Source organism: Paenibacillus terrae, from assembly GCF_005217525.1.
Lineage (GTDB): Bacteria > Bacillota > Bacilli > Paenibacillales > Paenibacillaceae > Paenibacillus > Paenibacillus terrae_C.
Map to the genome: position 1 here is coordinate 388,696 of NZ_PNXQ01000014.1, position 57,671 is coordinate 446,366.

The following is a 57,671-nucleotide window of genomic DNA, read 5'->3' on the forward strand; positions in this document are numbered from 1 at the left end:
AGACCAAAAGTCCCAGATTACACAGCTGTTACAATCGCTTCAAAATACGACGGCTGGTACGGGAGCTTTTTCCGATGAGCAGTGGACCGGCGTACTGAAAGCTGTGGAGCTTGCTGATGGCGCAAATTCACAAGCAGCTCAGTCTTCCGCGAATCGGGCGAATGGCACTCAGACATTAACGACTGTTTCTACAGGCAAACAGGTAGTTGCTACTGAGCAGAAGACGAGTCAAGGTGGGACAAGTCAGCAAGGTACAGAAGGACAACGTTCATCAGCTAATATTCATGTTCAAGCCGCTGTTAAAGCCACTCCAACGGATGAAACCGGTGCAGTAGTAGACGTAACCGAGCAGACTGATCCGGCAGCGACCGACAGTCAAACTTCTGTGATTACGACCGCAGGCCAGCTTTCGGTGCAGACGCAAGGCACAACTCCTTCGGCTCCGGCGCAGCCTGTTGTACATGTACGACAATTTGCTAAGGAAATGACGGAATTTGTAGTGCAAAAGCTTGATATCGTGAAGCATTCTGGGTTAACGGAAGCGACTATCATGCTTCGTCCAGATCATTTGGGACAACTGGAAGTTAAACTGACGATGCAGAATGGGCACTTGGTCGCCCAGTTTATGACTGAGCACAGTGGAGCTAAGGATTTGCTCGAACAGCAAATGTCACAGCTGCGCGCAAGTCTTCAAAGCCAGGGTATTCAGGTAGATAAAGTGGAAGTGACGCAAAATGAATCACTCTCTTCCCACATGTATCAGGATGGCCGTGGATCAGGTGCAAATCAGCAGCAACAATCCGAGCAACGTTCCAAGTCGCGGAGTAGGGAAGAAGCCGAGGATGCTCTAAAGGTAGCTGAAATGGCGGAGGAACTCCGCAATTGGACAGCAGAACAACGCACAGATGATGTAAATCGGACAGGCTCCTTTACAGCACAAGCGTAGCATGGAGGTGAGAACACAATGACGACTACGGACAATAATGTATCCACCAGTAACGTCTGGCCGAATTACAACGTGAATAACGTCAAAACGGCAAGCGCCAAGGATACCAAAACGATGGGTAAGGATCAATTTTTGAAAATTTTGATTACCCAGCTCCAAAACCAGGACCCAATGCAGCCTCTGGAGGATAAGGAATTTATCGCGCAAATGGCGCAATTTTCTTCCGTGGAGCAGTTGATGAACATTTCTACCCAGTTGAATACGTTGGGACAGTCTTTAGGAATATCCTCCGGTTTGATTGGAAAAGAAGTCAGTTGGATTGAGGCTGGTAAAAAGGATTCGCTTACGGGTGAAACGGGCGCAGGTGCGGTGAAAAGTGGAATCGTGGATTCCATCGTTATTCGTGACGGTGTACAGTATGCCAAAATCGGAAAGTCAGAGGTAGCCCTGAAAGATGTGACATCGGTAAGCCAGGCTCAAACAACGGCTTCCTCGGCAGGGACATCGGATACTACAACTTCTTCCTCTACTGGAAGTGGTGAGACACATGAATGACCGGATAACGGTCGGACGTCTTTTTCCCGCCAATGTCCCTCCGGCAGCAATCTCGCAGAACCGGGTAAATCCAGTACCTAAGGATGGTAGGCCATTCGGACAGGTGTTGCAGGATCAAGTACTAAAGCTGAGCAACCATGCAGCAAAGCGCTTGGAACAGCGGGGGATAGAACTGAGAAGTGACCAGATGGCGAAGATTAACTCCGCTGTGGATAAAGCAGCTGCCAAAGGCGCCAAAGAATCATTGATTTTAATGCAGGATATGGCGTTGATCGTAAGTGTGCCCAACCGGACAGTAGTTACCGCGATGGATAAGCAATCCATGCAGGATAACGTATTTACGCAAATTGATAGTGCCGTTATTATTTCATAGAAAATTTAGCAAGAAGTGGCTGGCCCGAGCAGGAAAGTCATGAAGAAGCCGCGGATCGACTGATGCGGTTAATCGAGCAAGCATTCAGAGGAGGATTTATACTCAATGTTGAGATCAATGTATTCGGGTGTATCGGGTATGAAGGGCTTTCAAACAAAGCTGGACGTTATCGGTAACAACATTGCAAACGTAAATACAACAGGCTTCAAGTCCAGCCGTGTCATGTTCAAGGATATTTTGAGCCAAACGAGTTCGGGCGCAAGTGCGCCGGACGGAACGACTACTGCGGGACAAAATGCCAAGCAGGTCGGTTTAGGGGTATCGGTCAGTTCGATTGATACACTTCATCTTCCAGGTAGTGCCATGACTACGAACAATCCGACAGATTTGCGGATTAACGGTGACGGATTTTTCCTGGTCAAAATGAATGATGCACAGGACATTCCTTATCTGACTCGCGCGGGTGATTTTCACGTGGATGCGAACCGAAATTTGGTTACCTCAGATGGCTTTTTCGTAGGAAATGCGGGTGGGGATCCAATCACACTTGCTGACAATGTGACATCGTTCTCTATCTCGCAGGACGGTACGATTGTACAACAATTGGATGATGGCACAGTAGACAATGGCACGCAAATTGGTATAGCCAGAGTGACAAACCCCGAAGGCTTGGAGAAAATCGGAGGTAGCTTGTACCGTACCACGGTTAACTCCAACATTGATGCACTTGAGCCTGGAGTAGCTAATTCGGAGGGCCGGGGCGCTATCATTGCGGGCCAGTTGGAAATGTCCAACGTCGATTTGACAGGTGAATTTACCGAAATGATCGTGGCGCAGCGCGGCTTCCAGGCGAACTCGCGTATCATTACGACCTCGGATGAAGTGCTTCAGGAAGTTGTAAACTTGAAACGATAATCGCATCTAAACGCGGGGAAGTAAAGGCTTCCCCGCTCCTATCAGGAGGTTGGTGTAACGATGGTCCCGTTAACGCGGCTGAACGGCTCGCCTATGTGGCTTAATGCTCTGCTCATTGAGACTGTGGAGGAAACGCCGGATACATACGTCACTTTAGTGACGGGGAAACGGTTGATTGTATTGGAAAAAGCGGCAGATGTCGTCTCCTTGATCAAGGGTTACAGCCGTGAAATCGGCATACATGCCGCCACGATAAAAGTGCAACAAATGGAGGAAGACGAATGAAAAAGATGCTGCCATGGCTCATTACAATTTTACTCGCGATTACTTTGATTGCAGGTGCGGCCTTTGTACTTATACCAGCGCTTAGTGGGAAGAAGTCGGAAGCCACTCCAAATGCGCAAGCCGCTCAAGCAGAACAGCTTCCCCGACTGTCGGCAGATGAATTAGTGGAAGTGAGTTCTGAAATTACCGGTATCAAAACAAATTTGGCAGACGCTGATTATATTGTCCAAATGAACCTTTCCTTTCAATTAAACGATGCTAAAGCAAAGGAATCTTTTGAAAAAATCAAGGACATCAGTATAAAGCCAATCGTTATTCAATTACTTGCAGACACCAAGCCTGATGAGCTGAGAACAGCTAAAGGCCGGGACCAGTTCAGTGACAAGCTGACGGATCTCATCAATAAGTCGCTCCCTGAAGGTCACCTGGGGAACGCCAAAATTACAGACTTTTTGCTGGCATCCATTTGATTCCAGGTGAACTTGTCAGAACATGTAAGGGGGTGAATAACATTGGTGGATGTAATGTCGCAAGGGGAAATTGATGCCCTTTTAGCAGCTCTATCGTCTGGTGAAATGGATGCGGAAGAACTTAAAAAGGAAGATACCCAAAAGAAAGTTCGCGCTTATGACTTCAAAAGAGCGCTTCGGTTTTCTAAGGATCATATTCGGAGTTTGACGCGGATACACGAAAATTTTGCGCGGTATCTGACCACTTATTTTTCAGCACAGCTTCGGACGTTTGTCCAAATTAATGTCGTTCAGGTGGAGCAGCTTCCTTATGATGAATTCATTCGCTCCATTCCAAAAATGACCATTTTGAACATTTTTGAAGCCGAGCCGCTGGAAGGACGCATGGTGCTTGAGGTTCACCCGAACGTAGCTTTTGCAATGCTGGACAGGCTTCTCGGGGGAACCGGATCAGCGCCGTCCAAGGTTAACGCGTTGACAGAAATTGAGACGACAATCATGGAGCGGATTTTTAGTCGTACCTTTGACAGCCTGCAAGAGGCTTGGAAAACGGTATTGGATATTGAACCGCGTTTGGAGGCGATGGAAACCAATCCGCAGTTTATGCAGATTGTTTCACCAAATGAAACGATTGCTCTAATCTCACTTAGTACCAAAATTGGTGATACCACAGGGATGATTAACCTTTGTATCCCACACGTGGTATTGGAGCCGATTATGGCCAGACTGTCCACGCACCAGTGGTTTACATCCGAAAAGAAATCAAGGGCGCCTGAAGAAATTGACGCCTTGAGATTACGGGTCACGAAAGCACAGCTTCCCATTATTGCCGAGCTAGGTGAATCCCGAATAAATGTGGCCGAGTTTTTGGGTCTTTCGGTGGGGGATGTCATTTCATTGAACAAACCCGTCAAGGAAGGGCTCTCCATCCGGGTGGGCGAAAAACTGAAATTCTTGGGAAGTCCCGGTATGGTAAAAGATCGTGTTGCCGTACAGATTGATGAAATTGTCAGCGAAGGAGTTGAAGAAATTGACGAGTAAAGACTATTTGTCCCAGGAGGAAATTGATGCCCTGCTGAAACAGTCTGAAGCGGGCACGGATTCTACTCCCGCCAACAAGACCGTTGACGATTTTCTGACTCCTCTGGAGCAGGATGCTCTCGGAGAGATCGGTAATATTACGTTCGGCAGCGCAGCGACAGCTCTTTCCACACTGCTCGGTCAAAAGGTTGATATTACAACCCCTAAAGTTTCAATTATTACCCGTTCTGAATTCGAAACAACTTTTCCTAAGCCGCACGTAGCGGTACATGTGAATTATGTAGATGGATTTGAGGGTATTAACTCGCTCGTGATCAAAAAGCGTGATGCGCAGGTCATAGCGGATTTGATGCTTGGCGGTGAAGGAAATCCGGTAGATGAAGAATTGAATGAAATTCATATCAGCGCTGTGCAGGAAGCGATGAACCAGATGATGGGCTCGTCGGCAACCTCAATGTCTACTATGTTTAACCGTTTTGTTAATATTTCTCCACCTGGAATTGATATTTTGGATCCAATGCATGGTGATGGAGTATCCAGCCTGCCAGACGAACAGACGTTGATTACAGTATCTTTCCGTTTGTTGATCGGTGACCTGATTGACTCTACATTGATGCAACTGTTGCCTGTGCATTTTGCTAAAAAGATGGTGAGCATTCTGATGAATGGCGGAGAGGAAGACGAGCAACCGCAAGCGTCCGCACAGCAAGTAGCTGCAACGGCCGCTCCAGAAGTGCCGCAACAAACCGAGATTCCGCAACAGCAACCCGCACCAACGTATCAACAGCCACCGGTAGCCGCACAGGTGCCTGTACAGACGCCGCAGGATGCAGGTTATGGACAGCAACCGCCCATGTACCCTCAAGACCCGGGATACGGTCAGCAGGGAGCGCCAGGTTATGGAATGCCTGGAGGTGTCCCACCGCAGGCCCCATATGGAGCGCCTCATCATTATGGTTCGATACCGGGACGAAATGTAAATGTGCAGCCTGTACAATTTTCAAACTTGCAGTCCGGTGCATTTGCGCAAGTGGATGAAAACAATTTAAATTTATTGATGGACATTCCCCTTAGAGTCACCGTAGAATTAGGAAGGACCCAAAAGCAAATTAAAGATATTCTAGAGCTCTCACAAGGTTCAATTATTGAACTGGACAAGCTTGCTGGGGAGCCAGTAGACATTCTGGTTAACAACAAACTGATTGCCAAAGGTGAGGTTGTCGTAATCGATGAGAACTTCGGTGTGCGTGTGACGGATATTGTAAGCCAATGGGACCGTATTCAAAAATTACAATAATAGCATAATTTAGGGAGGATTTATTTCAGATGGCAAACCGTATTTTGATCGTGGACGATGCTGCATTTATGAGAATGATGATTCGGGACATCCTGTCCAAAAATGGATATGAAGTAGTAGGAGAGGCCCAGGATGGATCACAGGCTATTGAAAAATTCAAAGAGCTTCGTCCGGACCTGATTACGATGGATATTACGATGCCCGAAATGGACGGCATTGCCGCTCTGAAGGAAATCAAAAAAATTGACGCGAACGCAAAGGTCATTATGTGTTCCGCGATGGGTCAGCAAGCGATGGTTATTGATGCCATCCAAGCAGGCGCAAAAGATTTTATTGTCAAGCCTTTCCAATCGGATCGGGTTATCGAAGCCATCAACAAAACACTGGGTGTGTAAGGCGCATCCGGTATGGATACACAACAGGGTGCCTCTGACGCACTGAGTACATCCAGCAATATAGGCAACATTGCCTGGGTCCTTATCGTGCTGATCTTTATCATCGTACTGATCGTGTACTTGATACGGTTTTTGAGTAAAAGAAATCAGAGCTGGTTCAGCAACCGCTCCGTTCGCATACTGGGAGGTGTGGGGCTGGGCCCTAACAAATCCCTTCAGCTTGTTGAAGTTGGCAGCAGTGTGTACCTCATTGGTGTGGGAGAAGATATCCGGCTTGTTGACAAAGTATCCGATCCTGAAGAAGTGGAGCAAATTTTGGCCGCACTGGAGCAAGAAGCTTCTCTGCAGCGCGGCCCAATTGCCCCGCTATTCGCTAAAATTGCGGATAAGCTTCGACGGAACACCGCGGTACAGCAGCATCCTGAAGAGGAAACATCTTTTCACGAGATGTTCGAATCCAAGCTTCGGCAGATGCCGAATCGTAAGGATAAACTCGAAAAGTTGCGCAATGAGGAGAATATTACAGATCGGTCGGGAGATTCATGAGAAAAAAGATTATACTTGCATGTTTGCTGCTTGTCTTATTCAGCTTCATTTCGGTGACGGCGGCCTCTGCGGAACCGATTCCGAACATTGATATTCAAGTCGGCAACTCGGATAAAGGACAGCCCGGTGCCACCTCGCTGTCTATTATTTTACTTATTACTGTCATCAGTGTAGCGCCCGCGTTGCTTGTGCTTATGACGAGCTTTACGCGAATTGTGATCGTACTGGGCTTTGTTCGCACCTCGCTGGGGACTCAGCAGATGCCACCTAACCAGGTGCTTGTCGGGCTGGCCCTGTTTCTTACCTTATTTATTATGGCGCCGACGTTCTCGGCTATGAACGAGACTGCGCTCCAGCCGTATCTCAAGGGGGATTTGACACAGTCTCAGGCGCTGGACAATGCTGCGGTACCCATCAAGACCTTTATGTTCTCTCATACACGGGAGAAGGATCTACTGCTCTTTATGAAATACACCAAGATGGAAAAACCGAAAGACTATCAGGATATTCCATTAACGGTGATGGTTCCGGCTTATGCCATCAGTGAGTTAAAGACAGCATTTCAGATGGGCTTCATGATCTTCATACCGTTTTTGGTTATTGACATTGTGGTGGCGAGTACGCTCATGGCTATGGGGATGATGATGCTGCCCCCAGTGATGATTTCGCTTCCTTTTAAAATACTGCTGTTTGTGCTCGTAGATGGTTGGTATCTGGTCGTCAAATCATTGCTTCTGAGCTTTAACACATGAATATTTCCCGTAGGGACAGCAATCAAGGAGGACGGCAATGACTTCGGAGTTTATTATTTCTCTTGCCGGACAAGCGGTGTACACAGTGCTTAAAGTTAGCGCTCCGATGCTGATTTTGGGACTGGTCGTCGGTTTGATTATCAGTATTTTTCAGGCGACAACCCAAATTCAGGAGCAGACTTTGGCATTTGTTCCGAAGATTGTCGCCGTATTACTGGCATTGCTCTTGTTCGGACCTTGGATATTGACGACATTAGTGGATTTTACGTTTAACATTCTGGACAATTTGTACAAATATATAGGTTAGGCTGAAGTTATGGATATGTTGTTACAGAGCTTTCCTGTTTTCTTGCTGATTTTTTGTCGGATTACCTCGTTTTTTGTAGTAGCGCCTATATTTTCAACCCGAGGAGTACCTAGTACCTTTAAGGTCGGGATTTCTGGATTTCTCGCATTGATCGTGTATCTCACTTATGGTACGCATCAGCAAGTACCGACGGATGCAGTGTATGTGCTGTTGGTAGGTCGCGAGGTGCTGATTGGATTGTTGCTGGGTTTTACCGCTTATTTATTCATGACAGCGATCCAAACCGCAGGTTCCTTTATTGACCTTCAGGTAGGTTTCGGGATGGCCAGTGTGTTTGACCCGATGACAGGAGCTTCGTCGCCTTTAACGGGAAATTTCAAGTTTGCGATAGCCGTGTTGCTCTTTTTAAGCTTAAACGGGCATCATCACCTGATAAACGCTATTCTATACAGCTATGATTGGGTGCCGCTGACGAATGATTTTTTTGTAAAGCTGTATGGAGGCAGTGTGACGGAATTTCTGATCCGTTCCTTTGCTGAATCTTTTATGCTGGCTTTTCAAATTGCTGCTCCTATAGTAGTAGCTACTTTTTTAACGGATGTGGGACTCGGATTTTTGGCTAAAACGGCTCCGCAGTTTAACATTTTTGTTATTGGTGTGCCACTCAAAATTATTGTGGGACTGTTCATGTTACTGCTTCTGATGCCGAGTTTTGCTTTTATCTTCGAAAAATTGTTTACTGTGATGTTCGAATCCATGCGCAACTTGTTGGATATTATGGGCAACCGTCCTTAATATCTGGTTTGGAGGAACGTAGTTTGTCATTTAAATATGCTATGAACCTGCAGTTGTTCTCAGGGGAAAAAACGGAAAAAGCCACACCCAAAAAGAAACAAGATGCCAGGCAAAAGGGGCAGGTTGCCAAAAGTATGGAATTGCCCGCAGCAGGTGTCCTGCTGGTAACGTTTTTCGCCCTAATGATTTTTGGTGGGTATTTCAAGGATCATGCGGTTCGCTTGTTTCGGGATGTTTTTGTAAATCGGTTATTGATGGAAGTAACGCCGAACACTACAATGCTCATGATGGGTGAGTATGGTGTGCAAATCATGATTATGCTGGCTCCTATTTTTATTGGGGCCATTGTCATCGGAATCGTGGCAAATTACATGCAGATCGGTTTCTTGTTAACCGGAGAGGGGATTACGCCCAAATTTAGCAAGATTGACCCGATTAAAGGATTTAAAAATATTTTTTCCATGCGGTCACTGGTCGAATTCCTCAAATCTGTTTTAAAAATGACCGTGATCGGTTATCTGGTGTACGGCGTGCTGTGGAAAACAAAAGCAGACTTACCCAAGCTGGCCGAAATGTCCGGTGACCAGATGTTGAGCTTTGCGGCTTCATTAACAATGGAGCTGGGACTCAAAATTGGTGTGGTGCTGTTCGTTTTAGCAGTATTGGATTATATGTACCAACGCTATGAGCATGAGAAAAACCTAAAAATGTCCAAACAGGACATCAAAGATGAATACAAGAAAATGGAAGGCGACCCGCTGATCAAAGGGAAAATTCGTGAACGACAGCGCCGAATGGCTATGCAGCGCATGATGCAGGAAGTTCCCAATGCAGATGTCATCATAACCAACCCTACGCACTTTGCTGTGGCTTTGAAATATGACGGTTCGGAGATGGAAGCGCCGCAGATTATTGCGAAAGGGCAAGATTATTTAGCGCTCCGAATTAAGGAAATTGCCAAGCAAAATGGCGTTATAACGATGGAAAACAAGCCGCTGGCACGGGCGCTGTTTCAAAGAGCCGAAATCGGGGATGCGATTCCAGCTGATCTGTTCCAGGCTGTTGCCGAAGTGCTGGCGTATGTATATAAATTAAAAGGTAAAGTGAAATAAAGGGATCGGAGGCCAAGAGACCCGTGAAAATAAAAGAAATAACCGTCCTTGCAGGCGTCATCGGCATCGTCCTTATGATGATTCTACCGATCCCTTCATGGTTGCTCGACATTTTGCTCGTGATCAACATATCGATTGCTTTGATGATTCTACTTGTGTCCATGAACACGAAGGAAGCTTTACAGTTCTCTATTTTTCCTTCATTGCTGCTCATCACAACGTTATTTCGTCTGGCGCTTAATATTTCTACGACCAAGCTCATTTTAGGTGAGGGACATGCCGGGGAAGTAGTGGCTACGTTTGGTAGTTGGATTGCAGGTGGACAAATTGCGGTTGGTTTTGTTGTCTTCCTGATTCTCGTAGTTGTGCAGTTTATTGTGATCACCAAGGGCTCCGAGCGGGTTGCTGAGGTAGGCGCACGGTTTACACTGGACGCGATGCCGGGCAAACAAATGAGTATTGATGCCGACCTGAATGCAGGTCTGATCAACGAACAGCAAGCCCGTGAACGGCGCAGTAAAATCGAACGAGAAGCGGATTTTTACGGAGCAATGGATGGTGCCAGCAAATTTGTTAAAGGTGACGCCATTGCCAGTATTATCATTTTGATTATCAATCTGGTCGGCGGTTTTATTATTGGTATGGCTGTTCAGGGTAAAGGGTTTCAGGAGGCGCTGTCGACTTACTCCGTACTGACCATTGGTGATGGACTGGTTAGCCAGATCCCCGCATTGCTCATATCCACGGCGTCAGGCTTGATCGTTACACGAGCTACGTCTGATGGAAACTTGGCGGATGATTTGACAGGACAGCTCTTTTCATATCCAAAGCTGATTTACATCGTGGCTACCACGATTGCTTTGTTGGGCTTCTTTACTCCTATTCATATCATTACGACCCTTCCACTGGCTGTTCTGTTGTTTTTTGCGGCCCGAAGAATGCAGGGCAATATGGAACGTAAGCAAATTGCTGATGAACAGATGGAAGAAGAGCAACAGATTGAAGAGGTGCGCAGTCCGGAAAGTGTCATTAATTTGCTTCAGGTCGATCCGATCGAATTCGAGTTTGGATACGGGCTGATTCCGCTGGCTGATACACAGCAGGGTGGGGATTTGCTTGACCGGATTATTATGATACGCCGTCAATGTGCGCTGGAACTGGGATTGGTTGTGCCGGTCATTCGCATACGGGATAATATCCAGCTCAAGCCGAACGAGTACGTAATCAAAATTAAAGGCAATACGGTAGGCGGCGGGGAATTGCTGTTAAACCATTATCTGGCGATGAGCCCGGGATATGACGACGATTCCATTACAGGGATTGAAACGACAGAACCAGCCTTCGGATTGCCTGCGCTCTGGATTGATGAGAATACCAAGGATGTTGCGGAGCTGTCCGGTTATACGGTTGTGGACCCTCCTTCGGTTGTAGCTACTCATTTGACGGAAACGATCAAGAAACATGCCCACGAGTTGCTTGGCAGACAGGAAACGCGGTCTCTGGTCGACAATCTCAAGGAAAATTATCCGGTGCTTGTGGACGATCTTATTCCTTCCGTGCTGGCGATTGGAGATGTACAAAAAGTGCTGGCCAAGCTGTTAAAAGAAAAAATCTCCATCCGCGATATGGTGACCATTTTCGAAACGCTGGCTGATTACGGCACTTATACAAAAGATCCAGACGTGCTGACTGAATATGTTCGCCAGGCGTTATCTCGCCAGATTACACAACAGTTCGCCCAGCAGGGAGAGACGCTACGTGTCATTACCGTCGGACCAGGGCTGGAGAAGAAAATTGCCGAAAGCGTGCAACAGTCGGAGCAGGGCAGCTATCTGGCTCTTGATCCGGTATCAACGCAGACAGTGTATCAAAGGATGATGGAGCAAATCAATCGTCTCATTCAATCCGGGCAGCAGCCTATCGTATTAACATCACCGACGATTCGTATGTATTTGCGGCAAGTGATGGAACGGACGATGCAGGATGTCCCGGTACTGTCGTACAGTGAGCTGGAGCCGAACGTTGAAATTCAAAGTGTCGGGGTGGTGAACTTATGAGAGTGAAACGATATGTAGTGGATACAATGCCGGAGGCCATGATGCAAATCAGAGGTGACTTCGGAACGGATGCCGTCATTTTGAGCACCAAGGAAATGAAGATCGGCGGATTCATGGGTATGTTCGGAAAAAAGAAAATCGAGGTCGTCGCTGCGGTAGAGGAGCAGCAGCTTCAAAAACCACGACGGGTTCAACCCCCACAGCAGTCGGTTGAGGCTTTTCCACCCATGAATGCTCCTGAGCAGCAGGAAGTACCATCGTCACCAGTGGTTCCAAGACAAGCCGCTCCTGAAGCCTATCGACGGGTAACGCAGATGACGAACAGTTCCAAAGAGGGGTTGGCTGATTTGCTGGCTGGCGCCGAACAAGCTGCCTCAAGCATAGAGCGTTCTTCACACGGGCCTGGTTTTAGTGGGGAAACAGAAAATGAAGTTTTTAACAACAAAGCAGCGGTTCCGAAAAAGGAAACATCCAACGAATTGTTTAAGCTACCTTCAGAGGCAAGCGTTCCAGACAAGATAGGGCCAGAGGAAAACCAAGCCCTGCTTCATGAATTACGGGAAATGAAAGCTATGATGACTCGAATTTCCCGCAATTCTGTGATGGAAAATACTTGGCCGGAACCGTTACAAAAGATTTGTGAGCGTATGCTGGAGCAGGAAGTGGAACGCGATTTGCTAGAGCATTGGCTTGAACGGGTATATGAGCGCCGAAGTGAGCATCCGTCTGATTCTGAATCTTTTGATTGGGAACATGCTCTTCGTGCAGAAGTGGCCGGATTCATTCAGGAAAGGCTGGACAAGGGCATCTCGAAAGATACCAAAATTGTGTATGTGGCAGGTCCAACCGGAGTGGGAAAAACGACGACCATTGCCAAGCTGGCAGCAGAACAGCTGTTTAAGCATCACCGCAAAGTCGGATTTATTACCTCTGACACGTACCGTATCTCGGCTGTCGAACAGCTGCGTACATACGCTACGATTTTGAATGTTCCGCTTGAAGTCGTGCAATCTCCCGGAGATGTTCACAGAGCTATTCAGCGTCTGGAACATTGTGACTTGATCCTGATGGATACTGCAGGACGAAATTACCGTAATGAGCTGCTCGTTTCGGAATTGCAAAGTCTGCTTTCACCTATTAAGGAAAGTGAGACGTACCTGGTGCTTAGCCTAACGTCCAAAAGCAAGGATATGCTCAACATAACCGGACATTTCAGTAAGTTTGGCCTTGGTAAGGTTGTATTTACCAAAATGGATGAGACAGGTAGTTGTGGTGGTATGTTTAATCTGTTGCACCAGTTTCCTATGCAACTGGCCTATATTACGAACGGTCAAAATGTACCTGACGATCTACTGCATCCAGATACAGAAATGGTGACAAACCTGCTGTTTGGAAACACAGAATCGTCAGGAGATACCGGGGATTCTGTATGAATGACCAGGCCCAATCTCTTAGACAAATGGCTTCAGCCCTGGATAAGTATCGACTGCCTGCACGTAATCGCCATGCGAAAATAGTGACAGTCACCAGTGGTAAGGGTGGTGTGGGCAAATCTAATTTCACCCTCAATTTTGCTTTGGCCTTGCAATCGCTTGGCAGAAAGGTACTCGTATTTGATGCTGATATCGGTATGGCCAATATCGATGTGTTGATGGGAGCCAATTCAAGATACAATCTTCTTCACCTGTTAAAACGTGAGAAATCAATGGCCGAAATTGTTCAAACGGGCGTGGGAGGCTTGCCTTATATTGCTGGAGGATCTGGCTTGAGCGAGCTGTTTACGTTATCCGATGACGATTTGAATTATTTTGCCGATGAGGTGGAGAAGATTGCCGCAGATATGGATTATATTCTGTTTGACACCGGTGCGGGGTTATCTAAAGAAAACCTTAAATTTATCACATCCGCTGACGAATGTATGGTCGTAACTACGCCGGAGCCGACGTCCTTAACGGATGCTTATGCGCTGATCAAAGTCGTCAGTGGATTGCAAAAGGATACAGTATTCAAAATTATAGTCAATCGTGCCGATAACGATAATGAGGCCCGTCAAGTTGCCGATAAGATAGCGCTGGTTGCACGACGCTTTTTGGAGATCGACATTCCGTTGCTGGGACATATCAGTGATGACACTCATGTCATGCAGGCAGTCAAAAGGCAGGTGCCTTTTTCAATTGCTTATCCGGGATGTGCGGCATCCAGAGATGTATTGAATCTGGCGCACCGTTTTGCAGCGATGCCACAGGCTCCGCATCCAGGTGCTTTAAGCGGAATTAAAGGGTTTATGCAAAAATGGTTGCGACGTTCGGCACAATGATTTTGATGAAAGGAAACAGAGGTGTTTAACATGTGTGCTTACCGGGTGCTGGTTGTGGATGATTCGGCCTTTATGCGCAAAATTATTTCAGATTTAATTGTAAGGGATGATTCGTTCGACATCGCAGGTACAGCCTCTAACGGCAAAGAGGCTGTAGAGAAAGTGAAGGAGCTACAGCCTGACCTGGTCACAATGGATGTCGAAATGCCTGTAATGAATGGTCTTGAAGCACTTCCTATGATTATGGCGGCCCATCCGCTTCCGGTCATTATGCTCTCTGGTATTAATGAGCAGGGTATGAAGGAGACCATTATGGCTCTGGAAGCAGGAGCTTTCGATTTTATACGGAAGCCCTCCATCTCTCATGCGCAGGATATCGGGCAGGTGGGCAAGGCGCTACTGGAGCAGATGCATGCTGCTATGCAAGCAGTCCGCAGCCGATTGGAGCGTAAGGAAGCTAATGAACGAAAAGCGGCTCTAGATAAGGCTCCAGAAGGACAGGCTGTAGCTGACAAAGGAACGGAAGGTAAAGCATCTACAGGCGAGACTCCCAATGCACCGATTGCTTCTGCAACTGCTGCACCGGTTCCGCCGAAGAGGGATACTGGCAAGTCTAATTCGCCAGCCAAGCCGGAAGCAAAACGGCCACAGACGGAAAACACTGTGCCTGACAGCCGTTTTAGTAAGCCAGCCGCCGAGCCACGGAAGACGGCGCAAGCTTCTGCTGCGCAGAAGAAGAAGGAGCTACCTACGGCAGCTGAACGTACGCCAGGACAGTTGAATATTTCCGGTACGGTCGCAGCCAAATCGCTGCACGGGACGGATAAGTCAGGACTAATCAAGCCGGAGCCCCGAAAAACGGTGTCTGCGACGGCTCCAGTTGCTTCTACGGCTGCTACGCCCCCAGTGACTGCACCAATAGTTCAGACAGCCTTCAATGGGTTCTCCCTTAAAAAAGGAGTGTACTCGCCCAATTTCCGCAAACTGGTGGCGGTTGGATGCTCTACAGGTGGTCCACGTGCGCTCAAGACGTTACTGGAACGCATTCCCGGGGATTTTCCCGCCCCGATTGTCATTGTGCAGCATATGCCGCCAAACTTTACCCGTTCACTGGCACAGCGTCTGAATACGTTGAGTCCGCTCCGGGTGGTTGAAGCTGAGCAGGGAATGACGTTGGAGACCGGAACAGCTTATATTGCTCCGGGAGGATATCAATTGAGAATTGTGCCAGGAGCCAGTGGTAAATACACGGTATCACTGAAGACGGAAGAAGCTCGTAACGGTCACCGTCCTTCTGTAGACACGATGTTCGAATCGTTACTCCCGTTAACCTCTCTGGAACGGCATTTGGTGTTGCTGACTGGGATGGGAAGCGACGGGGCTAAAATGATGAAAAAGCTTTATGATGCAGGGGTACAATCCACATTTGCTGAAAATGAGGAAACTTGCGTAGTGTACGGAATGCCTCGCTCGGCTGTAGAGTTAAAATGTGTGCGCCACCTTCTGCCGATGCAGGAGATCGCCCCCAAGCTTGTACAAGTTGTGAAATAATCGGAGTGTAACTCATGGAGGAGGTGTCTCACAATGGACATGAACCAATATTTAAACATGTTTATTGATGAGTCGAATGATCATCTGCAATCTCTTAACGAAAAAATGCTTCAACTGGAAAGTAGTCCTACCGATCTGGGCATCGTTCAGGTGATTTTCCGGTCTGCCCATACCCTCAAAGGAATGGCTGCTACAATGGGCTTTGAAGACCTGGCATCGCTCACCCACCAAATGGAAAATGTTCTTGATCTGGTGCGTAACAACAAGCTTGCGATGCAGGAATTTATATTCGATACCTTTTTTAAAGGGTTGGATGCGTTGGAGTCCATGGTACAGAACATTACAGAGGGTGGCGATGGAAAAGCGGATGTATCCTCTATTGTAGCTTCATTGCAATCCATCGTGCGTGGCGATTTCCAAAAATCCCACACAGATGCTGTTACTGAGGCGGTTACGCCGAAAAAAGCGGCGGACAGCGAAAGCGAGGGTCTTGTTCTGGATCAATTCCAGTATTCTGTACTGGAGCAATCTATTTCTGAAGGGCATCGGGTGTACTATATACAGGTAACGATTAGCTCAGAAAGCCAGTTGAAGGCCGCGCGTGCCTTTATGGTATTTAATACACTGGAGAACTCTGGCGAAATCGTAAAAGCTTATCCGTCTGTACAGGATATTGAGCAAGAGAAATTCGAACAAAATTTCTCGTTATATTATATAACGCAGAAAGAGGTAGGAGAGCTGGAGAAGGAAATCGCTGGTATTTCCGAAATCGAATCCGTCTCCGTTGTACAGCTGGATCAGGAATCGCTTAAGCAAATGAGCGAAGTCAAGGCCGGGCTTGCAGAGACTGCTGCGGTGCAGGAAGCCCAGGTAGCTGTACAACAACAGCCCGCTGCATCCCAGCCGCAGTCTTCAACTGCGGCCTCCGGTGCGAAGCCATCTGATGGTAAAGCTCAAGTAGCCAAGCCTGCAGCACCTACGCACAACCGTACGATTCGTGTAGACATTGAACGTCTGGACGTATTGATGAATTTATTCAGTGAATTGCTTATTGACCGTGTACGGTTGGAGCAACTGGCGAGTGAGGCTTCTAATCCTGCGCTGACCGAAACGGTAGAACATATGAGCCGCGTAAGCAGTGACCTGCAAAATGTCGTGCTTAAATTGCGAATGGTACCTGTGGACACGGTTTTCAATCGTTTCCCGCGTATGGTGCGTGATCTGGCCAAATCGTTGGATAAAAAGCTGGATTTGGTCATTACTGGCGCGGACACCGAAATGGATCGTACCGTTATCGACGAAATCGGTGATCCGTTAGTGCATTTACTGCGCAACTCTGTGGATCACGGCATTGAGTCAGTAGAAACCCGTATTGCGGCAGGCAAACCGGAGACAGGAACAGTTCATTTACGTGCTTTCCACAGTGGCAATAACGTGTTCATTGAGATTGAAGACGACGGAAGCGGCATTAATCGTGAGAAGGTACTGAAAAGTGCCATTTCCAAAGGGATTATGACGGAGGAACAAGCAGCTGCAATGAGCGATGAAGAGGCCCATCAGGTACTTTTCGCTCCGGGATTCAGTACAGCTGAGGTCATTTCGGACGTTTCAGGACGCGGCGTTGGACTTGATGTAGTTAAATCTAAAATCACTTCCCTTGGCGGTAACGTTACGATTCATTCCGTTCTGGGCAAAGGGACCAATTTTTCTGTGCAGTTGCCACTGACACTATCCATTATTGCTGCCATGATGATACAGATCGGATCCGAAAAATATGCGATTCCGTTGTCTTCTATTGTGGAGACTGCAATCGTCAAACGGACACAAATCCGTTCTGTACACGGCAACAAAATGATCGCTTTCCGCGAATCCCATATTCCGCTTATCTCCTTGAGTCAGCTGTTTGAAGTACCAGACTTCAATGAGGATGAAGAAGAAGAGACAGAGGTTGTTGTTATCCGCAAGGGTGACCGTCTAGCAGCTCTTTCTGTTCAGGACTTTTTGGGACAAAGTGAAATTGTCCTTAAAAACCTCGGCAAATACCTACCGAACATCCAAGGAATTTCAGGCGCCACGATCCTGGGCGACGGTCAGGTTGCTTTGATCATTGACCCTAATGTTTTCATTAAATAATGTCTTCATTAAAAATGAAAGAAATGTGAGATTGCTGACATCCATAAGGAGGGTTTTTAGACATGGGAGAAGAAATTAAAGTTATCGTATTTAAACTTGGTGAAGAGGAATACGGTGTCGAAGTAGAAAAAGTCCAATCCATTGAGCGCATGGTGCCGATTACACGTGTTCCAAGAACATACGATTTTGTCAAAGGTGTATTCAATATGAGAGGCGTGGTCATTCCCGTTATTGATCTGCGTGGTCGTTTTGGATTGTCTGAGGCGGAGTATACCGATCAAACCCGGATTATCATCGTTGCAGTGGGTGAGATGCAAGTCGGCTTTATCGTTGATTCGGCAAACGATGTAATTGACCTGAATACCGATAACATTGAGACACCACCGGAAGTCGTTGGCGGAGTCAAGGCTAAATATTTGCGTGGAGTTGCTAAAATCGGTGAAGAGCGCTTGCTCATCATGCTGAATTTGTCTGAGGTGCTGAATCGGAGTGAAATGAACCAACTGGAAGGCTTAGAGGATTAATTTATGGAAAATCTTGAAAATCTCGAAGATTTCAAGTTGGATGTTTTGAAGGAAGTCGGTAACATTGGTTCGGGGAACGCTGCTACAGCGCTCTCCCGACTTCTGAATAAACCGGTTGATATGGGCGTACCTAAAGTACAGATGCTGCCTTTTGAGGAAATTGCCGAAAAGGTTGGTGGGAATGAGCAGCTTGTCGTTGCTATATTTTTCAGAGTCGAGGGCGAAGCTCCAGGTAATCTCTTTTTCATATTGCAACCCCATGCGGCAAAAAGTCTGCTTTCCCGGCTTGCGAATATTCCCTCGGATGATGAGGACAGCTTTAACGAAATGGAGCATTCGGCTCTGTCTGAAATCGGTAATATTTTAGCGGGTTCATACTTGTCCTCGTTGGCCGATTTCACCCGGTTGTCCATGTATCCGACGGTTCCCGCACTAGCTTTGGATATGGCCGGGGCCATTCTCAGCTACGGATTGTTGCAGTTTGGTCAGATGGGGGATGCAGCCCTGTTGATTGACACAACGTTTCTGGAGGGGCAGAATCAGATTGAGGGTCAATTTTTCCTGATTCCGGATCCAGAATCGTTTGGTAAAATATTCAGGTCGTTAGGAGTCCCGATGAACGATGATTGAGGATAAAAGCATCATCAAAGTGGGCATGGCAGACTTGAACGTAACCAGCAATCCAAACTCCATTCGTACGACAGGACTTGGTTCCTGCGTCGGATTGACCCTCTACGATCCTCATTTAAAGCTGGCTGGTATGGCACATGTAATGTTACCGTCTTCAGACATTGCGCGTGAAGGGCAGCTTAACATCGCCAAATATGCCGATACCGCGTTGCCGGAGCTATTTGAGAGGATGCTGAAATTGGGAGCCGAACGCCGCAGACTGGTCGCCAAAATGGCAGGAGGAGCGCAAATGTTTGCCTTTGCCGGCAGTGGGGACACCATGCGAATTGGTCCGCGCAATGTGGAGTCATGCAAGGAAATGCTCGTAGATCTCGGTATTCCTCTGCTTGCGGAGGATACAGGTGGTAGTTATGGCCGAACGATTGAGCTGGACTGTGAAACTGGCGTTTTGAATATTCGAAGCGTACAAAAAGGTGTAAAGGAATTATAATCATGTTATTTGGCAGCTTACGCATTAATCTTTGGTCTGGAGTAGTCGGATTTATTCTGACTTTTGTGTTGTCCACTGGCAGCAATCTGCTGACCACGAGCTTAATTCGTGGCTTGGTCGCTTTCGTTTTTTGGTTCCTGCTTGCATTTGTGCTGCGCTGGACACTGGGTGTCGTAGCGCGGCCAGATCTGGGTAATGCCCAAAGCCGGGCAAGCTCTCAGGTGGATGGCGTAGGGGGGAATCTGGACCTGACGACACCAGACGAAGATGAAAACCTGAATGAATTGTTGAAGCCGAAACCAGAGCAGACGGATGGGAAAAACATCGGTTTTGCGCCCTTAAACCCGCCTAAGCTGGTTTCAAACAAGGACCCTGAAGAATTGGCCAAGGCCGTTCGTCACCTGACAGACAAACAAGGAGGGTGAAGCCGATGAACGAGCGAAAAGCCGCTCATTTAAACCATTCCGAACTGTGGGAGCAATGGAAAGAACACGGTGACAAGGAAGCGAAAAAGCAGCTAATTGAAAAGTACCTCCATATTGTGGAGTATGTGTCGGGACGCCTTGCAGTAGGTTTGCCTAAAAATGTATCTAAAGATGACCTGGCCAGTAACGGTGTCATGGGCTTGATAGATGCTCTTGAAAAGTTTGACTATGAACGTGGTTTGCAGTTTGAGACTTATGCTTCCTGGCGCGTTCGAGGAGCGATTTTGGATGGTCTTCGCCAGGGAGATTGGGTTCCACGCTCGGTCAGGGAAAAAGCGAAAAAAATTGAGGATGCCTATCAGCATCTGGAGCAGAGATACTTGCGCACAGTAAGTGATGAAGAGATGAGCCATTATTTGGACGTCTCTGAAAAAGAGTTTCAAAATATGATCCAGGAGGTCGCCGTTATGTCGATCGTTTCACTGGAGGACCCGATCCGCGAAGAAGAATCGGAGACACGACTTTCCCTTTTAGTGGATGAAAAGGCGAAAAACCCGGATCACAAGGTCAATGAATTTACACTTCGTGATGCCCTTGCACAAGGCATTGACAAATTGACTGAAAAAGAACGTATCGTTGTTTCTTTATTGTATTACGAGGATTTGTCTCTCAGTGAAATTGCTGAGGTCATGTCCCTTTCCCCTTCGCGTATTTCACAACTACATTCCAAAGCCATATTGCGGCTGAGGGCAACACTGGACAAACAGCGGGATCTGCTAATGCGTAAAGATTAAACGTACGGGAGGTTACAGTAACAGTTAGACGGAAGGAGCACCCCTGTGGAGAAGCACTATGCTTTGGACCAGTATTTAAAAGTGGTCGTCTCACCCGATAAACTTAGCGCTTATTTGGAGTTTGCTAAACGTGAAGAAGGCTTTTCCTGTTCTGTAGAAGAATTGGAGCGTTTCCTGAGCAGCCAAAAAATAAGTCATGGTTTGATTAATAATGAGATTTACTCGTTTGTGGCAAGATCGGAAGATTATTTCTTCACCAAATTGCTGATTGCTGAGGGAACACCGCCAGTTCATGGTAAGGACGGAAAAATTAATTTGGCTGAAGTTGTGACCGGTGAAGATGCACGTAAGCCGCTCGAAACCTTGGATGGACGAGTGGACTATAAAGAATTGACGCGTTTAAAAAATGTAAAGCGTGGACAACTGATTGCCGAGCGGATTGATCCATTGCCGGGTGTACCTGGTATTGCCGTCACGGGAGAGGAAATTCCATATCTTCAAGGCAAAGAGGCACGTTTTAAAGTAGGGAAAAATGTAGTTGTTCATCCAGAAGGTGTTGCAATGTACGCAGCTATCGATGGATTGGTGACTACGACTGAAAAGGGTAAGCTCAATGTGTTTCCCGTATATGAAGTGAACGGGGATGTGGATTATAGCGTCGGCAACATTGATTTTGTTGGAACCGTCGTCATTCGTGGTAATGTCCTGACAGGTTTCCGTATTCGGGCGGCTGGAGACATTCGTGTTATCGGCGGTGTGGAAGGCGCTGAATTGGATGCGGAAGGCTCAGTCGACATTAGTGGTGGTATTATTGGATACCATAAGGGGTATGTGAAAGCTGCGCAAAATGTGAAATGCTCCTTTATACAGGATGGTAACGTGATTGCCGGTGGCGATATCCTTGTATCCCAAAGCATCATGCATTCCCAGATCAAAGCCAGTAAGAATGTACTTTGCGGAGGGGCTAAAGGACTCATCGTAGGTGGTAGTGTACAAGCTGGTGAAAAAGTGGTGGCGCGCACCATTGGTAATACGATGTCTACGGCCACTATAATCGAAGTAGGTGTATTACCGGAGCTTCGAGATGAATTGACTGAACTCCGAGCACGTTTGAAGCAACAAACAGACAGTCAGGATAAGACCAATAAGGCGCTCACCATACTGGATCAGCTTGCTGCTACTGGACAGCTTGCCCCTGAAAGAATGGCGATGCGAATCAAGCTGACATCTACTAAAAAATCAAATGACAACGAGCTTCTGGAAACTAAATCAAGAATGCTGGAGATCGAACGAACTTTGGAAGATACAACCCGCGCGCGGGTAGAAGTCAAAAACGTTATTTACGGCGGCTCTAAAATAGTTATCGGCAGATATACAAAATTTATTAAAGATTCGGTGGAAAGAATGGCGTTTTATTATCATGAGGGTGATATCAGTATGTCCTCCTCCGTGTAATCTGGCACAGGGATAACGAGTTTCCTTATTCCTCGGAAAACAGATACGGATGCCCAATCGGAAAGGGTGTGGTCCAATGAGCTTGAAAGCTGTTGAATTACAAGTCGCCGTACCTCGTACCAGTGAAGCGGGTAAGTATCAAAGTGAATACCAGCAACGTCCGATGAATGAGCAAGCGTTGTTAGGGCAAAAGACCGAGCAGGAGACGGAGAAGATTCGCCAGCGAAGCAGTGCGGTGGATGAATCTGCCGAAACATTCGTCGGTGAGAGGGAAAATGGAGGGCAGGGTAGTAATACTTCCGGCCAGAGCCGATCTCAATCCGGTGAGAATGAACTGCCAAAGGAGCATCCTGCAGAGCATCCATACAAGGGACATCATATAGATTTTTCGCTCTGATCCGACAGGTCGAGTAGCGTTATAAAAGGAGACGATGGGCAGTGGATCAACCATGGATATATATTGTTCTGCTGGGCGCCGTAGCTGTTGTCTACGCCTGGCTGCTGCCGAAGCGGCAGGCAGGCAGGGGAACAGAAGAGGCCGTCGTCCAAAAGGTTGAGGCCACCTTGGAGCAATATATGGCCGATATTGAAAACGGCAATGATGAGCTGATTGAGCTAGTATCCGGCATAAAGCAGGAATATGCAGTTAAACAGGCCTCATTGCAGGAGCAAGTGGCTGAGCTTCGGAAGCGAATTGTGGAGCTAGAACGCCAAGCTGCGATTGCTTCAGTTTCTACACAGACAGTGCCTGGATCTGAGGTACAACTACATACAGGTACTCCGCATCAGGCGGTGGCAGCTTATGGTCAGTTCCGCAATGCGCAGACTGTTATTCCCATACAGGCAGAACAGTCTGACGCTTCTATTGTAGCTGTGGAAGACCAGACCCCGTTGCAAGAGGCTGAGACTGAAGCTCAGCAGGAATCTATCCGTGAGCGTTATCAGGAACTGTTCGAGCTGTATGAGCAGGGCAAATCGGTGGATTACATTGCTAAGCAATCAGGCATCCAACGGGGCGAGGTACAGCTCATATTACAATTGGCGGAAAGGGAGGACCTGACGTGATCAAAAATCGTTCATTCATGCTCGGCATGGGCACCGGACTTATTACAGGCGCACTACTGCTGCAATTGGCGATGATCGGTCAGGGTCAATCGCAGCCGTCTTCAGCGGACCCAAAAAACATGACACGTGAGCAATTGGATGAGGCGGCAGCCAGACTGAATCTTCAAATCAGTGAGAGTTCTGATCCGAAGATGACAGAAGAGGAATGGCGTAACAAGGTGATCAAGGAAGGCAATAAAACACCGGTTGCCCCCAAAAAGGCAGAAGCTGCGCAAATTCCGTCGACACCAAAGACTCCTGCCAGCAGAACGCCTTCGGCTACTTCTAAGCCTTCAGCAAGCACGTCTCCACTCCAAAGTCCGGATAAGCCGCAAACTAAAGGTTCGATTGCTACGACTACTCCAGATACCCCCAAACAGCCATCCACTCCGCAAGTGCAATATCGCATTGCATCCGGAAGCAATTTGAGGAGTGTGGCATCTGGTTTGCAGAAGGCAGGCATCGTATCGGATGCCAGTGCGTTTGAGGCTGAGGCTAAGGCTCAAAAAATCAATACCAAAATCCGTACTGGTACCTACGAGTTTGCCAAGGGTGAGGATTTTGGTTCTATCATTACTAAAATTACAAAGAAGCCGTCCAACTGACCGTGATCTGGAAAGTGGGCGGCATTATTTTTCGCTTAAAAGCTCGACAGGAGGGAATAACCAGTCACCTTTCGCGCTTATCCTCCTATTGTCGAAAAGTTAGTTGCAACGCTGCGGGTGTTATGGTATATTAATTGACGGTGTTAAAAACGCACGTCGATTAATTTTGTAAAGGGTGCTTTCCAAATGGAAAGTCTTTGCGAGAAATGATTTCGGCGGAGGACACACAAAAAAACCAAACTTAGGAGGTGTGTGAAGATGGCAGTAATCTCCATGAAACAGCTTTTGGAAGCTGGGGTTCACTTTGGTCACCAAACACGTCGCTGGAACCCGAAAATGGATCGTTATATCTTCACTGAAAGAAACGGTATTTACATCATTGACTTGCAAAAGACAGTGAAAAAGGTTGAGGAAGCTTACAACTTCGTAAAAAGCATTGCAGCTGAGAATGGTACAATTCTGTTCGTAGGCACGAAGAAACAAGCACAAGATTCCGTTAAAGAAGAGGCAGCACGCGCTGGTCAATTCTATATCAACCAACGTTGGTTGGGCGGTACGCTGACTAACTTCCAAACTATTCAAAAACGTATTGATCGTTTGAAACAACTGGAAGCTTGGGAAGAAGACGGTACATTCGCTGTACTTCCTAAAAAAGAAGTTATCATTCTCCGTAAAGAGAAAGATCGTCTTGAAAAATTCTTGGGCGGAATCAAAAACATGAAGGGCCTTCCAAGCGCTCTGTTCATCATTGATCCACGCAAAGAACGCATCGCGGTTGCTGAAGCTCGCAAATTGGGTATCCCAATCGTGGGTATCGTTGATACAAACTGCGATCCAGACGAAATTGACTATGTTATCCCAGGTAATGACGACGCGATCCGCGCTGTTAAATTGCTGACAGGTAAAATGGCTGATGCAGTTATGGAAGCAAACCAAGGCGAAGAAACTACAGCATAATATTTCCTTACGGAAATACCTATATGAATTAAATGAAAAGGGTGGTTGGCAGGTGTATAACCTCTCACTACCCTTTTTTTAAGGAATAAAGCTTGTGTACACCACTGAAAATCAAATTTGGAGGGAATTAATATGGCAGTTAATGCTAGCGCAGTAAAAGAGCTTCGTGAAAAAACAGGCGCAGGAATGCTGGATTGTAAAAAAGCGCTTGAAGAAGCAAACGGTGATTTGACAAAAGCAGTTGAAGTTCTGCGTGAAAAAGGACTTGCAGCTGCAGCGAACAAAGCAGGCCGTATCGCTACTGAAGGCGTTGTTGAATCCTACATCCATGCTGGCGGCCGTATCGGCGTACTGGTAGAAGTAAACTGCGAAACAGACTTCGTAGCTAAAACAGACCAGTTCAGAGATTTTGTGCGTGACATCGCTATGCATATCGCTGCATCAAACCCTCGTTATGTTCGTCGCGAAGAAGTGCCACAGGAAGAGATCGAAAAAGAAAAAGAAATCCTGAAAGCACAAGCTTTGAACGAAGGCAAACCAGAAAAAATCGTTGAGAAAATGGTTGAAGGCCGCATCGGTAAATTCTATGAAGAGTTCTGCCTGTTAGAGCAATCTTTCATTAAAGATCCGGACAAAACAATCTCCACACTCATCAACGAAAAAATCAGCACCATTGGTGAAAACATTTCTTTGCGTCGTTTTGTTCGTTTTGAACTGGGCGAAGGTTTGGAGAAAAAAGAAGACAACTTCTACGAAGAAGTTATGTCTCAAGTGAAGCAATAATTACCAACGAACGGTAATTGCATACGGAAAGAGCAAAGAAATGGAACACATCAGTGTTCCTTTTCTTGCAACAGGACATCTATCCTGTACATACAATATAGTCCCTATTGGAGGGTGATCATTTGGAAAAACCTGTGTTTAAGCGTGTAGTTCTGAAAGTCAGCGGAGAGTCGCTGTCAGGCTCGAACGGCTATGGTATTGATGCGGATACAATTGCGTCGATCGCCGAGCAGGTCAAGGACGTTGTCGAACTGGGAGTAGAAGTTGCTATCGTGTGCGGAGGCGGCAACATTTGGCGGGGTATTGCAGGAAGCGCCAACGGAATTGACCGTGCGACAGCAGATTATATGGGTATGCTGGCAACGGTGATGAACTCACTGGCATTGCAGGATGCATTGGAGCAAATTGAAGTACCTACGCGTGTGCAGACTTCTATTGCAATGCAGCAAATTGCTGAGCCTTACATTCGTCGTAGAGCTATCCGTCATTTGGAAAAAGGTCGGGTTGTTATTTTTGCAGCAGGTACGGGGAATCCGTTCTTTTCGACCGATACTACGGCTGCTTTGCGTGCTGCTGAAATTGAGGCTGAAGTGATTCTGATGGCTAAAAATAAAGTGGACGGCGTATATTCAGCTGATCCATTTAAAGACAGCACAGCCGAGAAGTATGAGCAACTTACGTATTTGGATGTGCTCAACAAAAATCTCGGTGTCATGGACTCCACGGCTTCCTCACTGTGTATGGATAACAATATTCCGTTGATTGTCTTTGCTATTACAGAGCAAGGTAACATTAAACGTGTCGTGTTGGGTGAGAAAATTGGCACGATCGTCAAAGGGAGTGTAAATTAATGCCACAATCTGTTAAAAAGAGCGCTGAAGAGCGCATGCATAAAGCCATTCAGTCGTTGCAGCGGGATCTTGCATCTTTACGCGCTGGTCGAGCGACTCCAGCTCTACTGGATCGCGTTCAGGTTGAGTATTACGGTGCAATGACTCCGGTCAATCAGTTAGCTAATGTAAATACACCGGACAGCCGGACTCTGATGATTCAGCCTTGGGATAAATCCTCCCTAGCCGACATTGAGCGTGCTATCCAAAAATCCGATCTGGGTTTGACTCCTTCCAATGACGGAAATACTATTCGTCTCAGTATTCCTGCATTGACAGAAGAACGCAGAACGGATCTGGTGAAGCTGACGAAAAAAAACGGCGAAGAAGCGAAGGTTGCCATTCGTAACATTCGTCGCGATGCGAACGATGATATTAAAAAAATGGAGAAAACTGATATTTCCGAGGATGAATCCCGCAAGTATCAGGAAGAAATCCAGAAAACAACCGATAAATTTATTGCCGAAGTGGATAAAATTTTGGCTGCAAAAGAAAAAGAAATTATGGAAGTATAAGAGACTGGTAGCCCCTCCCTTACGGTGGGGTTTGTCTCTTTTAAGCCTGAGGCACATTTTCAGAGAATGCTGGAGGAACTGGAATGATCAAACGGGTTCGGTCTTGGTGGAACGGGGAACAAAAACAGCAAACACCGGCCATTTCAATAGACAATATTCCGCAGCATGTTGCTGTCATAATGGATGGGAACGGCAGATGGGCCAAACGGATTGGGATGCCGAGGATTGTAGGGCACCAAAATGGAATGAAGGCAGTGAAGCGCACAGCGATTGCTGCGGATGAACTAGGCATTAAATATTTGACCTTATTTGCTTTTTCAACTGAAAATTGGTCGCGTCCCAAGGATGAAGTCGATTTTTTGATGCGGCTGCCGCAAGAATTTCTGGCTATTGAGCTTGATGAGCTGATTGAAAAAAATGTACAAGTGCGTATGATGGGAAATAAGGAGCATTTGCCTTCTCATACTGTTGATGCGCTGACTGAAGCGACACGGCGAACCGAAAATAATACCGGACTTGTTCTTAATTTTGCATTGAATTATGGAAGTAGGCTGGAGATCACTGAATGTATGCAAGCGTTGGGTCGTGAAATTGAGGATGGGAAGCTTAAATCCGGAGATATTACGCCTGAACTGATTGAGAATTCTTTGCTCTCAAGTGGTATGCCGGACCCTGACCTACTGATTCGGACAAGCGGTGAGCTAAGACTCAGCAATTTTATGCTATGGCAACTTGCTTACAGTGAGCTATGGTTTACTGATATTTATTGGCCTGAGTTTAAGAAAGAACATTTATACGAAGCAATAGTCGAATATCAGCGAAGATCACGGCGGTACGGTGGACTGAAGTAAATGGAGGATGAAGGCCGTTGAGACAGAGATTGATTACCGGTATTTTGGCAGGCGTATTTTTTTTGGCGATGGTCCTGTGGGGCGGCTTGGCCTACCATTTGCTCATTTTGGCCATGGCCCTAATCGGATTCTATGAATTCGCGCGGATGACCAGGGTATCTCCTTTCGGCGGTACAGCGTTAGTTGGGTATGCAGGAATATTAGCTTTTGTATTTCCTTATCAGCCCTTGGGTCTGAACTCACCATTACCGTCTATAACTCTGCTTTGGCTGCTGATGATTATTTTTATGATCATTACGGTGGGAACGAAAAATAAAATTACAATTCAAACGGTGTCCATACTATTTCTCGGTACCGTTTATATAGGCTTCGGATTTTCGTATATGGCGGAATCACGTCATATGGAACATGGGCTCTTATGGACCTTTCTGTTACTGGCTTGCATTTGGGCAAGTGATGCAGGGGCTTATTTTGTAGGCAAAATGGCGGGGAAGACAAAGCTATGGCCTGCGATCAGTCCAAACAAAACAGTCGAAGGATCTATTGGCGGGATTGTTTTAGCGTTAGCTACAGCACTGGTATTTGCCGGATTGTCAGAAGGGCTGCTGCCGTGGGACAAAGCCTTCGTTATCGGTTTATTTTGTGCAGTTGTGGGTCAATTGGGCGATTTAGTCCAATCTGCGTACAAGCGGGTGTACGACATTAAAGATTCCGGTAATCTGTTGCCAGGGCACGGTGGTATATTAGACCGCTGCGACAGCTGGATTGTTGTTTTTCCAATTGTACATATGCTGATGCTGCTTCCATGACCCTTACCTGGTGGTTACAGTTCATGCTCAGGTTAAAATTAGCCGCAGAGTAACGGTTATTTTCAAGATAGGAAGGTGCTTCATGAAAAGAATTACGGTACTCGGTTCAACCGGGTCTATTGGAACACAGACGCTGGATGTCGTATCTATGCACCCGGATCAGTTTGCCGTAGAGGCTTTAGCAGGCGGCTCAAATATAAAGTTGCTTGTCGAACAGGCACATCTATACCAACCCAAGAAGGTTTCCGTAGGCAGCAAGCAACTGGCGGAGCAAATCCGTCCTTTGTTGCCTTCCGGAATAGAACTGCATTGGGGGAATGAAGGACTCGTCGAGCTGGCTGCGAATACGGATGCAGATATGGTTGTGACAGCTGTAATGGGCAGTGTCGGATTGCACTCCACGCTGGCCGCGATTGAGGCTGGAAAACAGATCGGTTTGGCCAATAAGGAAACACTGGTTACCGCTGGTCATCTGGTCACAGAACGGGCCCGGGCGAAAGGAGTGCCGTTGCTGCCGATTGACAGTGAGCATTCAGCTATTTTTCAATGCTTGAATGGTGAGCGTATGAAAGATGTGGCACATATTACTCTCACGGCATCAGGTGGTTCTTTTCGTGATTTGACAAGGGAACAGCTCCGGGAGGTTACGGTAGAAGATGCATTGAAGCACCCCAATTGGTCGATGGGTGCCAAAATTACGATTGACTCGGCAACGATGGTAAACAAAGGGCTAGAGGTCATTGAGGCGCATTGGTTGTTCGGACTTGATTATGAGCAGATTCACGTACTATTGCACCCTGAAAGCATCATTCATTCGTATGTAGAATTTGTGGATACCAGTATTGTCGCTCAACTGGGCAACCCTGATATGCGAGTGCCTATTCAATACGCCTTAACCTATCCTGAACGGATGAAGTCTCCGTCCAAGCCGCTGTCACTGGCTGAGGTGGGTAGGCTCCATTTTAAGGAAATGGACTTTAATCGTTTTCCTTGTTTAAGGCTTGCCTTTGAATGTGGTAAAATGGGTGGTACAGCACCAACTGCATTTAATGCGGCTAATGAGATTGCTGTTGCCCGTTTTCTGCGTGGAGAAATTTCTTTTCTGCATATCGAAGCCGTTATTGATCAAGTACTGGAACGGCATGTCAATGTCACTAACCCTGATCTGGCTGCGATTGAAGCCTGTGACCGTGAGGTTCGCAGCATAGCTGCCGGGATATAAGCTGACTTTGGGTTCGGGAAGCGAATTGTGATTCTCTTGTGCGGGATCGGAGAATAATGATAATCTTAGGAAGACAAACTCGATCTCATTGAAAGGGGAACGGAAACGATTGGAAACGATTCGAATAGTTTTGATGACGGTGCTCATGTTTTTCGTCATAGTGACGGTGCATGAATGGGGGCATTATTATTTTGCCAAACGCGCCGGGATTCTGGTACGGGAGTTTGCGATCGGTTTCGGTCCGAAACTGTTTTCTTATAAAAGAAACGAGACGCGATTTACACTACGTTTGCTGCCGTTCGGTGGTTTTGCCCGCATGGCGGGAGAAGATCCGGAAATCAATGAAATTGAAGCCGGACAAACAATTGCTGTACGCGTAACGGACGGTATCGTCAAAACCATTTATTTGGACCAATTGGATAACCGTAAAAATGTGGTGCGCGGCGAAGTGCAGCACATTGATCTGGAGCAGGCACTAACTGTAAAATTGGATGTGGATGGCGAAGATCAGCAATATACGGTGCACCCCCAAGCGATGATGGTAACCAAAGGGCAATCCATCCAGATTGCGCCTAAGGATCGACAGTATGGCAGCAAAACAGTAGGACAGCGTTCTATGGCTATTTTTGCCGGACCGCTGATGAATTTTATTCTTGCCTTTGTTTTGTTTGGTCTGCATATCCAGATGGTCGGCGTACAAGTGGACAACCCAACTTATGTTCAGATTAGTGACATTACAGCGGGTATGCCTGCTGCTGAAGCTGATTTGCATAAGGGCGATATCATTGAATCGGTGAACGGGGTTGCGATTGGTGCAAACGTTGAAAATATGATCAAGCTGATTGCCGATTCCCAAGACAAGCCGATGAAATGGGTTGTTCGTCGTGATAACAGAACTTTTGATCTGACGATTACACCTCGTGCAATGGAAGGACAAAAGGTTGGTAAAGTAGGCATCGTGCCTGAACTTCCGACACGGCAAGCCGGAGTCGGGGAAACGTTTAAATTTGCTGGACAATCCATGGTACGAACGACCGATATTATTTTCCAGGGGTTTAGTCAGCTTATCCAACGCTTCTCCATTAATGATCTGGGAGGTCCGGTACGTACTTTTGAAGTGACAGGACAAATTGCCAAGCAGGGCATTGAGCAGCTTACGTATTGGACTGCTATAATGAGTCTTTATTTGGGGATATTTAATCTGTTGCCAATTCCTGCGCTGGATGGAAGCAGACTTGTTTTCCTCGGTGTAGAGGCGGTGAGAGGACGTCCAGTTGATCCGAGTAGGGAAGGTATGGTCCATTTCGTTGGTTTTGCCATGCTATTCCTGCTCATGATTGCGGTCACTTATAATGATATTTTACGATTAATTAACGGATAATTAGAGACGGACTTATTTAACAGGGTCTGTATGGGAGGACATGCGTTTCTATGTCGAACGATAAACAGTTTGTTGAGGAAATTACGCCACAGAGCGAAGATTTTTCTCGATGGTATATTGATGTTATTAAAAAAGCAGAGCTGATGGATTACTCCCCGGTTCGCGGGTGTATTGTGTTCCGCCCTGACGGTTTTGAAATTTGGGAGCATATCAAGGAAGCCATGGATGTGCGTTTCAAAGAAACAGGTCATCGCAATGCCTATTTTCCGATGTTCATTCCCGAGAGCTTTTTCCAGAAGGAAAAAGAGCATGTCGAAGGATTTAACCCGGAGCTTCCTTGGGTAACTGAGGCTGGCGGGGAAAAGCTGGAGGAGCGCCTTGCGATCCGTCCAACTTCAGAGACAATGATTGGTCATATGTACTCCAAATGGATTCAATCCTATCGTGATCTGCCAGTGCTTATCAACCAATGGGCCAACGTGGTTCGTTGGGAAAAACGCACGCTTCCTTTCTTGCGTACGAGTGAGTTTTTGTGGCAGGAAGGTCACACTGCTCATGAAAATGAGGAAGAAGCACGCGAAGAAACGATGAAAATGCTGGAAGTATACCGCGAGGTTATCGAGGAAGTACTGGCTATCCCAGTTATTACCGGACAAAAAACACCTTCTGAAAAATTTGCTGGTGCGAAGGATACATTCTCACTGGAAGCGATGATGAAGGATGGACGTGCGGTGCAAGCAGGGACTTCTCACTATATGGGAACCAATTTTGCCGTTGCTTTTGATATTAAATATTTGAGTCGTGAAAATAATCTGGAATTCGCACATACCACTTCATGGGGAACAAGTACACGCTTGATTGGTGCACTGATTATGGTCCATGGGGATGATCGAGGGTTGGCTTTGCCTCCTAAAGTTGCACCTACGCAGGTCATTATGGTTCCTATCGGGCCACCTAAGAAGCGTGACGCAGTTATTGCCCGTGCAGATGAACTGTTCGCTGAACTGAAACAAGCGGGTGTACGTGTGAAAATGGACGACCGCAGTGATGTGAGTCCAGGTTGGAAGTTTAACGAATATGAAATGCGCGGTGTACCGGTGCGTCTGGAAATCGGACCTCGTGATATGGAAAATGGCGTTTGTGTGCTCGTATCCCGTATCAGTGGCGAGAAAAAGATTGTACAGCAGGATAACCTTGTTGAGGAAGTCCATGCTATGCTGGCACAGGTACAGCAGGAAATGTTTGATCGTGCCAAGAGCTTTATGGATGAAAACTTCTATTCCGTAGATACGCTGGATGAAATGAAGGCGCTTATGGAAGAGAAACGCGGCTTTACTTTGGCAGGCTGGTGCGGATCTGAAGAATGTGAAGACAAGGTTAAAGAAGTGACAGGCGCTACAAGCCGCAATATACCTTTTAAAACTACCGAGCAAAAGACCACATGTCTGTGCTGCGGCAAACCAGCCAAACATACTGTAGTGTTCGCACGGGCGTACTAATAAAGAAGTAAAGCTACACCACTATACTCACTTCATTCTCTCCGCTAACGAGCATAATTGTAAGAGGTTGCTATGGTGGAGGATTGAGGGGGCTACGAAAAGCTTTTGCGGTCGGAGATGTTTTAGACGCAGAAGCTTTTCATGTTTTCAGAATTGTAGATTTGGAATCCGGGGTACGATTAAAGTTGTTAAGTCAATGGAAAACGAGGGGAGAGCCATGGACGGAGCTGAAGAAAAGAGAAAACGGCTGGAACTGCTGATGAAGCAGGTAGTGATGCCGGCGGGAGTGGTGGAACCTTATTTCCTGGACGGTTGGATTGAGCAGGTGGAAATAAGCCGTACCAATAAGGATTGGAATATTATCATCGCCAAGGAAACACTGGTTCCCGCTCAGGTATATCGGGCCTTCTGTATTCAGGTGCAGGAGAAAATGAACCACATCGCTAAAATTACCTTTCGGTTTCGGTATAGTGAGCAGGTTCAGTCTGCGGATATCATCAGTGAATACTGGAAGCTTTTTCTGGAATGGGTGCACCGTGAAATCCCATCCGTGAACGGCTGGATGAACCGGGCTGTACATGAGTGGGAAGAAGGCCTGTTATTGCTGACGATGAGCGATAGCATGTCACTGGAGCTGGCACGCAAAAAGCAGATTGACCAAGCAATCATCAAATTCTACGATAAATATTTTGGTATCTCGATGCGCATTAAAATCCAGGTGGGTGAAAGTAACCAAGAGGCTTTGCAGCAATTCCAAGAGAAAAAGATGCAGGAAGAACGTGAAGTTATTCAGCAGATGATGGAAAGCATGGAATCAGAAATGCCCCCTCTGGATGAAGAGGAAGGAGATGTACGGCTTCAATTTGGCTATGACATCAAGGAGCCGCCTGTTCCGATGCAAGAAATTCAGGATGAAGAGAAGAAAGTCACGTTACAGGGAACGATTTTCGGTCTCGATAGTAAAGAGTTGCGCAATGGCAGTACATTGTTCACTTATTATTTGACCGATTTTAGTGATTCGCTGCAAATGAAAATGTTTGCCAAAACAAAAGAAGATCTAAAAATTCTCAGCTTGCTGGCTAACGGAAAATGGGTTAAGGTCCGCGGCCGCGTCGAATATGATCGTTTTATGCAAATTCCTGAGCTGGTTATGATTCCTTCTGATCTGGTAGAGGTGCAGGCTCCTCCTTCCCGTAAAGATAATGCAGAGGAAAAACGGGTTGAGTTTCACCTTCACACGAAGATGAGCGCGATGGATGCTGTAAGTTCCATTGATCAGTATGTTAAAACGGCCGCCAAGTGGGGGCACAAGGCGATTGCGGTCACTGATCATGGTGGAGTGCAATGTTATCCCGATGCCGCTAAGGCCGCCAAGAAAAACGGAATTAAAATGATTTATGGTATCGAGGCCAATGTGGTCAACGATGCGGTTGAGGTTGTGATGCAGGCACAGCCGCTTAATTTGAAAACAGCGACTTATGTCGTTTTTGATATTGAAACCACTGGTCTGTCAGTCACACAAAATAGAATTATTGAGATTGCTGCTGTCAAGATGCATGAGGGTAAAGAGATAGACCGTTATGCTACCTTTGTAAATCCGCATGAGCGTATTCCGTACAATATCCAGCAACTGACCAACATTAACGATGAAATGGTCAAGGATGCACCGGATGTGGAGCCCGTTATGAAGGAGTTTGTGGCTTTTGCTGGCGATGCTGTACTGGTTGCCCATAATGCGCGATTTGATGTCGGTTTTATTCAGGCTACGCTTAGGAATATGGGATTGCCTGAGATGACGAACCCGGTACTGGATACACTGGAATTAGCCCGTTTGCTGTTTCCAACGATGAAAAATCATCGTCTGAACACATTGACTACCAAATACAAGGTTGCGCTCGAAAGCCATCACCGGGCCATTGATGATACAGTTGCGCTAACGGAAGTGTTGAATGGACTTTTGAATGATGCGGAACAAATTAAAGGTATGAAAATGCTCGACCGCTTGAACGACTATGTTGGTAAGGATTTATCGACCGTTCGTCCTTTCCATTGCTGCATTTATGCGCTTAATCCGATTGGCAAAAAAAATCTGTACAAGTTGGTTTCAATGTCACATACCGAATATTTTAAGCGTGTCCCTTGTATTCCTAAATCGAAATTGTCAGAGATGAGAGACGGGCTGCTTATTATTTCAGGTTGCGAAAAGGGAGAGTTTTTCGAGGCAGTTCTGAACAAGTCGGAGGAGGAAGCCGAGGAAATTGCACAGTTTTATGATGTGCTGGAGATCCAACCTTTAACCATGTACATGCATTTGGTGGAAAAACAACTGGTAAGTGGCCCTGATGCTCTGAAAACGGCAGTTCGTAAAGTATGCGAAATTGGGCGGCGGCTCGATAAGCCCGTTATTGCTACAGGCAATGTTCACTATTTGGAAACGCGTGATAAGCTGTACCGTGATATCACGATACATGGAATTACTGGCTTTAGCCCGTTAAAAGATATCCGGAAACCGGATGCGCATTTGCGCACGACAGACGAAATGCTGGCAGAATTCGAGTTTTTGGGCGAGGAGAAAGCCTATGAAGTCGTTGTGAAGAATACCAGCGAGCTGGCGGAGCGGTTTGAGGAACTGGAGCTGTTCCCTGACAAGCTGTTCACGCCTTTGCTGGATGGGGCAGACGAGGAAATCCGCAATACTTGCTACGAGACGGCTAAATCCATTTATGGTGAGGAATTGCCCGAGGTGGTCGTAGCCCGTCTTGAAAAAGAACTGGAGCCGATTATTAAATACGGTTTCTCTGCCAACTATCTCATTTCCGAGCGACTGGTTAAAAAGTCCAATCAGGATGGATACCTGGTAGGTTCGCGGGGTTCTGTTGGATCTTCTGTGGTGGCTACCTTTCTCGGTATTTCCGAGGTTAATCCACTGCCTGCACATTATATTTGCGGTAATCCTGAATGCAGACATAGCGAATGGATTTTGGATGGCAGTGTGCCGAGCGGATTTGACTTGCCTGACAAAAACTGTCCGAAATGCGGTGGCAAGCTGAAGGGTGAGGGACAGGATATTCCGTTTGAAACGTTTCTTGGGTTTAAGGGAGATAAAGTTCCCGATATTGACTTGAACTTCTCCGGGGAATATCAGCCAGTCGCACATAATTATACGAAAGTACTGTTTGGTGAGAAAAGTGTATTCCGTGCTGGAACCATCGGTACGGTTGCGGAGAAAACAGCCTTTGGCTTTGCGAAGAAATATGAAGAGGCGCATCATAAAAAATGGCGTGGGGCCGAGCTGAACAGACTGGCTTCCGGCTGTACGGGCGTCAAACGCAGCACCGGACAGCATCCGGGTGGGATCGTCGTCGTTCCCGATTATATTGAGGTCGAGGACATTACGCCGGTACAATTCCCGGCTGATGATACGAGCTCGGAGTGGAAAACGACGCATTTTGATTATCATGCTTTTGATGCGAACTTACTCAAGCTCGATATTCTGGGCCATGATGATCCGACCATGATGAGAATGCTTCAGGATTTGACCGGAGTCGACCCAACGACGATTCCGATGAATGATCCGAAGGTTATGAGCATGTTCAATTCCACAGAGGCGCTTGGCGTAACGCCGCAGCAGATCCGCACTCCTGTCGCAACCTATGGTGTACCCGAGATGGGGACCAAGTTTGTGCGTCAGATGCTAGTGGAATCACAGCCGAGTTCTTTTGCCGATTTGCTGCAAATATCGGGTCTGTCTCATGGTACGGGCGTATGGCTGGGTAACGCGCAGGATTTGATCAAGAACAATACCTGCAATATTAAAACCGTAATTGGTTGCCGGGATGATATCATGTTGTTCCTGATTTACAAGGCGGGGATGGATGCAGGTCTGGCCTTTAAAATTACGGAGAGCGTGCGTAAAGGTAAAGGGCTTAGTGCGGAATGGATCGAGGAAATGAAAAAATGTAAGGTTCCGCAATGGTACATTGATTCCTGTCTCAAGATCCAGTACATGTTTCCAAAGGCGCATGCCGCAGCCTATGTTATTTCAGCAGTCCGGACCGCCTATTTCAAGCTGTATCATCCGATTGAATACTATGCGACCTATTTCTCGGTACGCGCAGCCGATTTTGATATTGAGCTGTGTTGTCAGGGGTATGATGCCATCGCACGGAAAATTGTCGAAATCGAGCAGCTCGGTTTTCAGGCTCCGCCTAAGGAAAAAGGGATGCTTCCGATCCTGGAAATGGCGCTGGAAATGACGGCTCGCGGTTTCAGTTTCAAGACGATTGATTTGTATCGTTCCGAAGCTACGCGCTTCAAGATAGACGGAGATTCACTCATTCCCCCGTTCGGAGCGCTTCAGGGGATTGGTGACAACGCGGCACGTAACATCGCAGCCTCCCGTGAACAGGGTGAATTTTTGTCTGTCGAGGATTTTCAGCAAAAATCAAAGGCTAGTAAAACGATTGTCGAAATGCTGTCCCAGATGGGCTGTTTCCGCGGACTGCCGGAGAGTAATCAGTTGTCTCTGTTTTAATTGGAATCCCAGTAGTCAAGCTCTGGCACTTGTCACATAACTACGGTTATGTTATAATTTTTTTGGTAATCATGGAGATAAAACCGTTGCTTAAAGAGTGGGGAAACCCACTCTTTACTGTTTGATATACAGTTACAACGTGAAAAGACGATTTTTGGGCAGGAACCGGTACGCCGGTTTATTTGCAGTGAGCCCAAAATGAACATTACATCAAATGAAAATGGAAAATGCCGGTGATGGAGAAGCATTGTCCATGGCAATGGGGCGTCTCTTTTTCACCACAGGAAAGTTTACTTTTGGAGGTTATAATCTTTGAGCACACCAAAGATCAAGTCAGTAGTAGAAGAAATGGCCCAACCTTATCTCGATGAGCATGGTTTTGAACTGGTCGATGTCGAGTATGTCAAAGAGGGCAGCAATTGGTTTCTTCGCGTTTTTGTGGACAAAGATGGGGGAATTGATCTGGACGACTGTAGTATGATCAGTGAATACTTGGGTCAAAAGCTGGACGAAAACGACCCTGTTTCTACAGCATATTTTCTGGAGGTGTCTTCACCAGGCGCTGAAAGACCGCTAAAAAAAGCGGAAGACGTAACCAAAGCGGTAGGCAAAAATGTATTTGTTACTACATACGAGCCGATCAACGGCCTGAAGGAATTTGAAGGTCGTTTGCTTTCTTTTGAAGATGGGGAACTTACCGTTCAGAGCGGACAAAAGAAGCATGCCATACCTTATGACAAGGTGGCTGGAGCCAGGCTCGCGATCATATTTTAATTCGGATTTGACCGTTGCTGTTTGACATGGACTTCATGTTTTTTTGCCTCGTGTGCCGACCAGGACGCAGGTGCATCATTTGAAAGGGGGAGCAGTAATCCATGAGTATGGATTTTATTGAAGCAATGAACGAGTTGGAACGGGAAAAGGGGATCAGCAAGGATGTGCTGTTTGAGGCCATTGAAGCAGCCTTGATTTCCAGCTACAAACGGAATTTCAACACCGCACAAAACGTGCGTGTCGATATGAACCGCAACTCGGGTGTCATTAAGGTATATGCCCGCAAGCTGATTGTTGAGGAGGTATTGGACCCTCGCACCGAGATTTCGTTGCCAGCGGCTCGTGAGATTAACCCGAATTTTCAGCTGGAGGATATTGCTGAAATTGAAGTTACTCCTCGTGATTTTGGACGGATTGCTGCACAAACAGCAAAGCAGGTCGTAACCCAACGTATCCGTGAAGCGGAGCGGGGATTGATCTACAACAAGTTTGTGGACAAGGAAGAGGATATTGTAACAGGGACGGTACAACGTCAAGACCCGCGTAATATTTATATTGACCTGGGTAAGGTGGAGGCGGTTCTCCCGTTGGGCGAGTTGATGCCTAATGAGAAATTCAGTCATCTGGACCGGATTAAGGCTTATATTACCAAGGTAGAGAATACGACCAAAGGGCCACAAATCATGTTGTCCCGTTCACATCCAGGTCTGCTTAAGCGTTTGTTCGAACTCGAGGTGCCGGAAATTTTTGACGGTGTCGTCGAGATTCGTTCTGTAGCGCGTGAAGCAGGCTTCCGTTCTAAAATCGCAGTTCATTCCCGTAATGCCGAGGTAGATCCGGTCGGTTCTTGTGTAGGACCGAGGGGAACGCGGGTGCAAACGATTGTGAATGAGTTGCGTGGTGAAAAAATAGACATTGTGCGTTATTCCGATAATGTTGACGAGTATGTGGCTAATGCGTTGAGCCCGTCCAAGGTGCTTGAGGTGCAGGTGTTTGAAGAAGAAAAAATGGCTCGTGTCATCGTGCCGGATTATCAGCTTTCTCTGGCCATTGGTATCAAAGGGCAAAATGCCCGCCTTGCTGCCAAGCTTACTGGCTGGAAAATTGATATCAAGAGCGAAACGCAGGCGGAGGAAGAACTCGGTAGACCGAGAACATCCACCGATGAAATGCATCAGGATTCCGTTTCTGTAGATTAAACGGAGTGTAGGGGGATTAATGCATGAAACAGAGAAAGATACCTTTACGAAAGTGTGTGGCCTGTCATGAAATGATGCCTAAGAAGCAGTTGATCCGTGTCGTCAAAACCCCTGAAGACGAAGTGCTGATTGACTTGACTGGCAAAAAGTCGGGACGCGGCGCTTACTTGTGCGGCAAAGCCGCCTGCTTCAAGCTTGCTCAAAAAAGCAAGGCACTGGATCGGGCATTGAAGCACTCGGTTCATCCTGATATTTATGAGCAGCTCAGTCGTGATTTTGCTGCCGTCGAGGAAGAATTCCTGGCGGCACAAGGCAGCGTGCAGGATGAATAAGGCGCTGTCTGGATTGGGCCTTGCCATGAGAGCTGGCAAGTTGCTAACAGGTGATGAGATCGTTTTTAAAGCGATCAGGTCTTCAGAAGCCAAGCTGGTCATTCTTGCGAAAGATGCTTCAATGAATACTCAAAAGAAATTCCGCGACAAATGCGGGACGTACAAAATCCCCTTATTGATAGGATTTGACCGGGAAAGCTTGGGAAGCAGCATCGGCAAGCCTGAACGGGTTGTGCTGGCTGTGACGGATCAAGGATTCGCGCAATTGATCAAGAAACATGCGGGGATAATGTCGGAGGTGGAGTATATTGAGTAAACAAGAAAGCAAAGACAAAGTGCGGGTATACGAATACGCCAAATCGTTGAACATGAGCAGCAAAGAAATTATCACCATTCTTAAACGTCTGGATATTCCCGTGAACAACCATATGAGCGTCATGGAACACGACGCTGTGGGTAAAGTGGAAAAGTTTTTTAAGGATATTAAATCCGATGCTGCGGCCAAGCAAGGTGGAGCAGACATGGCGCAAGTAAGCTCGAATCAGGCCGGTTCAAGTCAGACCAGTTCAGGTCAAAACAGTAATCATTCAACTGAGCAAACCAAAAATCAACAGGAAAAGCAGGTAAGTATGAATAGGACAAACAACAACCAAAACAGTAACCGAAGCAGCGCTCCAAAAGCGCAAGGCAGTCAGCAGGGCGGTCAAAACCGCAGTCAACAGAGTACAAGCAGACCAAGTGGACAGCAAGGCAGCAGCCAGAGCCGTAGCGGCGGCCAGCAACAGGGAGGGCAACAGCGCCCAAGCACTAACACGGGTTCACGTCCTCAAGGTAGCCAAAGCACCAACTCACGTCCACAAGGGAACAGTCAAGGTGGTACGGCAGTAAGAACGGCTTCATCCACGGGAAGTAGTAATGCAAACCGTAGCGGTGGTGGCAACCGTACAGGCAGCAACTCCAATAACGGTGGTAACCGTTCTGGTCAAGGTCGTTTTGACGATAATCGTCAAGGCGGAGGACGTGGCGGTAACGGTGGTCGTGGTGGCAATAACCGCGGCGGTAGCAATCGTGGTGGAAAATTCAACAATCGTGGCAGAGGTCAACAACAGGAGCGCCGTGAGAAAATCGACAACACGCCTAAGAAAATCATTGTGCGTGGTGAGATGACAGTAGGCGAAACAGCGAAGCTTCTCCACAAGGATGCATCGGAAGTTATCAAAAAGCTGATCACGCTCGGAACGATGGCGACTATTAACCAGGAGCTGGATATGGATACTATCCTGCTACTTGCCGGAGATTTCGGTGTAGAAGTAGAAGTGAAAATTCCGGTCGAAGAGGATCGTTTTGAAACAGTCGAAGAAAACGATGATCCAGATCTCTTGAAAGCACGTCCACCTGTTGTTACCATTATGGGTCACGTCGATCATGGTAAAACAACTTTGCTGGATGCTATTCGCTCCACTAATGTAACGGGTGGCGAAGCTGGTGGTATTACACAGCATATCGGTGCGTACCAAGTTGAAATCAACAATAAGAAAATTACTTTCCTGGATACACCAGGTCACGAAGCGTTTACGGCTATGCGTGCTCGTGGTGCTCAAGTTACAGATATGACGATCATTGTTGTTGCAGCTGACGACGGGGTTATGCCACAGACAGTTGAAGCTATTAACCATGCGAAGGCAGCTGGTCTGCCGATCATCGTGGCTGTGAATAAAATCGACAAACCAGATGCTAATCCGGATAAAGTAAAGCAAGAACTGACTGAGTATGAATTGGTTCCTGAAGAGTGGGGCGGCGATACGATTTTCGTTAACGTTTCTGCGAAACAGAGAATGGGTCTTGAAGATCTGCTCGAAATGATTCTGCTCGTAGCTGAAGTGAATGAGTACAAAGCGAACCCTGACAAACGGGCACGTGGTACGATCATCGAGGCTGAGCTGGATAAAGGCCGCGGTTCCGTAGCCCGTATCCTCGTTCAGAATGGTACACTGAAAGTCGGCGATGCTTTCGTAGCAGGTAACTGTTTCGGACGTGTACGTGCCATGGTCAATGACAAAGGTCGTCGCCTCAAGGAAGCGGGTCCTTCCACACCGGTTGAAATCACTGGTTTGACAGAAGTGCCACTTGCTGGCGATCCGTTCATGGTGTTCGAGGATGAGCGCAAAGCTCGTGCTATCGCTGACAGACGTGCGATTACGCAACGTCAGTCCGATCTGGGCAGCAACACCCGTGTAACGCTTGATGACCTGTTCCAGCACATCAAGGATGGCGAGATGAAAGATCTGAACGTCATTATCAAAGGTGATGTGCAAGGTTCCGTCGAAGCGCTGAAAGGCTCCTTGAACAAGATTGAAGTTGAAGGTGTACGCGTTAAAATTCTTCACAGCGGTGCAGGTGCAATTACCGAATCCGATATTATTTTGGCTGCGGCTTCCAATGCCATTGTGATTGGTTTTAACGTTCGTCCAGATAATCAGGCGAAATCTACAGCTGAAGCAGAAAAAGTGGACATTCGTCTGCACCGCGTCATTTACAATGTCATTGAAGAAATCGAGCAAGCCATGAAAGGCATGCTGGATCCTGAATATAAAGAAAATGTGATTGGGCATGCTGAAGTTCGTAACGTGTTTAAAGTAACTAAGGTCGGTACGATTGCCGGTTGTATGGTGACGTCCGGTAAAATTGCCCGTTCAGCAGAAGCACGCCTGATACGTGATGGCATTGTTATTTTTGAAGGTAAAATCGACTCACTGAAACGCTTTAAGGACGACGCAAAAGAAGTTGCCCAAGGTTACGAATGCGGTATTACCCTTGATGGCTATAATGATGTTAAGGAACTCGACATTATTGAAGCGTTCGTCATGGAAACAGTGGAGCGCTAACGGCAGAGAGGTGAGCATCCATGGCTAAAATACGTACTGGTCGGGTTGGCGAGCAGATTAAAAAAGAGCTGAGCCAACTCATACAGACCGAATTAAAAGATCCCCGTATCGGTTTTATTACGGTAACGGGTGTTGATCTGACAAACGATTTGTCCCAAGCGAAAATATACTTGAGCGTGCTTGGGGATGAAGAGCAAAAAACTTCTTCCCTGAAAGCATTGGACAAAGCGAACGGTTATCTTCGTTCCGAACTTGGCAAACGGATACGGCTTCGCCATATTCCTGAGCTGATTTTCAAAATTGACGAATCTATCGCTTATGGCAGCCGGATTGAAAAGCTGCTAAGTGATATCGACAAGGATGAGAAATAGCAAGAGCTAGTTTATCCGAAGGAACCATGAACTGAATGTAAAGGAGACGGCAATGCATACCTATGAACAGGCGCTTCAACAAGCGAAGGAATTTATTCTGGAGCATGATGATTACCTGATCGTATCGCATGTACAGCCGGACGGAGACGCAGTCAGCTCCACCGTAACGGTGGGCTGGCTTCTCTCATGTCTGGGGAAGAAATTTACCATGCTGAATGAGGGGCCTATCCCCAAACGCATGGATTTTTTATGGCATGCCGATGAGATTATGGATATGAGCCAGCAACCGCCGGAACGGAAATACAACCGGATTATTTGTGTGGATTGTGCAGATTTCCGTCGTGTTGGTCTGACAGATCAGTTTTTTGCGGAAGATGCCATCATTTTGAATATTGATCATCATCCGACGAATGATGCGTATGGCACGGTTAATGTAATTAAGTCGGATGCTGCGGCAACGGCAGAAATTCTTTTTGATTTACTGGAAAAGTTTGCGATCAACTGGGATGTTGAAGTGGCGACGGCTGTATATACCGGACTGCTGACGGACACAGGAGGATTCAGGTATTCGAATACTTCACCTAAGGTCATGTCTACGGTGTCACAGCTGCTTGCCTATGGGGTAGACGGTCCCTATCTATCGGAGAGTCTGCTGGAAGAAATGACCTTCCCGCAAATAAAGGTGCTGACTAAAGCATTGCAAACGCTCAAGATTTCGGAGGATGGTAAAATCGCCTGGGTGGTTGTAACTCCTGACGATATGAAGGAATGCGGAGCTGTTAATGAGGATTTGGAAGGTATCGTCAATTATCCGAGAAATATTTGTGGCGTTGAAGTAGGCATTTTCTTTAAAGTGATTAGTGATCAAGCGGCCAAAGCCAGTCTGAGATCGGCAGGTAACGTTAACGTAGCTGCGCTTGCCCAATCATTTGGGGGCGGGGGACACGTACGTGCTGCAGGTTGTCGTCTGGAGGGTAAGCTGGAGGATATTATCGAGGTCGTTGTAGGGCGGGTGATGGCCGAGCTATGAAACCGATAAAGCAGGAACAAGCAAATTGGGAAGGCGTGCTACCCGTCTACAAACCCGCTGGATTCACCTCTCATGATGTGGTGGCCAAGGCTCGCCGTTTGCTGGGAATGAAGCGAATCGGACATACCGGAACACTTGATCCTCAGGTGACGGGCGTGCTGCCGTTGTGTCTGGGACGTGCTACCCGGGTAGTTGAATACATGCAGGAGCTACCTAAGGAATACCATGCAACGTTACGCTTGGGACTTGCCACGGATACGGAGGACCTTACGGGGACGATTACCGAAGAGTGTGACCGTCCGGTAGAGGTCACAGAAGAGGAAGCCAAAGCGGTTCTGGAGCGTTTTGTCGGTACGATTTCCCAAGTGCCGCCAATGTACTCGGCCCTCAAAGTGGAAGGCAAACGTCTATATGAGCTGGCCCGAGAAGGCAAAACCGTGGAGCGTAAAAGCCGTGAAGTGACCATTTACGAGCTGGAAATGACGGGATTCGCGGAGACGGGATCCCATGTGGATATTTCTTTTCGTGCATTATGCTCTAAAGGAACTTATATCCGTACGCTCTGCGTCGATATCGGCCGCAAATTGGGATATCCTTCGACGATGGCCAAGCTGGAACGAACCATGTCTGCGGGGATTCCTGCGAATCGTTGCTTAACATTCGAAGAAATTGAACGCTACGTAGCGGATGGCAGCCTGGGTGAGCGGCTTATTGCCACTGATGAGGCCATTGACTATATGCCTGATCATACAGTGGCCGAAGTGAAGGCAGCTGCCGCTCTCCAAGGTCAGCGCTTGTCGCTGAGCATGATTTCTCCCCCTGTGACGGACAGCCAGCCCTTCCGGTTGTATAAAGAGGATCGAACGTTTTTGGGCGTATATGGACGGGATGAATCAGGGGCTATCGCGCCAATTAAAGTTTTTTTACCTTGAATTGTGCTATAATTTTGACGAAGTTAGTCAAATGATGTGAAATGCAGGTGAAATAATATGATTACCGTATCGTTATCTTATCCATTGAGCGATGAGCTTTTGCACCAATGGGGACGTTCACAGGTCACGGCGATCGGTCAGTTCGACGGTCTTCATCTCGGACACGCAAGTGTCATACGCAAGGCTGTCGAGCTGGCTCGGGAGCAGAAATTGCCGGTATCTGTTATGACATTTCATCCTCACCCGAAGGAAGTCATGAAAAAAGGCGACTATGAAGGCTATTTGACCCCGCTTGTGGACAAGCAGGATATTTTAGCTGATATGGGTGTGGACGTGCTTTATATTTTGAGATTTGACGAGGACTTTTCCAAAGTCAGCCCTGAGGCGTTCATCACGGACATCTTGCTTCCACTGCAGATTCAAACGGCGGTGGTGGGCTTTGATTTCCGGTTTGGCTACCGGGGAGCCGGACATGAGCATACACTTCGGGAACTGGGAGGAGAACGTATGTCCGTCCACACCGTACCGTCATTTGAGCTGGATGGGGAAAAAGTGAGCAGCTCCAGCATCCGCCGTGCCCTGCAGACAGGGGATTTAACGCATGCCTCTCGCTGGCTGGGACGATCTTACCACATTCGGGGCACCGTAATGGATGGAGAGAAGCGTGGGCGCACCATCGGCTTCCCAACAGCTAATCTCAAGCTGGATGATACTTACGTAATTCCAGTCAAGGGCGTATATGCCGTACGGGCACTGGTGGGTGAGCGTTGGAGAAGCGGGGTAATGAATGTAGGGGTTAAGCCTACTTTTCATGAAGGTGTGCTGAATCCGTCGTTTGAGGTTCATCTGTTTGATTTTGACCAGCAGATTTATGGCGAACCTGTGCTGGTTGAGCTTCATCATTACATCCGTCCTGAACGCAAATTCTCTTCGGTGGACGAGCTGATTACCCAAATTGGCAATGACGTACAAACGGCTAAAAAGCTGTTAGGCTAATTTATTTACATAAGACAGGCGCTGTGTTATACTGACTTATGTTGTGTAAACAACGATGAACCTTGGCTTGGTTGTCCGCTTTCACCAGCGGCTACGAGGCTAATGGCGATTATAATGAAGGAGGTGAACAGGATGGCATTGACTCAAGAGCGTAAACAGCAATTGATCGAGGAGTACAAAACTCATGAATCCGATACAGGATCTGCAGAGGTACAAATCGCTATCCTTACTGAAAACATCGTTAACTTGCAAAGCCACTTTCGTTCGCATAAGAAAGACCATCACTCCCGCCGCGGGTTGTTGAAAATGGTCGGTCAGCGTCGTAAACTTTTGGCTTACCTGAAGAAGACTGATGTTAGACGTTACAGTGCGTTGATCGAGCGTCTCGGACTGCGTCGTTAATTTTCAGACATGTAATGAGAAAAGAAGCCTGGTTGTTCACCGCTTGTCCCTGCTAAGGCGACGGCGGACAGCAGCCGGGTTCTTTTTTGAAGTAAGGAATTTTTTTGACGTGCAGATCCTTTAGAAGTGCGAGTCTAGTAAGGTTCTGGTGCTTATAATGCATAGGTCTTCTTATGAATTAGGCCCGCGCAGGAAATACTGGATATGTATAGAACTTTTACAATGGAATGAAATGGAGGGATACCATGGAGCAACGTGTAGAAATGCAGCTCGGCGGAAGAAAGCTGGTGCTGGAAACAGGACGCCTTGCGAAACAGGCCAATGCGGCAGTTAAAGTAAGCTATGGCGAAACGGTTGTTCTCTGTACCGTGACCGCTTCCCATGCGCCGAAAGATTTGGACTTTTTTCCGCTGACGGTGAACTATGAAGAAAGATTGTATGCTGTGGGAAAAATTCCAGGCGGATTTATTAAACGGGAAGGACGCCCGAGTCAAAAAGCGATTTTGTCCAGCCGTCTGACAGACCGTCCGATTCGCCCATTGTTTCCGGAAGGCTTCCGGAATGATGTACAGGTATTAAACCTGGTGATGAGTGTCGATCAGGATTGTGAGCCGGAAATTGCAGCGATGATCGGAACCTCGGCAGCGCTTAGTATTTCGGACGTACCTTTTAACGGACCGATTGGCGGAGTTGCTGTAGGCCGTGTGGACGGACAATTCGTGATTAACCCGGATATTGCGCAGCAGAATGCAAGCGATTTGTACCTGGTTGTAGCCGGAACCAAAGACGCCATCATGATGGTGGAAGCAGAAGGCAATGAAATTCCGGAAGAAGTCATGCTGGAAGCAATCATGTTTGGCCATGACGAGATCAAGAACATTGTGGCAGTCATTGAGCAGCTGGTTAAAGTGGCAGGTAAAGAGAAAATGCAGGTTAAACTGCATGCTGTCGATGAAAAAGTGAACAGCGAAGTTCGTGCTTATGCGGCTGAACGTTTGGTGGAAGCCGTCAAAATTGTAGAAAAACATGCCCGTCAAGAGGCGATTGATGCAGTCAACGAAGAGACGGTTGCACATTTTGAAGCACAATACATAGAGACGCCTGAGCTTTTGAAAGACGTGAGCGAAGTTCTCTATGATATCGTTAAAGAAGAAGTCCGTCGTCTGATTACGCATGATAAAGTGCGTCCCGATGGTCGTAAGCTTGACGAGATTCGTCCGATCGAAAGCGATACGAGCATTTTGCCGCGTACGCATGGCTCGGGCTTATTCACACGCGGTCAAACGCAAGCGCTTAGCGTTTGTACACTTGGCGCATTGGGTGATGTGCAAATTTTGGACGGCATTGATCTGGAAGAAACGAAGCGTTTCATGCATCATTACAATTTCCCTCCATTCAGTGTAGGCGAGGCTCGTCCTTTGCGTGCGCCGGGTCGTCGTGAAATTGGACATGGTGCTCTTGGTGAGCGTGCGCTTTCCAAAGTCATTCCTTCTGAAACTGAATTTCCATATACGATTCGTCTCGTTTCCGAGGTGCTGGAATCGAATGGCTCGACTTCCCAGGCTAGTATCTGCGCAAGCACACTGGCTATGATGGATGCGGGTGTACCGATCAAGGCTCCGGTTGCAGGTGTAGCGATGGGATTGATCAAGGACGGGGAGCATGTTTCCGTGTTGACCGATATCCAGGGTATGGAAGATCACCTGGGCGATATGGACTTTAAAGTGGCTGGTACAGCAGAAGGCGTAACTGCTATTCAAATGGATATCAAGATTAACGGTATCGACCGTAACATTTTGCAGGACGCGCTCAATCAAGCCAGAGAAGGACGTCTGTTCATTCTTAGCAAAATGATGGAAGCCATCCAGACGCCGCGTGAGCAATTGTCTCCGTATGCGCCGAAAATTATGACGATGCACATTAATCCGGATAAAATCCGTGATGTTATTGGTGCGGGTGGTAAAATCATTAACAAAATCATCGAAGAAACCGGCGTGAAAATTGATATCGAACAAGATGGTCGTGTATTCATCGCTTCCACAAACCAAGAGATGAATGAAAAGGCGCGTTCCATTATTGAAGGTATCGTGAAAGAAGTCGTGATCGGAGAGATTTACATCGGCACAGTGAAGCGGATTGAAAAATTCGGTGCATTCGTCGAAATTTTACCGGGCAAGGACGGTCTGGTTCATATTTCCCAACTGTCTACCGAACGTGTAGCCAAAGTTGAGGATGTAGTTGCCATTGGAGATACGATTACGGTGAAAGTAACCGAAATTGATCAACAAGGCCGTGTCAATTTGTCCCGCAAAGCGGTTCTGACGGCTGAAGCTCCTGCAAAATCCTAGTACCTTCGTACAACAGAGATTACTACAACAGGGATAATATTTGGTTTTACAGAACATTCGGGATTTGAATAGCATCGTCTAAGCTTTTGGAAAGAGGCAGAGCTGCGTTTCTGGCTCTTTTTTCATACATATGCACAAGCTGTGTCGAAGTGGGCTTTCAGGGGCCCGCTACGTCATAGTTCTTGTCCTCCCCGCATACAATGTGGACAAACGGGCGGGAGGATGAAGGGATCATGAGAAAGGCAAAGAGAGCAACGTGGGTTGTAGCTAGTCTGGTCATTACGCTGGTGATTGGACAGTTTAGCGGGGTACGTGAGTATGTGAGTCAACTACGAGCCGGACACGGCACGGAAACGAGTGAGCCCGAGGCTGCAACGACGATGGCGATTGCAGCTTTACCTGATAATGCACTCATGCAGCGACTGCGATCAGATGCTGCCCGGCAAAGAAGAGAACCGGTTGATGCCAAAATCGACCGTGTATGGAAGGCTATTCCTGGCTATAACGGCTTGGAGGTTGACCTGGACGCTACTTATCGTAAGGCAATTGCGGCTCCAGACCGCCCCATACAATATGTGTATCGACAGCTTGCGCCCAAGGTACATTTGAACCAACTCGGCAATGTCCCGATTTACCGGGGAAATCCGGAGAAGCCGATGGTTTCTTTCATGATCAATGTGGCTTGGGGAAACGAGTATATCGTGCCTATGCTGGATACGCTGGATCAGGAAAAGGTCAAGGCTACATTTTTTTTCGATGGCAGCTGGCTGAAAAAAAACCCTGAACTCGCCAAAGAGATTCAGAAAAGAGGACATGAGCTTTCAAACCATGCCTATTCTCATCCGAATATGAGTCGTCTGAGCAAGGAAAGAGCTACACAGGAGATAGAGAAGACACAAGTGCTTCTTCAGGAAATTTTAGGTGTGAAAAATAGCTGGTTTGCTCCGCCGTCGGGCGATTTTAATCAAGAAACCGTTGATCTAGCAGCAGGTCTGGGGCTTAAAACAGTGCTGTGGACACTGGATACAGTGGACTGGAGACATCCTTCGCCGGAATCGGTAATTGCTAAAATCAGCAGCAAGGTCGAATCGGGATCACTGATTTTGATGCATCCGACAGATTCTTCATCGGCCGCTCTCAAAGGCATGATTCATGCCATTCGCAGCAAGGGACTGGTGCCCGGAACCGTCAGTCAGACGCTTTCCCCTGATCGGCAGCTACCTGCTCCGGTTGAGTGAACGTCTTTTTTCTGTTAGGATTGAACATTATGGCAAAGTTTGCAATTCAGTTTAGGAGGGCCAATCGTGGAAAGAATTCAACTCAAAAACGGCCTAAGAGTGGTCATTGAAAAAATTCCAACCGTGCGTTCCGTTTCTTTCGGCATCTGGGTTAAAACCGGCTCTCGAAATGAAACCCCGGACAATAGCGGTATTTCTCATTTTATTGAACACATGCTTTTCAAAGGAACAGAGCGTTTCGACGCGAAGGAAATTGCCGAGCAATTTGACGCCATTGGAGGGAATGTTAATGCATTCACTTCGAAGGAATATACGTGCTATTATGCAAAAGTACTGGATGAGCATCTGCCGATTGCGGTTGATGTACTGTCCGATATGTTTTTTAATTCTAAATTAGATCATGAAGAGCTGGCAAAAGAAAAAAACGTGATCCTGGAGGAAATCTCCATGTACGAGGACACACCGGACGATATGGTGCATGATCTCTTATCACGGGCCGCCTATGGCGACCATCCGCTGGCTTACCCCATTCTCGGTACCGAAAAGCATTTATTAGCTATGGACAGCTCCCATCTCAGCAATTATATGAAAGAACACTATACAATCGACAATACGGTCATCAGTGTGGCTGGTAATATTGATGATAGTCTGGTAGAGCTACTGGAGCGTCACTTTGGGCACTTTGATAACCATGGAACTGCTTCGCCCCTGACGGTTCCTGCGTTTAACGGTGAACTGCTGTATCATGAAAAGGCAACGGAACAGAATCATATTTGCTTGTCCCTGCCTGGATTTGCAACGGGTGACGATCTCCAGTATGCTATGGTATTGCTGAACAACGCGATCGGCGGCGGTATGAGCTCACGTCTGTTTCAGGAAATTCGGGAGAAGCGTGGGCTGGCTTATTCTGTCTATTCCTACCATAGCTCTCATGCGGACAGTGGTATGTTCACCATTTATGCCGGTACGGCTCCCAAGCAAACGAAGGACGTGCTGGATCTGACACTTGAGCTGTTGCAGGATGTGGCTGTCAAGGGACTGGATGATAACGAGCTTCGTAAAGGCAAGGAGCAGTTAAAAGGAAGCCTGATATTAAGCCTTGAGGGCACAGGAAGTCGGATGAATCGTCTTGGGAAAAATGAGTTGATGCTAGGTCAGCATTACACGCTGGATCAAATGATCGAACACATTGAGCAAGTGACAGCTGATGATGTGAACAAGGTACTGGACCGGATGTTCTCGGAGCCGTTTGCCCTGTCGATGGTCGGAGCGAGTGATTCAGCGGTTAAGGACATGAGGAGGGACTATTTTGTTAACTTACGTGGAGATTAACAGGTTAGAGGGCAATGAGGATATTGAGCTGCCCCGTAAAATGTCAGAGCTTGCATCCGGGTTTGACCTGTATGCTGCGGTACAGGAAGGCTTAGTGTTGGAACCCGGCAAGCGTTGTCTTGTTCCAACCGGATTGGCTATAGCGATGCCGGCAGGGCTGGAGGCACAAATCCGTCCGCGCAGCGGGCTGGCTCTCAAGCATGGTATTACCTGTCTTAACACACCAGGCACCATTGATGCGGATTATCGTGGGGAGATTAAGGTATTGCTTATCAATTTGGGCGAGGAACCTTTCACCATTACACGTAATGAGCGAATTGCACAAATGGTATTTCAGACTGTACCTGAGGTAGAGTTGAAGAAGGTAGACCGTTTGTCTGAAACAGTGCGTGGTGCTGGAGGCTTCGGTCATACAGGACGCTGAGTCTACAGTTTTCTTCAAACGACTGAATGTCACGGCTTGAATCGGCATTTTGGAGAATGTAACTGAATTGTCGATTTTAAGCTAGAGCATGAATAGCATATGAATATGGATACACATGAAAGCCGTCCCAAAAAGGGGCGGTTTTTTTGTGTTTCTTCACCTATCTATGGGTGGCTGCATAGACTAAAAGCATATCGTGTCTCGGAAAGGAGTGATCCGGATGCTAACAGGAATACGCATCGTTGTATTGGGTGGTGATGCGAGGCAGCTTGAGGTAATTCGAAAATGTGTAGACATGGATGCTACCGTCAGCGTGGTCGGCTATGACCAGCTTGAAGAGCCGCTCAGAGGAACATCGCGGGAGTCGTTGTCTGTCAAGCTGCTGGAATCGGCAGATGCACTTGTGCTGCCAGTTGTGGGGTGCGATGAGGGAGGCAATGTGAATGCACTTTTTGGATCGCAAAAGCTGCAGTTTCTGAATGAGCACGCTGCTGCTCTTCCACCGCACTGCGTCGTATATACGGGGATGGCGCGGACGTACTTAAAAGAAATTTGTTCCAGACATGATTTAAGGCTGGTGGAATTGCTGGAAAGAGACGATGTGGCCATATATAACTCGATACCTACGGCGGAAGGCGCACTGATGATGGCGATTCAGCATACGGATTTTACGATTCATGGTGCAAATTGTATGGTTCTGGGCATGGGACGGACTGGATTTACCATGGCAAGGGCGCTACAAGGATTGGGAGCCAGAGTGAAGGTCGGGGTACGTAGGGCAGAGGATGCGGCGAGAGCGGTGGAAATGGGCTGGAAGCCTTTTATGACAAGGGATTTGGCGGATGAGACTCAGGGAGTTGACTTGATTTTTAATACGATACCCTCTATGATTATCACAGCGCAAATCTTGTCTAAATTGCAACAGGCTACCGTGATTATTGACCTTGCTTCCGCCCCGGGCGGATGTGATTTCCGTTTTGCGGAAAAGCGTGGAATCACGGCCATGCTCGCCCCCGGCCTTCCCGGTATTGTCGCTCCCAAAACTGCTGGTGCCATTATAGCGAATACGTTGGTGCAGTTGTTAATGGAAGATAATCCTGATCGGGGTGATGCGTAATGAGTTGGCAAGGGAAAACGGTAGGTTATGCAATTACAGGTTCACACTGCACATTTGAAGAGGTTATGCCTGTTATACAGCGTTTTGTTGACGAGGGCGCGAAGGTCGTTCCCATTATATCCAATACGGTATTAACAACGGATACCCGCTTCGGTACTTCGCAAAGTTGGCAAAAACAGTTGAAAGATATAACAGGGAATGATATCATTTCTACAATTGTAGAGGCTGAGCCACTGGGTCCTTCCCAAATACTCGATGTACTGGTGATTGCACCTTTGACGGGGAATTCGATGAGCAAGCTGGCGAACGCCATGACAGATAGTCCGGTTCTGATGGCCGCCAAGGCGCAATTGCGCAACGGTCGTCCACTTCTTTTGGCCATATCAACCAATGATGGACTTGGTTTGAATGCTGCGAATATCGCCAAGTTACTGGTAGCCAAAAATATATTTTTTGTGCCGTTCGGACAGGACAATCCAGTTAAAAAGCCCAATTCACTTGTGGCTGACATGGAGCTGATTCCGGAAGCCGCTTATGCTGCTATGCAGGGCAAACAGCTTCAACCGATGATTGTGGAACGCAAGACTCCATGAAGTACTATAGTTAACTGCTGAGCATCCCTCGCCTAGAAGATGATTCGATGATGCATCGGGTCTAATTTCTTGTTGGCGGTGGATGCTTTCAGAATAAAAAAATGGTTTTTTAGTCGAGAAGGGGAGATACACCAGATGAGCAATAGAAAGTTTAATGTAGCTGTCGTTGGAGCCACAGGCGCCGTAGGAGAACAAATCGTAAATCTGCTGGAAAAACGGGATTTTCCTGTAGATAAAATTAAATTTCTTTCTTCGCCTCGTTCTGCCGGCACTTTAATTAGCTTTAAAGGTCAGCAAATTCCAGTAGAGATTGCAACCCCCGACAGCTTTGAAGGAATCGACATTGCCTTGTTCAGCGCAGGCGGAGACGTAAGTAAGGAACTGGCACCACATGCTGTTCGTCATGGCGCAGTATGCATTGACAACACAAACGCCTTCCGGATGGATCCTACAGCTCCTCTTGTCGTTCCTGAGGTGAACAGCGACAAAATTGCCAAGCATCAAGGGATTATTGCCAACCCGAACTGCTCCACCATCCAGATGGTAGCTGCTTTGAAACCATTATATGATCAGTATGGCATTTCCCGTATCATCGTATCCACATATCAAGCGGTGTCCGGGGCTGGAAGCCGTGCCATTGATGAACTGAATCGTCAAAGTGCAGCTATCCTTAACGGTGAAGAAGTTCAGCCTGATCTGCTGCCAGTCGGCTCATTGCCGGTGAAGCATCAAATCGCTTTCAATGCTATCCCGCAAATCGACAAATTCCAGGACAACGGCTATACACTGGAAGAAATGAAAATGGTACGTGAAACGAAAAAAATATTGGATGATGAATCCGTGGACGTAACAGCAACGTGTGTACGTATTCCTGTCGTATACGGACACTCGGAATCCGTCTATGTAGAGCTTAAAAAAGATTATGATTTGGAAGAAATCCGCAATCTGCTTTCTTCGGCACCGGGAGTAACCCTGGTAGACGATCCTGCTGCGCAGCTCTATCCGCTGGCATCCGAAGCCGCAGGGAAACCTGATGTATTCGTTGGACGTGTACGTCGTGATTTGGGCAACAGCCGTGGATTGAATCTGTGGGTCGTATCCGACAACCTGCTCAAGGGAGCGGCATGGAACGCAGTGCAAATCGCCGAGATTATTGCTGCAAATGCGGAATAACGTTCCTGAAGTAGGGAGTAAGATGGGGGAAGAGCGATGAGTATTTTAGTACAGAAATTTGGGGGAACCTCGCTGTCCACACCCGAAGCGCGTCAACTAGTGCTGGGACATGTGAAGCGAGAGCTGAAACAAAATTTTCAACTGGTTGTCGTTGTGTCGGCCATGGGGCGGAAAGGAGAGCCTTATGCCACGGACACGCTGCTCGATTGGGCGGCGTCTAACGGCGACAGTCTTCCTAAGCGCGAACGGGATTTACTGCTGTGCTGTGGTGAAATCATTTCTGCCGCTACATTATGCAGCCTGATGGAAAATGAAGGTATTCCTGCTACGGTGCTGACTGGGGCACAGGCGGGCTTTATTACGGATGATCAATACGGCAATGCTCGTATTTTGGATATAAAGCCAGACCGTATCGTGGAAGAGCTGAACCAGGGCCGTGTCGTCATTGTGACAGGCTTCCAGGGTCAGGCTGTAAACGGTGACATGACTACCTTGGGTCGTGGAGGCAGCGATACTTCCGCTACCGCTCTGGGTGCCGCTCTACAAGCGGACATGGTAGACATTTATACGGATGTGAACGGCATCTTGACCGCCGATCCGCGCATCGTGGAAAATGCAAAACCGCTTGCCCATGTCAGCTATACGGAGATTTGTAATATGGCTCATCAGGGGGCTAAGGTTATCCATCCCCGTGCTGTTGAAATTGCCATGCAGGCGAATATTCCGGTTCGGGTTCGCTCTACCTTTTCCGAAGGGGAAGGAACGCTGGTCACCCATCCGGAGGGCTTTAAGGACGTACAGGCAGACATCGTTGACCGTTTCGTGACCGGTATTGCGTATGTCGGCAACGTCACACAAATTACCGTAGAATTAAAGCCAGGCTCGGAGCATTTGCAATTACAAGTATTCAAATCCATGGCTGAGCATGGAATCAGCGTCGATTTTATTAATGTTACTCCATCCGGGGCGGTTTATACCGTGTTCGATGCTGATGGAAGCAAAGCGGTTGAAGTATTGAACGGTCTGGGCTTGGAGCCTAAAATTTTGGCAGGGTGCGCTAAAGTATCCGTCATAGGCGGCGGTATCAATGGGGTACCTGGCATTATGGCGACGATTGTAGAGGCATTGGCAGAATCAGACGTACAGATTCTTCAATCGGCAGACTCCAACACGACGATTTGGGTACTCGTTAAAAAAGAAGATATGGTGCAGGCTGTACGCGCATTGCATAATAAATTTGAACTCCATCAATAGGCGCAATGTCCGTGCTCGGACTTGCAAAAAAAGGAGGCAGCATGATGAACTTCGGCAGACTGATTACTGCAATGGTGACACCTTTTGATCAGCAAGGAGAGATTGACTGGACTGCATTGTCCTCGTTGATTGATTATTTAATAGAAGAACAACAGTCGGAGTCTCTTGTCGTATCAGGAACGACGGGCGAGTCTCCTACCCTGAGCGATGATGAAAAAATCAAGTTGTTTGCATTTACTGTAGAAAAAGCAGCCGGACGATGTAAAATCATTGCCGGTACCGGTAGCAACAATACACGTCACTCCATTAATCTGACCCGTGCTGCGGAACAGGCGGGTGTAGACGGTGTTTTGCTAGTAGTGCCCTATTACAATAAACCGAATCAGGAAGGGATGTATCAGCATTTTGAAAGTATTGCAAATTCCACATCTCTTCCAGCCATATTGTATAATGTACCAAGCCGTACCGCAGCCAGCCTGACCGTGGAAACGACGCTGCGTCTTGCTCAAATCCCTAACATTGTAGGAACCAAAGAATGCGCGTCGTTGGCGCAGGTCACACAGATTGCAGCCGCAGCTCCGGAAGGGTTCTTCATTTATTCGGGGGATGACGCTTCTGGGTTGCCTGCTATGGCTGTAGGGGCTTATGGTATTATCAGCGTGGCGAGTCATGTAGTAGGCACAGAAATGAAGCGGATGATTGATGCACTTGTAGGGGGACACGCACAGCAGGCAGCAAAATTGCATCAGCAGTTGTTTCCGGTTTTCAAGGGTTTGTTCGGCTGTCCTCATCCGCTGCCTAATCCGGTGGCTGTAAAATATGCATTGGAGTTACGGAATGTTTCCGTAGGTTCTGTTCGGTTGCCGCTTATTCCTCCTACCGAAGAGGAAGCGGAATTTATTAAGAACTTATTTGCTCGCTAATCGGGAAAAATGAATTTTAATTGTTAAATGATACGGGGAGTACCCTTGTTAAAGGTAGCCGGGAGCAAAGAATCCGGAGGATTTTTATAGCCTTGACAAAGTACTCCGGCATGAGGGCGTTCTTATAGGGCGCCCTTTTTGCTGTACCTTTTAACCATGTATCAAGATAATTGAACAGGGAGTAATGGTTTTAGACGGCAGTGGGAAACCTATGCGCAACGAACAGGATGACTTGTTTTTTCTTATTTTAATCATGTATAATGAGGTCAAGTGACTGGGTGCGGTATTCTTTTGAAAATTAAATAAATAAATCAAGGTACGACGTCCAACTACCATAGGAGGTTTAGATTCATTTGTCTAAAAAAACAAACAACGATAAATTGATGATTTTCGCTTTGGGCGGCGTCGGTGAAATCGGGAAAAATATGTATGTCGTTCAATACGGCAATGACATTGTCGTGGTGGATTCGGGTCTGAAATTCCCGGAAGAGGACATGCTTGGCATTGATATCGTTATTCCTGATATTTCCTACCTTACGGAGAACCGCGACAAGGTAAGAGGCATTGTGCTGACTCATGGTCATGAGGACCATATCGGCGGTTTGCCTTACGTGCTGAAACATTTGAATGTACCCGTATACGGTACCAAATTGACGCTGGGGCTGGTGGAAAACAAGCTGAAGGAAGCGAATCTGCTTGGGGAAACCAAACGTATATTGATCAATGCTGATTCCGAAATCAAGCTGGGTTCTACGCTGAAAGCAACATTCTTCAGAACAAACCACAGTATTCCAGATTCTGTAGGTGTATGCATTGATACTCCTGAAGGTGCTGTTGTTCATACAGGTGACTTCAAGTTTGATCATACTCCAGTTAACGGACAATATGCAGATTTGCAGCGTATGGCTGAAATTGGCACACGTGGCGTACTGGCACTTTTGTCAGATAGTACCAATGCGGAAAAACCAGGCTTTACCCCATCGGAAAAAAGCGTCGGCATCGTGCTGGAAGACATTTTCCGTAAGTCGAAACA

58 protein-coding genes (2 of these 58 only partly in view) are annotated in these 57,671 nt (G+C 47.2%); all 58 read left to right on the top strand.

The window, feature by feature from the left end; translation table 11 throughout:
* Positions 1-946, top strand: partial view of a flagellar hook-length control protein FliK gene (locus C1I60_RS16570; protein ID WP_137062723.1) — the 3' portion only. 521 nt of this gene lie to the left of the window's left edge; the window shows 946 of its 1,467 coding nt (coding positions 522-1,467); the start codon falls outside the window, past its left edge; the stop codon is at positions 944-946.
* Between the two features lie 18 nt (positions 947-964).
* Positions 965-1,501, top strand: a complete 537-nt coding sequence (locus tag C1I60_RS16575) for a flagellar hook capping FlgD N-terminal domain-containing protein (RefSeq protein WP_137062724.1) — start codon at positions 965-967, stop codon at positions 1,499-1,501.
* A complete protein-coding gene (locus C1I60_RS16580) occupies positions 1,494-1,874 on the top strand; it encodes a TIGR02530 family flagellar biosynthesis protein (RefSeq protein WP_134910133.1) in 381 nt (126 codons plus the stop codon). Before C1I60_RS16575 ends, C1I60_RS16580 begins: the two co-directional genes overlap by 8 nt.
* A gap of 105 nt (positions 1,875-1,979) precedes the next feature.
* Positions 1,980-2,789 (top strand): flagellar basal-body rod protein FlgF, encoded by an 810-nt coding sequence (gene flgF, locus C1I60_RS16585; protein WP_137062725.1) that lies wholly within the window; start codon positions 1,980-1,982, stop codon positions 2,787-2,789.
* 60 nt (positions 2,790-2,849) lie between these two features.
* On the top strand, positions 2,850-3,074 hold the full coding sequence (locus C1I60_RS16590; protein ID WP_137062726.1) for a flagellar FlbD family protein: 225 nt from the start codon (positions 2,850-2,852) through the stop codon (positions 3,072-3,074).
* A complete protein-coding gene (locus C1I60_RS16595) occupies positions 3,071-3,544 on the top strand; it encodes a flagellar basal body-associated FliL family protein (RefSeq protein WP_137062727.1) in 474 nt (157 codons plus the stop codon). Before C1I60_RS16590 ends, C1I60_RS16595 begins: the two co-directional genes overlap by 4 nt.
* A 42-nt stretch (positions 3,545-3,586) precedes the next feature.
* Positions 3,587-4,585 carry a flagellar motor switch protein FliM gene (gene fliM, locus C1I60_RS16600; protein WP_137062728.1) on the top strand — a complete coding sequence of 333 codons (999 nt, stop codon included), beginning with the start codon at positions 3,587-3,589 and terminating at the stop codon, positions 4,583-4,585.
* Positions 4,575-5,882, top strand: a complete 1,308-nt coding sequence (fliY, locus tag C1I60_RS16605; RefSeq protein ID WP_137062729.1) for a flagellar motor switch phosphatase FliY — start codon at positions 4,575-4,577, stop codon at positions 5,880-5,882. The genes fliM and fliY overlap by 11 nt, the downstream gene beginning before the upstream one ends.
* A 29-nt stretch (positions 5,883-5,911) precedes the next feature.
* Complete coding sequence (locus tag C1I60_RS16610; protein ID WP_014281090.1) at positions 5,912-6,277, top strand: response regulator; 366 nt, start codon at positions 5,912-5,914, stop codon at positions 6,275-6,277.
* Positions 6,278-6,289: 12 nt separating this feature from the next.
* Complete coding sequence (locus tag C1I60_RS16615; protein ID WP_137062730.1) at positions 6,290-6,823, top strand: flagellar biosynthetic protein FliO; 534 nt, start codon at positions 6,290-6,292, stop codon at positions 6,821-6,823.
* Positions 6,820-7,575 carry a flagellar type III secretion system pore protein FliP gene (gene fliP / locus C1I60_RS16620; RefSeq protein WP_137062731.1) on the top strand — a complete coding sequence of 252 codons (756 nt, stop codon included), beginning with the start codon at positions 6,820-6,822 and terminating at the stop codon, positions 7,573-7,575. The genes C1I60_RS16615 and fliP overlap by 4 nt, the downstream gene beginning before the upstream one ends.
* A 37-nt stretch (positions 7,576-7,612) precedes the next feature.
* Positions 7,613-7,882, top strand: a complete 270-nt coding sequence (fliQ, locus tag C1I60_RS16625) for a flagellar biosynthesis protein FliQ (protein ID WP_014281093.1) — start codon at positions 7,613-7,615, stop codon at positions 7,880-7,882.
* A gap of 9 nt (positions 7,883-7,891) precedes the next feature.
* Entirely contained in the window at positions 7,892-8,677 is a 786-nt protein-coding gene (fliR, locus tag C1I60_RS16630; protein WP_137062732.1) for a flagellar biosynthetic protein FliR, read from the top strand.
* Positions 8,677-9,789: a flagellar biosynthesis protein FlhB gene (flhB, locus tag C1I60_RS16635; RefSeq protein ID WP_137062733.1), complete on the top strand. Its 1,113-nt coding sequence runs from the start codon at positions 8,677-8,679 to the stop codon at positions 9,787-9,789. Before fliR ends, flhB begins: the two co-directional genes overlap by 1 nt.
* 23 nt (positions 9,790-9,812) lie before the next feature.
* Positions 9,813-11,846: a flagellar biosynthesis protein FlhA gene (flhA, locus tag C1I60_RS16640; RefSeq protein ID WP_137062734.1), complete on the top strand. Its 2,034-nt coding sequence runs from the start codon at positions 9,813-9,815 to the stop codon at positions 11,844-11,846.
* The gene (flhF, locus tag C1I60_RS16645; RefSeq protein ID WP_137062735.1) at positions 11,843-13,279 is read left to right on the top strand and encodes a flagellar biosynthesis GTPase FlhF; all 1,437 of its coding nucleotides are present in this window, start codon (positions 11,843-11,845) and stop codon (positions 13,277-13,279) included. The genes flhA and flhF overlap by 4 nt, the downstream gene beginning before the upstream one ends.
* The gene (locus tag C1I60_RS16650) at positions 13,276-14,163 is read left to right on the top strand and encodes a MinD/ParA family protein (protein WP_137062736.1); all 888 of its coding nucleotides are present in this window, start codon (positions 13,276-13,278) and stop codon (positions 14,161-14,163) included. Before flhF ends, C1I60_RS16650 begins: the two co-directional genes overlap by 4 nt.
* Positions 14,164-14,193: 30 nt before the next feature.
* Complete coding sequence (cheB, locus tag C1I60_RS16655; RefSeq protein WP_137062829.1) at positions 14,194-15,714, top strand: chemotaxis-specific protein-glutamate methyltransferase CheB; 1,521 nt, start codon at positions 14,194-14,196, stop codon at positions 15,712-15,714.
* A gap of 33 nt (positions 15,715-15,747) precedes the next feature.
* Positions 15,748-17,847, top strand: coding sequence for a chemotaxis protein CheA (locus C1I60_RS16660; RefSeq protein WP_137062737.1), 2,100 nt, complete (start codon positions 15,748-15,750; stop codon positions 17,845-17,847).
* A gap of 62 nt (positions 17,848-17,909) precedes the next feature.
* Positions 17,910-18,371: a chemotaxis protein CheW gene (locus C1I60_RS16665; RefSeq protein ID WP_014281101.1), complete on the top strand. Its 462-nt coding sequence runs from the start codon at positions 17,910-17,912 to the stop codon at positions 18,369-18,371.
* A gap of 3 nt (positions 18,372-18,374) precedes the next feature.
* Complete coding sequence (locus tag C1I60_RS16670; protein ID WP_044644853.1) at positions 18,375-19,001, top strand: chemotaxis protein CheC; 627 nt, start codon at positions 18,375-18,377, stop codon at positions 18,999-19,001.
* Entirely contained in the window at positions 18,994-19,491 is a 498-nt protein-coding gene (locus C1I60_RS16675; protein WP_025684946.1) for a chemotaxis protein CheD, read from the top strand. The genes C1I60_RS16670 and C1I60_RS16675 overlap by 8 nt, the downstream gene beginning before the upstream one ends.
* A 2-nt stretch (positions 19,492-19,493) precedes the next feature.
* Positions 19,494-19,916, top strand: coding sequence for a hypothetical protein (locus tag C1I60_RS16680; RefSeq protein ID WP_137062738.1), 423 nt, complete (start codon positions 19,494-19,496; stop codon positions 19,914-19,916).
* Between the two features lie 5 nt (positions 19,917-19,921).
* Positions 19,922-20,710, top strand: coding sequence for a FliA/WhiG family RNA polymerase sigma factor (locus C1I60_RS16685; protein ID WP_013309911.1), 789 nt, complete (start codon positions 19,922-19,924; stop codon positions 20,708-20,710).
* 45 nt (positions 20,711-20,755) lie between these two features.
* Entirely contained in the window at positions 20,756-22,165 is a 1,410-nt protein-coding gene (locus C1I60_RS16690) for a flagellar assembly protein A (RefSeq protein WP_137062739.1), read from the top strand.
* A 76-nt stretch (positions 22,166-22,241) separates the two neighbouring features.
* A complete protein-coding gene (locus C1I60_RS16695; RefSeq protein WP_137062740.1) occupies positions 22,242-22,562 on the top strand; it encodes a hypothetical protein in 321 nt (106 codons plus the stop codon).
* Positions 22,563-22,603: 41 nt separating this feature from the next.
* Positions 22,604-23,230 carry a hypothetical protein gene (locus C1I60_RS16700; protein WP_137062741.1) on the top strand — a complete coding sequence of 209 codons (627 nt, stop codon included), beginning with the start codon at positions 22,604-22,606 and terminating at the stop codon, positions 23,228-23,230.
* Complete coding sequence (locus C1I60_RS16705; protein WP_137062742.1) at positions 23,227-23,874, top strand: endolytic transglycosylase MltG; 648 nt, start codon at positions 23,227-23,229, stop codon at positions 23,872-23,874. The genes C1I60_RS16700 and C1I60_RS16705 overlap by 4 nt, the downstream gene beginning before the upstream one ends.
* Positions 23,875-24,132: 258 nt before the next feature.
* A complete protein-coding gene (gene rpsB, locus C1I60_RS16715) occupies positions 24,133-24,831 on the top strand; it encodes a 30S ribosomal protein S2 (RefSeq protein WP_013309916.1) in 699 nt (232 codons plus the stop codon).
* Positions 24,832-24,963: 132 nt separating this feature from the next.
* Positions 24,964-25,614, top strand: coding sequence for a translation elongation factor Ts (gene tsf, locus C1I60_RS16720; protein ID WP_013309917.1), 651 nt, complete (start codon positions 24,964-24,966; stop codon positions 25,612-25,614).
* Between the two features lie 122 nt (positions 25,615-25,736).
* Entirely contained in the window at positions 25,737-26,465 is a 729-nt protein-coding gene (gene pyrH / locus C1I60_RS16725; protein WP_137062744.1) for a UMP kinase, read from the top strand.
* Positions 26,465-27,019 carry a ribosome recycling factor gene (frr, locus tag C1I60_RS16730; protein ID WP_137062745.1) on the top strand — a complete coding sequence of 185 codons (555 nt, stop codon included), beginning with the start codon at positions 26,465-26,467 and terminating at the stop codon, positions 27,017-27,019. The genes pyrH and frr overlap by 1 nt, the downstream gene beginning before the upstream one ends.
* Positions 27,020-27,102: 83 nt before the next feature.
* Complete coding sequence (uppS, locus tag C1I60_RS16735; protein WP_137062746.1) at positions 27,103-27,870, top strand: undecaprenyl pyrophosphate synthase; 768 nt, start codon at positions 27,103-27,105, stop codon at positions 27,868-27,870.
* 17 nt (positions 27,871-27,887) lie between these two features.
* On the top strand, positions 27,888-28,679 hold the full coding sequence (locus C1I60_RS16740) for a phosphatidate cytidylyltransferase (RefSeq protein WP_137062747.1): 792 nt from the start codon (positions 27,888-27,890) through the stop codon (positions 28,677-28,679).
* Between the two features lie 82 nt (positions 28,680-28,761).
* Positions 28,762-29,901 (top strand): 1-deoxy-D-xylulose-5-phosphate reductoisomerase, encoded by a 1,140-nt coding sequence (locus C1I60_RS16745; protein WP_137062748.1) that lies wholly within the window; start codon positions 28,762-28,764, stop codon positions 29,899-29,901.
* A gap of 109 nt (positions 29,902-30,010) precedes the next feature.
* Entirely contained in the window at positions 30,011-31,282 is a 1,272-nt protein-coding gene (gene rseP / locus C1I60_RS16750) for an RIP metalloprotease RseP (protein ID WP_137062749.1), read from the top strand.
* A 50-nt stretch (positions 31,283-31,332) separates the two neighbouring features.
* Positions 31,333-32,781: a proline--tRNA ligase gene (gene proS / locus C1I60_RS16755; protein ID WP_137062750.1), complete on the top strand. Its 1,449-nt coding sequence runs from the start codon at positions 31,333-31,335 to the stop codon at positions 32,779-32,781.
* 217 nt (positions 32,782-32,998) lie between these two features.
* Positions 32,999-37,315: a PolC-type DNA polymerase III gene (locus tag C1I60_RS16760; protein WP_137062751.1), complete on the top strand. Its 4,317-nt coding sequence runs from the start codon at positions 32,999-33,001 to the stop codon at positions 37,313-37,315.
* A gap of 312 nt (positions 37,316-37,627) precedes the next feature.
* Positions 37,628-38,089 (top strand): ribosome maturation factor RimP, encoded by a 462-nt coding sequence (gene rimP, locus C1I60_RS16765; protein WP_014281118.1) that lies wholly within the window; start codon positions 37,628-37,630, stop codon positions 38,087-38,089.
* A gap of 101 nt (positions 38,090-38,190) precedes the next feature.
* Positions 38,191-39,288, top strand: a complete 1,098-nt coding sequence (gene nusA / locus C1I60_RS16770; protein WP_137062752.1) for a transcription termination factor NusA — start codon at positions 38,191-38,193, stop codon at positions 39,286-39,288.
* Positions 39,289-39,311: 23 nt separating this feature from the next.
* Complete coding sequence (gene rnpM, locus C1I60_RS16775) at positions 39,312-39,620, top strand: RNase P modulator RnpM (RefSeq protein ID WP_007430067.1); 309 nt, start codon at positions 39,312-39,314, stop codon at positions 39,618-39,620.
* Positions 39,613-39,936, top strand: a complete 324-nt coding sequence (locus C1I60_RS16780; RefSeq protein WP_137062753.1) for a L7Ae/L30e/S12e/Gadd45 family ribosomal protein — start codon at positions 39,613-39,615, stop codon at positions 39,934-39,936. Before rnpM ends, C1I60_RS16780 begins: the two co-directional genes overlap by 8 nt.
* A complete protein-coding gene (gene infB, locus C1I60_RS16785) occupies positions 39,929-42,505 on the top strand; it encodes a translation initiation factor IF-2 (RefSeq protein WP_137062754.1) in 2,577 nt (858 codons plus the stop codon). Before C1I60_RS16780 ends, infB begins: the two co-directional genes overlap by 8 nt.
* A 20-nt stretch (positions 42,506-42,525) precedes the next feature.
* Positions 42,526-42,876: a 30S ribosome-binding factor RbfA gene (gene rbfA / locus C1I60_RS16790; protein ID WP_014281122.1), complete on the top strand. Its 351-nt coding sequence runs from the start codon at positions 42,526-42,528 to the stop codon at positions 42,874-42,876.
* A 52-nt stretch (positions 42,877-42,928) separates the two neighbouring features.
* A complete protein-coding gene (locus tag C1I60_RS16795; protein ID WP_137062755.1) occupies positions 42,929-43,906 on the top strand; it encodes a DHH family phosphoesterase in 978 nt (325 codons plus the stop codon).
* Positions 43,903-44,838: a tRNA pseudouridine(55) synthase TruB gene (gene truB, locus C1I60_RS16800; RefSeq protein ID WP_137062756.1), complete on the top strand. Its 936-nt coding sequence runs from the start codon at positions 43,903-43,905 to the stop codon at positions 44,836-44,838. The genes C1I60_RS16795 and truB overlap by 4 nt, the downstream gene beginning before the upstream one ends.
* 57 nt (positions 44,839-44,895) lie before the next feature.
* The gene (locus tag C1I60_RS16805; RefSeq protein WP_137062757.1) at positions 44,896-45,834 is read left to right on the top strand and encodes a bifunctional riboflavin kinase/FAD synthetase; all 939 of its coding nucleotides are present in this window, start codon (positions 44,896-44,898) and stop codon (positions 45,832-45,834) included.
* 132 nt (positions 45,835-45,966) lie between these two features.
* Positions 45,967-46,236 carry a 30S ribosomal protein S15 gene (gene rpsO / locus C1I60_RS16810; protein ID WP_014281126.1) on the top strand — a complete coding sequence of 90 codons (270 nt, stop codon included), beginning with the start codon at positions 45,967-45,969 and terminating at the stop codon, positions 46,234-46,236.
* 245 nt (positions 46,237-46,481) lie between these two features.
* Positions 46,482-48,584 (top strand): polyribonucleotide nucleotidyltransferase, encoded by a 2,103-nt coding sequence (pnp, locus tag C1I60_RS16815; protein WP_137062758.1) that lies wholly within the window; start codon positions 46,482-46,484, stop codon positions 48,582-48,584.
* Between the two features lie 233 nt (positions 48,585-48,817).
* Complete coding sequence (locus tag C1I60_RS16820) at positions 48,818-49,822, top strand: polysaccharide deacetylase family protein (RefSeq protein WP_170970829.1); 1,005 nt, start codon at positions 48,818-48,820, stop codon at positions 49,820-49,822.
* Positions 49,823-49,888: 66 nt separating this feature from the next.
* Positions 49,889-51,154: a M16 family metallopeptidase gene (locus tag C1I60_RS16825; protein ID WP_137062759.1), complete on the top strand. Its 1,266-nt coding sequence runs from the start codon at positions 49,889-49,891 to the stop codon at positions 51,152-51,154.
* Positions 51,132-51,578, top strand: coding sequence for a dUTP diphosphatase (gene dut / locus C1I60_RS16830; RefSeq protein ID WP_137062760.1), 447 nt, complete (start codon positions 51,132-51,134; stop codon positions 51,576-51,578). Before C1I60_RS16825 ends, dut begins: the two co-directional genes overlap by 23 nt.
* A 220-nt stretch (positions 51,579-51,798) precedes the next feature.
* Entirely contained in the window at positions 51,799-52,695 is an 897-nt protein-coding gene (gene dpsA / locus C1I60_RS16835) for a dipicolinate synthase subunit DpsA (protein ID WP_137062761.1), read from the top strand.
* Positions 52,695-53,288: a dipicolinate synthase subunit B gene (locus tag C1I60_RS16840; protein ID WP_044644831.1), complete on the top strand. Its 594-nt coding sequence runs from the start codon at positions 52,695-52,697 to the stop codon at positions 53,286-53,288. Before dpsA ends, C1I60_RS16840 begins: the two co-directional genes overlap by 1 nt.
* 135 nt (positions 53,289-53,423) lie before the next feature.
* Positions 53,424-54,461 (top strand): aspartate-semialdehyde dehydrogenase, encoded by a 1,038-nt coding sequence (locus tag C1I60_RS16845; protein ID WP_137062762.1) that lies wholly within the window; start codon positions 53,424-53,426, stop codon positions 54,459-54,461.
* A gap of 36 nt (positions 54,462-54,497) precedes the next feature.
* Positions 54,498-55,715, top strand: a complete 1,218-nt coding sequence (dapG, locus tag C1I60_RS16850; RefSeq protein ID WP_137062763.1) for an aspartate kinase — start codon at positions 54,498-54,500, stop codon at positions 55,713-55,715.
* A gap of 41 nt (positions 55,716-55,756) precedes the next feature.
* Positions 55,757-56,638, top strand: coding sequence for a 4-hydroxy-tetrahydrodipicolinate synthase (gene dapA / locus C1I60_RS16855; RefSeq protein WP_137062764.1), 882 nt, complete (start codon positions 55,757-55,759; stop codon positions 56,636-56,638).
* A gap of 353 nt (positions 56,639-56,991) precedes the next feature.
* Positions 56,992-57,671, top strand: partial view of a ribonuclease J gene (locus C1I60_RS16860; RefSeq protein WP_044644827.1) — the 5' end (the start) only. 1,000 nt of this gene lie beyond the right edge of the window; 680 of the gene's 1,680 nt are visible here — the first part of the coding sequence; it begins with the start codon at positions 56,992-56,994; its stop codon lies off the right edge, out of view.

Bases quoted from the DNA above. Each gene is read 5' to 3' on its own strand.
- C1I60_RS16575 (WP_137062724.1), top strand. From the start codon at position 965: ATGACGACTACGGACAATAATGTATCCACCAGTAACGTCTGGCCGAAT.
- C1I60_RS16580 (WP_134910133.1), top strand. From the start codon at position 1,494: ATGAATGACCGGATAACGGTCGGACGTCTTTTTCCCGCCAATGTCCCT.
- flgF (WP_137062725.1), top strand. From the start codon at position 1,980: ATGTTGAGATCAATGTATTCGGGTGTATCGGGTATGAAGGGCTTTCAA.
- C1I60_RS16590 (WP_137062726.1), top strand. From the start codon at position 2,850: ATGGTCCCGTTAACGCGGCTGAACGGCTCGCCTATGTGGCTTAATGCT.
- C1I60_RS16595 (WP_137062727.1), top strand. From the start codon at position 3,071: ATGAAAAAGATGCTGCCATGGCTCATTACAATTTTACTCGCGATTACT.
- C1I60_RS16610 (WP_014281090.1), top strand. From the start codon at position 5,912: ATGGCAAACCGTATTTTGATCGTGGACGATGCTGCATTTATGAGAATG.
- C1I60_RS16615 (WP_137062730.1), top strand. From the start codon at position 6,290: ATGGATACACAACAGGGTGCCTCTGACGCACTGAGTACATCCAGCAAT.
- fliP (WP_137062731.1), top strand. From the start codon at position 6,820: ATGAGAAAAAAGATTATACTTGCATGTTTGCTGCTTGTCTTATTCAGC.
- fliQ (WP_014281093.1), top strand. From the start codon at position 7,613: ATGACTTCGGAGTTTATTATTTCTCTTGCCGGACAAGCGGTGTACACA.
- fliR (WP_137062732.1), top strand. From the start codon at position 7,892: ATGGATATGTTGTTACAGAGCTTTCCTGTTTTCTTGCTGATTTTTTGT.
- flhF (WP_137062735.1), top strand. From the start codon at position 11,843: ATGAGAGTGAAACGATATGTAGTGGATACAATGCCGGAGGCCATGATG.
- C1I60_RS16650 (WP_137062736.1), top strand. From the start codon at position 13,276: ATGAATGACCAGGCCCAATCTCTTAGACAAATGGCTTCAGCCCTGGAT.
- cheB (WP_137062829.1), top strand. From the start codon at position 14,194: ATGTGTGCTTACCGGGTGCTGGTTGTGGATGATTCGGCCTTTATGCGC.
- C1I60_RS16660 (WP_137062737.1), top strand. From the start codon at position 15,748: ATGGACATGAACCAATATTTAAACATGTTTATTGATGAGTCGAATGAT.
- C1I60_RS16665 (WP_014281101.1), top strand. From the start codon at position 17,910: ATGGGAGAAGAAATTAAAGTTATCGTATTTAAACTTGGTGAAGAGGAA.
- C1I60_RS16670 (WP_044644853.1), top strand. From the start codon at position 18,375: ATGGAAAATCTTGAAAATCTCGAAGATTTCAAGTTGGATGTTTTGAAG.
- C1I60_RS16675 (WP_025684946.1), top strand. From the start codon at position 18,994: ATGATTGAGGATAAAAGCATCATCAAAGTGGGCATGGCAGACTTGAAC.
- C1I60_RS16680 (WP_137062738.1), top strand. From the start codon at position 19,494: ATGTTATTTGGCAGCTTACGCATTAATCTTTGGTCTGGAGTAGTCGGA.
- C1I60_RS16685 (WP_013309911.1), top strand. From the start codon at position 19,922: ATGAACGAGCGAAAAGCCGCTCATTTAAACCATTCCGAACTGTGGGAG.
- C1I60_RS16695 (WP_137062740.1), top strand. From the start codon at position 22,242: ATGAGCTTGAAAGCTGTTGAATTACAAGTCGCCGTACCTCGTACCAGT.
- rpsB (WP_013309916.1), top strand. From the start codon at position 24,133: ATGGCAGTAATCTCCATGAAACAGCTTTTGGAAGCTGGGGTTCACTTT.
- tsf (WP_013309917.1), top strand. From the start codon at position 24,964: ATGGCAGTTAATGCTAGCGCAGTAAAAGAGCTTCGTGAAAAAACAGGC.
- frr (WP_137062745.1), top strand. From the start codon at position 26,465: ATGCCACAATCTGTTAAAAAGAGCGCTGAAGAGCGCATGCATAAAGCC.
- uppS (WP_137062746.1), top strand. From the start codon at position 27,103: ATGATCAAACGGGTTCGGTCTTGGTGGAACGGGGAACAAAAACAGCAA.
- C1I60_RS16745 (WP_137062748.1), top strand. From the start codon at position 28,762: ATGAAAAGAATTACGGTACTCGGTTCAACCGGGTCTATTGGAACACAG.
- proS (WP_137062750.1), top strand. From the start codon at position 31,333: ATGTCGAACGATAAACAGTTTGTTGAGGAAATTACGCCACAGAGCGAA.
- C1I60_RS16760 (WP_137062751.1), top strand. From the start codon at position 32,999: ATGGACGGAGCTGAAGAAAAGAGAAAACGGCTGGAACTGCTGATGAAG.
- nusA (WP_137062752.1), top strand. From the start codon at position 38,191: ATGAGTATGGATTTTATTGAAGCAATGAACGAGTTGGAACGGGAAAAG.
- rnpM (WP_007430067.1), top strand. From the start codon at position 39,312: ATGAAACAGAGAAAGATACCTTTACGAAAGTGTGTGGCCTGTCATGAA.
- C1I60_RS16780 (WP_137062753.1), top strand. From the start codon at position 39,613: ATGAATAAGGCGCTGTCTGGATTGGGCCTTGCCATGAGAGCTGGCAAG.
- rbfA (WP_014281122.1), top strand. From the start codon at position 42,526: ATGGCTAAAATACGTACTGGTCGGGTTGGCGAGCAGATTAAAAAAGAG.
- C1I60_RS16795 (WP_137062755.1), top strand. From the start codon at position 42,929: ATGCATACCTATGAACAGGCGCTTCAACAAGCGAAGGAATTTATTCTG.
- truB (WP_137062756.1), top strand. From the start codon at position 43,903: ATGAAACCGATAAAGCAGGAACAAGCAAATTGGGAAGGCGTGCTACCC.
- C1I60_RS16805 (WP_137062757.1), top strand. From the start codon at position 44,896: ATGATTACCGTATCGTTATCTTATCCATTGAGCGATGAGCTTTTGCAC.
- rpsO (WP_014281126.1), top strand. From the start codon at position 45,967: ATGGCATTGACTCAAGAGCGTAAACAGCAATTGATCGAGGAGTACAAA.
- pnp (WP_137062758.1), top strand. From the start codon at position 46,482: ATGGAGCAACGTGTAGAAATGCAGCTCGGCGGAAGAAAGCTGGTGCTG.
- C1I60_RS16820 (WP_170970829.1), top strand. From the start codon at position 48,818: ATGAGAAAGGCAAAGAGAGCAACGTGGGTTGTAGCTAGTCTGGTCATT.
- dpsA (WP_137062761.1), top strand. From the start codon at position 51,799: ATGCTAACAGGAATACGCATCGTTGTATTGGGTGGTGATGCGAGGCAG.
- C1I60_RS16840 (WP_044644831.1), top strand. From the start codon at position 52,695: ATGAGTTGGCAAGGGAAAACGGTAGGTTATGCAATTACAGGTTCACAC.
- C1I60_RS16845 (WP_137062762.1), top strand. From the start codon at position 53,424: ATGAGCAATAGAAAGTTTAATGTAGCTGTCGTTGGAGCCACAGGCGCC.
- dapG (WP_137062763.1), top strand. From the start codon at position 54,498: ATGAGTATTTTAGTACAGAAATTTGGGGGAACCTCGCTGTCCACACCC.
- dapA (WP_137062764.1), top strand. From the start codon at position 55,757: ATGATGAACTTCGGCAGACTGATTACTGCAATGGTGACACCTTTTGAT.